Genomic DNA, 57,671 nt, shown 5'->3' with positions numbered 1-57,671 from the left:
TAATTTCATATTCGGCTTCAGGAAGATCAAGACTCAGGCTCATTAGACGGTTGACTCTCAGGGGATTATTCCCGGAATTCGTTATGGATACGGATCTCGTGATCACGGGCAGTTCGCTGAAAATGGTGTAAGCAAGTACGGCCACCGTTCCTGTAAGAGAATCGGTCAGCGTGATGAGGAGTGTCTCTGCTTCATGTGCTTCCTTACAAAACGTAGCTGGAAGATGAGGAATTTTAGGTTTTCCAGTGATTACCTCGTAATGGTCATAAGTGAACTCCATTATATGAGATCCGTCCTCCTGTATGATCTCAATTGCTGGCTCTCGAAAGTCTCCACTTCCCGCAGAAGGAAATTCCTGCTTAATACTTTCCAACGATGTCACCAAGTCACTATCAAACTCACCGACAGACACGGGACGATAGCTTCGCTCGATAAAGCGGTCATATTGACCAAGGTACTCTATTTTTTTGCCGTAATATAAATGCTCCAATTGCCCGTTCTCCATGACACGGAAAAGATAACTACAGTATTTGTTCGTTAAGTGAAATGTCCGTTCCTTTTGGTTAACTTGTAGACTAGCCATGTACATAGCCCCTTTCAAAATATGTCGAACCACTTGAAAGCGTTATTATTGAATCAGCATAACAAAGATAGTGATAGTAAATACATGACTTTTTTTAAGTTGGATATGGGAAAAACAAAGAACCTTACAAAAAAATATAGTTTAGAGCCAAATTTTTTCTGGACATTTGTCATCCTTAACTTATGCTATACTGTTAAATTAACAAGCATAGGTTCTTTATTTGGAAAAGTGAGGAGGATGCCAATGGGCCAGAATATGATTCAATATGTTGATACGTATACCAGTTCAGAGCATAAAAATATATCAGATTTGATTTTGTATAACTGTGGCACAGAGCTCTGCTTATCCAAACAGGATTTTGGACCCATCGCCCGCGATTTTAATCTGGTTCATTTTGTACTAAAAGGACGAGGTAGGCTGGTGATTGACAACAAAAATTACGATATAGGAGAAGGACAGGCTTTTTTAATTCCGGCCAATAGGGTAGCTTATTACCAGGCGGATGAAGCCGAGCCTTGGGAGTACAGTTGGGTCGGCTTTATGGGCATTAAATCCGACATCTACCTGCAGAACATATCACTTCCACACCAGAACCCTTATATAATTGATATCGAAGATATTACGTTCTTTCATTCCACGATTATTGAGATGTTGCGGATCGGAGATAACACGCTTTCTTCATCGCTGGCTATACAGGGGTATTTATTCCATATTCTTGCCAAACTTGTACACAATTTGGGGGAAACGATGTCGATAAAGGAACAGCTTCCTTATTCGGTGCAAGCGATAAACTTTATTGAGAAAAACTACATCAGTGGCATCCAGATTAGTGAAGTAGCGGAGTACCTTGGTCTACATCCGAATTATCTGACCTCCGTTTTCAAACTAGAAACTGGTGAAACGCCTAAACAATATCTGATAGTCCTCAGGATTAAAAAAGCGTGCGAATTGCTGCAGCATACAGACTATTCGATCCAGGTCATATCTAATTCGGTCGGCTATACCGATCAGTTGACCTTTTCGCGAGCTTTTAAAAATGTAATGAGCATATCACCCAGCGCATATAGAAAAAAATTTCTTTGATTTTGCTATATAAATCTATAAAAATATTTGTATTTAGAAGCGGTTTTTTTTGCTATCGTAAAACTGTGGATTTTTTCCTGCATGGCATTTTAACGATTGTAGGAAGAGTACTTTTTACGGGAGGAGAATTTCGCGCGTGGATTTCATTATTGCTTTTATTCCAGCCCTTGGCTGGGGAGTTATGCCGATACTGGCGCATATTACAAAAGCCAGTCCCCGAGAACAGCTGACAGGTACCGTTATTGGTGCTGTGCTGTTTTCCCTGTGCTTGTACACCATTCATCCTACCTCATTAACACCGATTCATTTTGTGGTAAGTTTTATATCTGGTATTTTTTGGGCCGCTGGACAATTGCTCCAGTTTCAAGCTTTTCAAAAAGTAAGCGTATCGATCGCCATTCCTGTGATTTGTGGTCTGCAGTTGATAGGGACGACGCTATTTGCCGCACTTATTTTGGGTGAATGGATAACAGGGTACCAATATGCGATAGGCGTTGGTTCTCTTCTGTGTATATTGGTAGGAGTTCTGTTAACCAGCTATCAGGGCAAGTCTGCTGGATTGCCCAAGCCTTTGCCGGTACCCATTATCATAATGTTGGTTTGCTCGGGGTTAGCGTTAAGCAGTTATGTCGTGATTAATCAGTTTTTTCATATATCCGGGCTATCCGTCATTCTGCCGCAATCGCTCGGTATGCTATGCTCAGCCATGACCATGAATCTGAAGGGCAAAAAGCGGCTACGATTCTCTCTGGTGGTTCGCAATTTGTCGACAGGATTGGTTTGGAGCATTGCGAATCTAGCACTATTTATTTCCAATGGGCTGATCGGCATGGCGGCTAGTTTTCCGATCTCTCAAGCGAGCATTGCTATTGCCTGTGTTGGCAGCATTTTAATATTTAAGGAAAAGAAGAGTCCTCAGGAATGGATAGGTATACTTGCGGGAATTACAGTACTGATGATAGGAGTAGGAATGATCAGCATGCTCAAGCCTTAAAGAATCATTTTGTATCTTGTATATGATCGGGTGTTTTGACTGTTTGCCAGTAGGAACCACGAGACCACGTTCTTTTAGTAACGAAAAGAGCTTATCCATCTATGGGGTACGCTTTTTGGGATTGACAGAGGTAGGACTGCATGAGAAAATGTACGCGCGTACATAAAATGATTTGGAGGTGGGTAATATTGTTTCGCGCAAGGAAGTAGCCGAACTTTCCGGCGTGTCTGAAGCGACAGTATCCCGGGTCTTGAATGCGGTAGGTCCTATCAAAGAGGATACGCGAAGAAGGGTTCTGGACGCAGCCAATCAGCTTGGATATGTTCCCAGTGCGCTGGCCCGTAACTTTGCCCGAAGGAAGAGTGGCCATCTTGGTGTGGTTATGCCTTATGTCCCGAAGGCGCACTTGTTCTCAGCCTATTTTTTCTCTGAGATGCTGAGCGGTATCGGAAACAAGGCTAGAGACAGCGGACTTGATCTGCTTCTATTGTTCCGGAAGCCGGGGGAACGGATTGATTACAGTAGTCTTTTCCGTCAGCAAAGGATCGATACCTGTATCATCCTTGGAGCCAGGGATGACCACGATGAGGTGGAAGCTCTAAAGAGGCTTCAGGAAGAAGGACGTCCGTTCTGCGTCATGAATCACCATTTTGAAGGGCAATCGTTCTGTGAAGTGGATGCAGACCATGTAGAAGGCAGCCGGGCGGCTGTAAGTCACCTCATCGAGCAGGGATACAAGCGGATTGCCTTTCTCAACGGCCCGGATATCTATTCCAATAGTACTGAGCGAATGAAGGGTTATCGTACCGCGCTTCAGGACGCTGGGATTGAATATGACCACGAACTGCTTCTGGAAGGTAACTATAGCCGTCGGAGCGGACTCGAAGCCTCAGCTACAATCGCAGACCAATTGAATGATATTGATGCTGTATTTGCGGCGAACGACCGGATGGCTCTTGGGGTAATGCAGGGTCTCCGTGAGCGCGGACTGGCAGCTGATCGGTTTCCGGCGTTTGTAGGCTATGACGATTCGGATGCGGCTGAGATGGCTGTTCCGCCGCTAAGCAGTGTCCGCGTACCTTTTTATGAGATGGGGGAGCTTGCAGCCTCGAAGCTTATACCCGATTCTCAGCATCTCATTCCGGCTCTGGAACTAACCGGGTGCGACTCAATAAGAGAACTCCTATCTACAGAACTGATTATCAGGGCGTCATCCATTCGTCGATAACACCATTCGTCAAAAATTCGTTGAAACTCAGACCCATAAGGAGGATCACGACATGTCTAATCGTCTTCGTATCGGAATGGTTGGCTACAAATTTATGGGCAAGGCTCACAGCAACGCTTACCGTAGTCTACCCATGTTCTTCCCAGATGCCCCGCTGCAGCCAGAAATGTCCGTTATCTGTGGACGCAACGCGCAGGGGGTTCAGGCGGCTGCCCGCCAGTTCGGCTGGACCGAAAGTGTTACGGATTGGCGTGATCTAGTGAAACGTAACGATATTGATCTCATTGACATTAACGCCCCGAGTAATGCCCATAAAGAAATTGTCGTGGAGGCTGCCCTCCATGGCAAGCATCTGTTCTGTGAGAAGCCGCTTGCGCTCTCGCTGGCGGATTCACGTGACATGCTGCAGGTAGCAGAGCAAGCAGGGGTCAGACATATGGTAGGCTTCAACTATCGCTTTTCACCGGCTGTCCAGCTGGCAAAGCAGCTAGTCGAGAGCGGTCGCCTAGGCAAAATTTATCATTTTCGTGCCTTCTTCCTTCAAGACTGGATCATGGACCCGTCCTTCCCGCTGGTATGGCGGCTGCAAAAAGACGTGGCCGGTTCTGGCTCTCATGGTGATCTTGGCGCCCATCTGATTGATCTCGCTCGCTTCTTGGTTGGCGAGTTCCATGAAGTGATCGGCATGAGCGAGACATTCATCCAGCAGCGCCCGTTAGCTTTGGAGATGAGCGGGTTGAGCTCCAAAAGAAACACTGAAGCAAATGCTCCAATGGGAGAAGTGACAGTCGATGATGCCACGCTGTTCCTGGCACGCTTCGCCGGAGGTGCGCTGGGCAGCTTCGAGGCCACACGTTTTGCTGCCGGACATCGGAGCACCAATTCATTCGAGATCAACGGTAGCCTAGGCAGTGTGCGGTTTGACTTTGAACGAATGAACGAACTGGAAGTGTATTTCACACAGGATGAGGAAGACGTTCAGGGCTTTCGCCGCGTACTCGCCACCGATCCGGCACACAAGTATTCTGAAGCTTGGTGGCCTGCAGGACATACGATTGGATTCGAGCATACCTTCACCCATGAGATGCTTGAGATGTTGAGTGCCATCTCTGAAGGAAGGCAACCGTCGCCGAACTTCCGTGACGGTGTTGCTTGTCAGGCTGTGCTTGAAGCGGTAGAACGATCCATAGAGGAACGCCGCTGGGTATCCATTGAAGAAATGTAGTATAACAATACATTCCGAAAGGTGAGTGGATTACAGATGCGCAAGGCACTGATTGTATGGGGCGGATGGAACGGACATGAGCCGGAGCAGGTGGCGGCCATTTTTGAACGCATTTTGAAGGAAGAGCAGTTCGAGGTGGAGGTGTCTAATACCCTTGAAGCCTACCAGGATGCAGAGAAACTGCTTGACCTGGACCTGATCGTTCCAATGTGGACCATGGGACAGATTGAGCAGGAACTGGTCGATAATGTCTCCGCTGCGGTTCAAAGCGGCGTAGGTCTCACAGGCTGCCATGGTGGCATGTGTGATGCCTTCCGGAACAATGTGGATTGGCAGTTTATGACAGGCGGGCAATGGGTTGCGCATCCCGGCAATGACGGCGTAGAGTACATGGTGAACATGAAGCGCGGCTCCAGCCCACTTCTAGACCATATTGAGGATTTTCAGGTCAAAAGCGAGCAGTATTACCTCCACGTAGACCCAGCAGTTGAAGTGCTGGCAACCACACGCTTTCCGATCGTACCAGGCCCCCATTCAGCTAATGGGCCAGTGGATATGCCCGTTGTATGGACGAAGCGCTGGGGGAACGGCCGCGTCTTCTACAATTCGCTGGGGCATCACGCAGATATCATAGATATGCCTCAAGTGACCGAGATGATGCGCAGCGGATTTCTGTGGGCAGCAGCAGGCAAACAGGCGGTGGCCACCCGGGGCAGCTCTCTCGCAGAGGCTTATACAGGCATGACAGACAACCAGCAACGCTAGGGTGAACAGGATGGTATCCGATGTAACAAAAGAATGCCATTATCCATTTTTTCTGAAGAAGAAGGGAGTCTAGGCATGAACAAAATGAAAGTAGGCATTATCGGGTGTGGTAAAATTAGCGGAATTTACATGGAAAATTGCCATCGTTTCGACATTCTGGAGCTGTACGCTGTAGCGGATCTGGACCAAGGTCGGGCAGAGGAGCAGGCGGTAGCGTTCAACGTTCCGCATGTATATTCGGTAGATGAGATTTTGGCTGATCCGGAGATCGAACTCATCATTAATTTGACCATTCCGGGCGTTCACGCCGACGTATGTCTCAGAGCTCTTGAGGCAGGCAAGCATGTCTATGTGGAGAAGCCACTTGCCGTCACCCGTGAGCAGGGTCAGGCTGTCTTGGATCTTGCTCATCAAAAGGGACTGCTTGTCGGCTGCGCACCAGAGACCTTCTTCGGTTCCGGTATACAGACATCATTGAAGCTGATTGAAGACGGAGTCATTGGGAGTCCGGTAGCCGCTACGGCTTTCATGATGAGCCGTGGACATGAACATTGGCATCCTGATCCTGAATTTTATTATGCAGTCGGCGGCGGTCCAATGTTTGATATGGGCCCTTATTATTTGACGGCTCTGGTGCAAATGCTGGGTCCGATTGCTGCCATTTCGGGCATGACAGGCAAGGCGATGGACCAGCGAACGATTACGAGCGAGAAAAAGAAAGGCCAGACTATCCCAGTCGATATTCCGACCCATGTAGCCGGGTTGCTGCGCTTTAAGCAGGGAGCTGTCGGTACGCTGATTACCAGCTTTGACATCTTTGGTGGAAGCACTCTGCCACCGATTGAGGTTTACGGTACTCATGGCACGCTGCAGGTGCCTGACCCGAACACGTTCGGAGGGCCAGTTCGCTATAGGCTGCTAGGCGAGCAAGAATGGACAGAGGTACCGCTGCTGCCAGGATACCAGGAGAATACACGGGGCATCGGTGTTGCCGATATGGCCTACGCTATCCGCAGCGGACGGCCTCACCGCGCTAGTGGAGAACTGGCCTACCATGTGCTGGAAGCGATGTGGGCGTTCCATGATTCCTCCGATCAGCAGACCTTCTATCCAATGCAGAGCACATGTCTGCGCCCGGCGGCTTTACCGGAAAACCTGCCCTTGTATACGTTAGATGCGTAAACTAATGTAAATTTCACATCCCGCTTTGAATGTTCATTTCTATTAAAAAGAAGACTCCAGCTCCGTTTTGACCGGGGCTTGGAGTCTTCTTAGTTCATTTTCAGGAAGGATTTTAATTATTCTTTACCGATCATTCTAAATATGTTATATTGTTGGCGTGGGAGGAATACACGGATAAGAAGGCAAGAGTTATGAGGATGGTGTGAGATCTTGCCGTGGAGCTCTTCTACGAATATTAGAATGATCATTCTAATTATAACAGATGGAGAAGGGATGGATTGAACATGGAATATCGTGTATTAGGAAATACAGGCCTTAAAATAAGCAGTTTTGTATTAGGTACAGGTACTTTGGGTTTTTGGGGCAACAATACGGAGAAAGAAGCTACAGTCATGTTAGATGAGGCTTTGGCTGGAGGCATTAATCTGATCGATACAGCGGATGTCTATTCAAGTGGTCAATCCGAAGAAATTCTGGGTCACATCCTAAAAGGACGCAGACAGGATGTTATTCTGGCCACGAAAGGCGGAATGCCCATGGGCAGTGGGCTTAATCAATCCGGTAACTCGAAATATTGGATTAAGCGTGCAGTAGAGGGAAGCTTGAGAAGGTTGCAAACGGACTATATCGATTTGTATCAACTACATCAGCCGGATCTCCATACTGACATTGAAGAGAGTCTTGACGCACTTACGGACCTGGTTCGTGAAGGGAAAATTCGCTATATTGGTACATCCAATTTTCAGGCATGGCAAGTGATCGAAGCACAATGGACTAGCGAACGCAAAAATACCGCACGCTTTGTATCCGAGCAAGCCCCGTATTCCATATTGAATCGAAGTATCGAATTCGATCTGCTTGCCGCAACCGCAAAATACGGAATGGGCGTAATGGTTTGGAGCCCACTTTCGGGTGGTCTGCTAACGGGAAAATACCGCTCGGGAGAAGCGGTTGCCCCAGATTCAAGAGCAGCGAGTTCTCTAGGGAAACTTTCAACAGTTGTAGATCCGAATCGAGAAGAAAATCGCATCAAGTTCGAAGCCATTGCTAAGCTCCAAACCCTTGCAGATGAAGCAGGATTAACTTTGCCACATCTTGCCATGGCATTTACACAAGCTCACTCGTCAGTTACTTCTGCTATAGTGGGGGCAAGAACAATTGAGCAACTACGTGAAACGCTAAAAGGCAGCGACATCCGATTAAGCACTGATATCCTGAATGCGATAGATGCTATCGTTCCGCCAGGAATAACCCTGGATGCCCTGGAAAAAGGTTGGTCGCCTGATTGGTTACAAGCAGACCGAAGAATCCTGGGTTAAATATATAAGACAGACCTCATACCTGTAATGTATTCACATATTTTAAATCTAGTTTGCCGATCCTTCACTACATTGTATAATGATTATTCGAGGTGATGACGATGGCAAGATCAAAAGAATTTGAAGTTAATGAAGTATTAGATAAAGCAATACACCTGTTTTGGGCACAAGGATATGAGAAAACTTCAATGCAAGATTTGGTTGAGTTTATGGGCATTCACCGAAGAAGTATCTATGATACCTTTGGGGATAAGCATGCCTTATTTATGAAAGCTCTCGAACGATATGAAACGAAGCAGACCAGCAAAATGAGGTTTCTGATTGAAAAACAAGAACCGATCAAAGAATTAATTCGGGAGTTGTTTGAGGCGACAGTAAGAAATGAAGGAGAACCTCTAGGGTGTTTTCTCGTGAATTCAGGCGTGGAACTCGGCGTGTTGGATCCTGAAGTTGCATCCTTAGTTGATGAGAGTTATTCGCGAACGGAGGAACTCTTGACTAACCTTGTTCTGAAGGGTCAACAATCGGGTGAGTTCAAGGCTGACTTGGATCCTGTAGTTATTTCTCATTATTTAATGAATGCGTGGTTGGGGCTACGCACGTTGGTTAAGACAACAACAGATCAGCAAAAATTAAAGAATATTATTGATATGACACTGTCCGCGTTAGATTAAAAGTGGATTACAGCATGACAGGCAAAAGGAGTCACCTCAATGGAGGACTGTTTGTTTCCGTGATACAAGTCCTTTTTTGTCCCATTAACAAATGAAAGAACTTGTATCTTATGCCTCAAACAAGTCAAGGAATATCGCTCCAAAATTAAAATTCTTAGTCATAAAAAATTCTTTACTGTTCGTTCTAAAATTGTTATGCTAATAGCAAGTTAGATTTAACTGTTTCTTTACCCTAATAAGAATGATCGTTCTAAATAACTCTTTAAAACTCATTTACACTAATCTGCATGTTATGAAGGAGAGAATATTATGAAGTATACAGTTATTACAGGAGCAAGTTCAGGGATTGGATATGAAACGGCATTGGCGTTTGCTGCACGTGGCAAAAACTTAATCTTGGTAGCTAGAAGATTGGATAAATTAGAAGAACTCAAATCAGCAATTCTGGAAATTGATCCTACTATAAATGTTATTGTTCGTACAAGTGACCTGTCTGTTACAGATCAGGCCTACACACTATATAACAATTTAAAGGAATACCAAATTGAGACCTGGATTAACAATGCGGGACTCGGTGAAGCTTCTTTTGTAGTTGAACAGAATTTAGATAAAGTTGAAACTATGCTACGTGTTAACATTGAATCCTTGACAATCCTTTCTACACTATATGTTCGAGATTATGCTGATGAAGAAGGAACTCAGTTAATTAACGTCTCATCCGCACTCGGATATGCTATTGCTGTTGGGAGTGTTGCTTATTCTGCATCTAAATATTACGTTAGTGCCTTCACAGAAGGCCTTGCAAAAGAACTAGAAATGAAAAGTGCAAAACTAAAAGCAAAGGTTTTAGCACCAGCTATAACGGAAACGGAATTCGTGAAGAAATCATTAGATACTGAAGAATTTGATTACAAAGCAAACATGCCTAAGTACCACACTGCCAAACAAATGGCGGGCTTCATGGTGGATCTTTATGACAGCAACGAAGGGGTAGGGATTGTAGACCAGAACTATAATTTCAATCTGAGAGGTCAAATATATCCGATCATTTCAGAATTTTAAATTCAATTTATAGATCTGTTGAGTTTATTGAAAGAGGAGAGTATCCAATGAAAAAGTTGTGGAGTAAAACGAAGATTGGAAAAATGGAGCTGCCACATCGTTTAGCAATGGCACCAATGACACGTAGCAGATCGCAAGAAGATGGCACACCAGGAGAGCTAACACCTCCTTATTATGCTCAGCGTGCATCAATGGGACTCATTATTACGGAGGGTACACAACCTTCTGATGATGGTCAAGGGTACTTATGGACACCTGGGATTTATACGGATAAACATATTGAAGGATGGAAAAAGGTTACCGATGCAGTGCACGAAGCAGGTGGATATATGTATATTCAGTTAATGCATGCTGGTCGTATGTCGCATCCTGATAATACACCACATCATCGCCAACCTGTTGCACCATCTGCAATCGCGCCTGGTGTAGAGATGTTTACTGCTAAAGGTATGCAGGAAATCCCCGTTCCCCGTGAGTTAAGTGTAGAGGACATTCAAACGACTATAGCAGATTTCCGGAAAGCAGCAGCAGCGGCTATTAAAGCAGGTGCGGATGGCGTTGAAATTCATGGAGCCAATGGTTATCTGATTAATCAATTTATCGGAGAAAACTCGAATACACGAACAGATCAATACGGGGGATCTATAGAAAATCGTGCTCGCTTTGCGATCGAATTAACAAAAGCCATCGTCGAAGAAATTGGAGCAGAAGCAACAGGCTTCCGTATTTCGCCAGGGACACCTCTAGGTGGGATCCAAGACGGAGAACAAGGTCCTGAACTTTATCGCTATCTTGTAAAGGAATTAGCTCAATTGGATCTGGCTTACCTTCATGTCATGCATCTAGGAAATGAAAAGCTGCTCCAAGACATTCGCTCAATATGGACGAATCCATTGTTAGTCAATCGTGCAGGACGGGCTCTGGAAGATCTTAGTACGGATTTAGATAGTGGCCTTGCTGATATGGTGCCCGTTGGTGTGTGGTCATTAGCCAATCCAGATTTGGTGGAACGACTTCAAAAAGGAGCGTCATTGAACGAAGCAGACCCGACAACATTTTTTGGTCTGGGGAGTAAAGGTTACACGGACTATCCGACGATACGAGAATTAGAATCGCAAGAGGGACTACAATAGCAAAAGAGTGGAACATGGCGTACAACCGTAAATTGTACGCCATGTTTTTAGCCAATAGTTTCATGGTTATGCTATCTCCAAATTAGCAAAGGAAGAGGATGAATATGAGAGCAGCACAAATACAGAAATATTCAAAAAAAATCCAAGTGGAGTTAAATGATGTTGACATGCCACAGATCAACAACCATGAGGTGCTTGTCAAAGTAAAGGCAGCAGGTGTAAATCCACTGGATATCCTAAATTTGAATGGTAGTGTTCGGATGATTGCTGACTATAAGTTGCCATTAACTTTAGGGAATGAGCTATCTGGGGTTATTGAAGCTGTTGGTGATGATGTTTTGAATTTTAAGGTTGGTGACCCTGTTTATACGAGGTTGCCGCTTAATAAAATCGGTGCTTTTGCCGAGTATGCGGCCGTAAATGAAGATGCTTTATCCATCATGCCTGAAAATCTATCTTTTATTGAAGCTGCTGCTGTACCCCTTACTGCCTTGACTGCTTATCAAGCATTGCACGATGTACTCCATGTCCAGCCGAATAAAAAGCTATTCATTCCTGGAGGAACCGGAGGATTTGGCGCTATGGCAATCCCCATTGCCAAATCACTGGGGTTATTTGTTATTACAAGTGGAAGTGAAAGAAGCAGATCACGTACAATGTCGATCGGGGCCGATCAATTCATCAATTATAAGACAGAGAATTATGCTAATATACTGTCCAATATCGATTACGTGATCGACACCTTGGGGACCAAAGAGATCAAAGCTGAACTGGGCATTTTAAAACCGCATGGGAAATTGGTATCCTTGAAAGCCGGACCTAATTATCGCTTTGCGGTTGACAATCGTTTTCCCCTGTGGAAAAAAGCATTATTTGGTCTGGTAGGTGCTCGCTTAGATTCTTTAGCGCGCAAGAATCAAAATGAATATCATTTTTTATTTGTGCAAGCCAATGGAAGTCAATTACAAGAAATCACTAAACTTGTTGAAAAAGAAAATATTAAGCCCTCTTTAGATTCAACTTATACGTTTGGTGACATTAACAAGGCGCTGATTAAAGTGTCGACGGGCCACTCTCAAGGCAAAGTGATTGTGACCTTCTAAGTAATTTCTAGTTCACATACTTTTCTATCGTGCTTCGGACTGCTCCGGGACCTGCCAGCATTTCATGAAACATGGCTTCAATCTTGTCGCCCAGACCAATTTCATATAATCGGACACCGAACAGTTTGTCATCTTCGAGGAGGCAGCGAACCTCGGAGGTCTGATCGCCCAGCTTCGTATTCTTCAAATATCCCTGCAACGTATCCAGTAACGGGTCCGGACTGAGTGTGAAGGGTTCTCCTTGATCATCCACTCCCAGCAAATAGCGACACCAGATCGCAATGGTCAAGGGAATAGCAGTCAAGTTCGTAGGATCAAGTCCTACTGTGCCAACATAAGACTTTATGGTTTCACCAAAACGGATGCTCATCTTTTGAGAGGTATCTGTTGCAATCCGCTGTGGCGTATCCGGAATATAGGGATTGGCGAAGCGTTCCTGCAATACCTCATCAATAAATGGTTTCGGTTGAATAATACCGGGATCAACTACAACAGGCAACCCTTCCTTGTAGCCGATAGTTTCCACCAGACGACGTAATGTGTGATCCTTCATTTCATCTGCAATAAGCTCATACCCAAGCAGACACCCAGCTAGCGCCAGCGCTGTATGCAGCGGATTGAGACAGGTAGTGACTTTCATCTTCTCCACTTTGTCCACTGTATCCCGATTCGTGAAAATGATACCAGCTTCCTCCAGTGCAGGTCTCCCGTTCGTAAACTTGTCTTCAATGACCAAATACTCGCTAACCTCAGCATTGACAAAGGGAGCCGTATACGTATGCCTGGAGGTAACGATTAACTCCATGTCGGCTAACCCCAGTTCCTGAAGAGCAGACTGTACTTGCAAGGAAGGGCGGGGGGTAATTTTGTCGATCATGGTCAGGGGGAAGGTTATTTTCTCCTCATTCTGCAGATAGTCTGCAAATCCTTCCTTTACCAGGCCTCTGCGAGTCCACTCCTTGGCGATGGCAATCATACTATCCTTTAACAGATCGCCGTTATGGGAGCAATTATCCATGCTCACAAAAGTCATTGGAAGTCGCCCCTTTAGATAACGCCGATAGGCAAGCGAAGTAGCTATGCTCATCACATGCGCTGGTTGTTCAGGGCCATTCATCAAATCCCTCTCTACAACAGCCAGATACTTGCCGTCGGGCCCGGTCAGAGCGTATCCTTTTTCCGTGACAGTAAAGCTGGCCATCTGCAGGGAGGGATTCTCAAATATTTCAATCAGACGGAGGTAGTCGTCTGGACGATTCTGTTCTGCCGCGATTTCCTCAACGATGCTTGCGACCACGCTCTTGTGAAATCTTCCGTCTGCACTCATCAACACCAGTAAGGTTAAATTGTCGTAAGGCTTATAGGCTTTGTCGATCATTTCAAAATCAAAGGCTTCGGCTGCAATAATACCTGTATCCGCTTTCAAGTTATTCAGCAGTTGTTGCTGCGCATTGGCTATCAACCCTCGAAAAATATTGCCTGCGCCAAAATGCACCCATTGCGGTCTAAGTCGGGTGTTATGGGCTACAAGCTCCAGATCATATTTCGGCAATTCAATACCTGCTGCTTCCCAGGCCGCCTTATCTAAAAGGCCTTTCCGGTCAAGTTGGAGCATTTATTTCACTCCTTTGCCTTGAGAGAGACTATCCCAGACACCAAGCAAGTACATAACTCCCAGTGCACGGTCATACAAACCATAGCCTGGCCGACAATTCTTTTCTTCCCCCCATAGATGTCTGCCGTGATCTGGACGTACATATCCCTGATAGCCGTTCTCGTGATAAGCTCTAACTATTTCCGGTACATCGACGCTTCCGTCCTTCCCGCGATGTGACACTTCAATAAAGTCTCCATTCTCAAACACCTTGACATTACGAATATGCGCAAAATGAATACGATCATGAAACTCCCGAATCATGGCCGGCAAATCATTTTCAGGATTGCTTCCCAGTGAGCCTGTGCAGAAGGTTAGACCATTATATGGACTGCTCACTGCGTCTAGGATGCGCCGGATGGTCTCACGACTCCGGACAATTCTCGGCAATCCGAAGATGGGCCATGCTGGATCATCAGGATGAATGGCCATCTTGATGTCAGACTCCTCGCAGACCGGGATGATGCGCTCAAGAAAATACTTTAGGTTGTCAAATAACTTGTCTTCTGTGACATCCGCATAAGCTGCAAAAAGTCCATCCAGTCTCGCCAATCGTTCCGGTTCCCAGCCAGGCATGGTGAACTTCCCAGCTCCCTTGAGAATCCGATCCACCATTTGGCGGGGATCATCAGTAATGGCAGCCTTTTCATAAAAGAGGGCATTGGACCCGTCAGGCAGTTCCTTGTACAGCTCTGTTCTGGTCCAGTCAAAGACAGGCATAAAGTTATAGCAAATCACCTTAACTCCCACTTTGGCTAATTTTCGAATGGTGTCGATATAAATGTCAATATATTGATCGCGGGATGGTAGGCCGATTTTGATATCATCGTGGACATTTACACTTTCTACGACCGCCGAACTAAAGCCCTTGCTCGTAATCTGATCAGCTACCTCCTGAATTCGCTCCATTTCCCATACTTCACCAGCTACCTTATCATGTAAAGACCAGACAATGCCCATAACTCCAGGAATTTGCCGGATATGGTCCAGCGTAATATTGTCGTTGCCTTCTCCATACCATCTCCAGGTCATATTCATAACGATACCTCCCTGATTATATTTCGTCTGTCTTGTATACAAGATTGAGTTGATCATAAATTATAGGGTTTGTTCTTGTCAATGATAATTATAAAGGGATTTATCACCTCAAAATGCTTTATAATAGTTCTAGATTTATAAAGTGAAGGTAGGAATGAAATGTTGACGAAAGAAGAAATCAAGCAGCTTTTGAAAAATGATATTTTGTCACTGACTTTAAAGCCGGGTACTCTACTGAGTGAGACGACTTTGTCAGAACGCTTCCAGCTGTCCAGAACTCCGCTACGCGATGTATTAAAGTGGCTTGCGCTCGAGTCCTACATTGATATTTATCCCAAGAAGGGGAACATTGTGTCCTATATTGATCTGGAGTCCGTTGAGCAAATTATTTACTTAAGAAGCGCATTGGAAAAGGAGATTATGAAGGAGCTTTCTTCGCAAATTACATTAAGCGATGTGCAGGAGCTGAGCAATATTCTGGACAGACAGAGAGCTGTGATCGAAGAAGATCATGCGACGGATCAATTTCTCAGTTTGGATGATCAGTTCCACCAAACCATGTTCCAATTGGTGGGGCGGGAGTTTCTTTGGCAGCTCATTCAGCAGTCAAATGTTCACTATATCAGATATCGCAAGCTGCATATGCTGGAAACAGGGAAGCTGATGGGCATCTGGCATGAGCACCAAGCTATGCTCGAATACATGCTGAATAAGGAAACAACCAAAATGGATGATCTGGTTCATCATCATCTTAGAGAGGATATCCATTCGCTTGATTTCCTCCGGAAGTTCGCTGATTATATCAAGAAATAAGGAAGCTAGCTTAAATTAACTTGTATGAATATTGAGGAAGTGGGGGAGTCATGGAGACTGTTTTACGAGTTGGATATATCGGTGAAAGAGCGAGTAAGAAATGCGAGACTGCAGCAAAATTTATGGGCGGAAACGAGCTGGCCTTTGTCATTCCGTTTTTGCTCGTGAGTATTGTTATTTACCGTCAGGCGGTGGCCAAACTGGAGGAATTCTCACAGGAGTTTTCAGACTTGTATACATGTCAATTGAAAAAATACTGAAATATTGCTATGATTTAAGTGAAAAATGCTAGACCAATTCTAGATTATAAAGGGGGTAACCGTATGTGTAGATATGCAATATGCGGCCCATATAAAGATATCTTTGCCTGCTTTACCTGCAGGAAAGTATATAAGCAGACATCACGGTTTGAAATGCCGAAGGATGAATATGAACGGATTGTCCATGTCTGTCCGCAATGCCAGGCATCCATGCATGACATGGGTCATGATTTTCAGGCCCCGAAGCAAACGGATATCAAACAGTGGAAAAAGGTAGAGCTACTATATCAACAAGGATACACTTACCACTCCTGCGGCTGTGGTGGCCCCGGGTACAGACCCTCTCGGCTGCTAGAGGTGCCTGGATTTCTGGAAACACAGCGAACGTTTGAGAATAAGGGAGAGGCGCTGCTGTACCGGCTTTTGCAAAGCTAGAACAAACGTATTTTGAAGCGTATCCAACAATTCGAAGAAGTCTATCGTGGACAGGTTTTCTATCGGAATTTGTTTGATCGAGCAAAGCAGGTGTTGTAAGGTAGATCGACTTGGAATGAGATAATATTCTATGTCATGCAGCACCTGCCGGGTAATAAGAATTTCATCCCATTCATTGCTGCGAAATCGCGGCTTTTTTTATTTTAAGAAGTGATAGCGGAAATCAAAAAAGAACCTGGATAGTTTTATCAGGTTCTTTTATATTGCATATAAAACAGACACGATGATATAATCAGATTATCTTTTATAAAGATGTAGTAGACATAAATAACACATCTTACAATTAAATCTTACCATGCCGCTAAACTCTTGTCAAATGTTTTTTTCTCAATTTAATGGTTAGGAGAGATGTTGAATGAATTCACTAGTTCTCGATTTTCAAGAAATGGATAACACTCAGCTTTTGCTTGTTGGTGGAAAAGGGCTGCACTTAGGGGCATTAACCAAAATGGAAGGAATACAAGTGCCAGAAGGGTTTTGTGTTACAACAGTGGGATATCAAAAAGCCATCGAACAAAACGAAATGATTCATGCTTTGTTGGATCGGCTAACTACGCTTAAAGTAGAAGATCGAGAACAAATTTATGAAATCAGCAAGAAGATTCGACAGGCCATTATGGAAGTAGCCATTCCTTCCGATGTTGTGAAAGCAGTTGCTCACTATCTCTCCCAGTTTGGCGATGAATATGCTTATGCCGTGCGTTCTAGTGCGACCGCTGAGGATTTGCCGCATGCTTCTTTTGCTGGTCAACAAGACACTTATTTAAATATTATCGGCAAAGAATCCATCTTGGAGCATATCCGCAAATGTTGGGCTTCTTTATTTACGGAACGCGCGGTAATTTACCGAATGCAGAATGGATTTGATCACAGCCAAGTTTATTTATCTGTTATCGTTCAAAGAATGGTGTTCCCACAGGCTTCAGGGATTTTATTTACCGCTGATCCCATCACTTGCAACCGAAAGCTGCTCTCTATCGATGCCAGTTTCGGACTTGGAGAAGCACTGGTCTCTGGCTTAGTCTCTGCCGATTGTTATCAAGTACAGGAAGGGGAAATCGTCGATAAGAGGATAGCAACCAAAAAATTGGCTATCTATGGACGAAGAGAAGGCGGAACAGAGACTCAGCAAATCGATCTCGATCAGCAAAGGACTCAAACCCTTACGGAACAACAAATTTTACAACTGGCACACATTGGAAGACAGATCGAAGAACACTTCGGCTGCCCCCAAGACATCGAATGGTGTTTGGCTGATGATACATTTTATATTGTCCAGAGCCGGCCGATCACCACTTTATATCCCATTCCTGAAGCAAATGACCAGGAGAATCACGTGTATGTATCTGTCGGTCATCAACAAATGATGACTGATCCTATTAAACCACTGGGGATATCTGTTTGGATATTAACAGGTGCCACGCCCATGTTTAGAACTGGTGGCGGAAGGCTGTTTGTGGATATCACGATGGGCCTGGCTTCACCGGCTGGCAGGCAAAATTTATTGGATGTTCTAGGGCACTCCGACCCGCTCATAAAAGACGCGCTTATTACCATCATAGAGCGGGGAGATTTTATAAAATCGGACCCATATGACACAAGCGAACCGGGCCCCGTTAAAAGCCATAAGGGTATGTCGTCTGCGGATATTCTGGAAGAAGCAGGAAACGACCCGGAAATTGTTGCTGTTTTGATTAAGAGTAGTGAGACATCGTTATCAGCATTAAAACATAATATCCAAACGAAATCAGGATTGGATGTATTTGATTGTATCCTGGAAGATATGCAGCAACGGAGGCAGCGAGCGTCAGAACTGAAAAATTTGAATGTGATTATGGCCGCCATGCATGCTTCAGCATGGATCAATGAAAAAATGAATGAATGGTTAGGTGAAAAAAACGTAGCAGACACACTTTCCCTATCTGTACCTAACAACGTCACTTCGGAAATGGGTATGGAGCTACTGGATGTTGCAGATGTGATTCGTCCCTATCCGGAAATAATTGAGTATTTACAACAGGTAAAGGATGATAACTTTTTGGATGAACTGGTTCAATTCGAAGGTGGGCAGCAGGTGCGTGATGCTATTGCTGTTTATCTCGACAAATATGGAATGCGATGTGCCGGGGAGATCGATATTACAAGAACACGCTGGAGTGAAAAACCAAGTACACTGGTACCTATGATCCTCAGTAACATCAAAAACCTTGATCCTGGCGCCAGTAAACGAAAGTTTGAGCAAGGGCGACAGGAAGCTTTGAACAAAGAACAGGACTTATTAGCCCGATTGAAACAATTACCGGGTGGTGAACAAAAAGCCGAAGAGACAAAACAAATGATCGACCTGATCCGGAACTTCATCGGTTATCGTGAATATCCGAAATACGACATTGTTAGTCGCTACTTTATTTATAAACAGGCTTTACTAAAGGAAGCGGAACGACTCGTACAAGCCAACGTTCTTCATGAAAAAGAAGATATTTACTATCTGGCTTTTGAAGAATTGCAGGAAACCATACGCACAAATAAACTGGATTACCAGGTCATCGACAAACGAAAAGATGAGTACAGATTATATGAAAAACTAACTCCGCCACGTGTTATCACGTCTGATGGCGAAATCATTACGGGTCAGTACAAACGAGAAAATATCCCTGCCGAAGCTATTGTAGGCCTCGCTGTTTCTTCGGGTATTGTAGAGGGGCGGGCACGTGTGATCCTGAATATAGAAGGGGCTGATCTGGAAGATGGCGATATACTAGTCACCGCCTTTACCGATCCTAGCTGGACTCCATTGTTTTTATCCATAAAAGGCTTGGTTACGGAGGTGGGTGGACTGATGACCCATGGAGCCGTTATCGCACGTGAATATGGCTTGCCAGCCGTTGTCGGAGTGGAGAATGCGACCAAACTGATAAAAGATGGGCAACGAATTCGCGTGCATGGAACCGAAGGGTATATCGAAATATTGTAATGGCTAAATACGCTAAGTAATAGCCTCTGTCATAATGGACGGTATTAAATGCAACCTGTCATGGATAAAAGGGCGATTATCCTGTCGTCCTTTTATCCATGACACAAAGTACTCCCCAAAAATATCAACTGATTTTAATTTTTGGGGGGAATAATTTAAGAACTTATTTATTTGGTGATCGAAAAAACACATTATTTAATGTGTAACAATAATCAGGAACCTTTAGGAGTTATCAATGGTTTCCCTTGCTGCGATCAACACAATGATTTATACATAGCTGATCCGATCTAAATCTCTTGTGCTGCTGTGTGATTATTTATGATCATCTAATTTATGCGTGCATGCAGAGGAAGACACACGGAAGTGTTTTTATTCAACAAAATCCAAAAGTGATTTCTATGATGTCCTACGTTATTGGGGTAAAGTGACAGACTTGACTTGAGCAGAGGTATTTCCGTAAATATCTTTAGCCAGCACGAGAATATGCAGCGTATCGGCCTGGTAGGCACCATCCTGCTTATATTTAGTAGTTGGAAGCGTTGCTGACCAATTGGTTTTATCTTCTGTAATAACGACACGAATGCCATTGACATAAACTTTAAGCTGTGCGATATCGCTTTGATCTGTGACTGAACCTTCCAAAGCGAGAACATCATCCGTGATTGAAGCATTCAACTTAAGTTCAGGGGTTCCTGTTTCCTTGCGTTTAGAGGGTGGGAGAGAAGTTTGCGGGTTATAGGAAAAGGTTTCATCCTCAAGCGCTGGCGTGCGTGCTGCAATAGGACGGTTTTTGGTAGCCTGCTCATAGGAATAAGCGTAACGAAGCAGGTCGTTATCGCTGTATGCGGCACCTGCCATTGTCAGATTAACGGGCATTCCGGTATCCTTCATAGCGCCCATACTCACAGACACACTTGGGATCCCGTACTCGCGTAGAATAAAATTCGTATTGGAGAAATAGTTGCCATTCTCCCAAGCCTCCTCATAGGATGTTTCATTCACATCGGAGTCAGCTTTACCGATATTCGAATTTGCCGGAAATACAATAAAATCAAGGTTGTTTTGCTTCATCCAATTTTCAAAATCAATCTTTCGTACATTTTCAAGCCCCCGTAGTCCTTCTTGAAACTGAGGAATTTGTTCGTAAGGGGTGACGCCTTTCTTTATGGTTTCAATAAATACGTCATAGTGGCCAAGGTCTCTGCCACGTTTGGCATCTACCGAATCGGGTGGATTCGGGAAGACGGTTGCAGGGTCTATATTAGCCCATGACGGGAAATTCGGATCGTCCACACTTTTAAGGAATTCCTCAGCTGCATAGGGATTAAGCAGCCCGAATTCCTTTTCAGCCCACTTTGCCGGCATTAAACCACGTTCTTCAGGTGTTTTCGCTGTTGCCCGGTCCTTCTCGCTGTTGGCCTGCAAGGGGAAGTCAACTTCCACAACCTCAGCTCCAAGAGCAGTTAAATCCTTTACAGCTTTTTCCCATAATGCCTGTATCGAAGGTCTGAATTTGATCGGAGTTGAGGTTTCATGGTCCTTACCGATATAGATTTTCGGAACGCCAATGCGTTTGCCTTGCAAAGCTTGAATGTCTCGTAGCTCTAAATAGGACTTGGGACGGACACTGTTGACAGAAGGGAGCCGAACGGCTTTCTGTTCTCGCCAGAAATCACCCTTGGTAATCTTATCTTCTACAACGATCACGTCAAGCAAGCGGAGCATGTCCTCGACAGTCCTCGTATGTGGGACAACGACATCCCGTATAGGGAAGAGCGGCCAATTCCCCCGAATGGAGATTAGGCCTCGCGATGGCGTGTAGGCAATTAAACCATTGTTCGATGCTGGTGATCTTCCAGAGGATACCGTTTCTTCCCCCATGCCGAAGGCAGCGAAGTTGGCGGCTGTTGATACACCAGATCCGTTAGAGGAGCCGGAGTACCAGGCTGCAGCCAAATAATTTGGATTGTACGGACTTTCAGCACGGCCATAAACACCTCTTTGCATTCCCCCTGCTGCCATTGGCGGCATGTTGGTTTTACCAATGAGCACCCCACCGGATTTACGTATCTTCTCTACTGTAAAGGCATCCTCTTTTGCCATCAGGTTTTTGAAAGCCGGAGATCCAGAAGCGACAGTGAGTCCCTTAACCTTGTAACTGTCTTTAACCGTGTAGGGGATGCCTTGCAGAGGCCCGGTCTTAATACCTTGTGCCCTTAGTTGATCAGCCTGAGCAGCTTCTTTAAGTACGTCGGGGTTCAGAACAGGGATGGAATTCAGTCGAATGCCACTAGAATCATAGGCATATACCCGGTTAAGGTACAGGGCGGTGAGCTCGACACTTGATAGTGCTCCTGACTTCATTGCTTCCTGCATTTGAGCAATTGTAGCCTCTTGCAATTGAAATGTGACTAGAGAGGAGGCGGGGTCACTAGTTTTACTAGAGGATGAGGGTGAAGGAGCGGCAGATGCAAGCGGGCATCCCGTGAAAGTTAAAATCATACCAACTGCAATCCATTTGCAATAGTTGCTGACTACATTCCTTTTATTCGCTTTTAGCGTTCGTGCGCACATAGCATTTCACTCCTTAAAATTAGGTAGTATCAGGAATTTAAAAAGAGGGGGATGAGAAGGGCACCTTACAGTATAAATGTTTCTAATTATATTACTTATTTTCATATGAAATGTCAATTTTTGTAATGAGAAACACAAGGGAATTCGCTACTTTAAATGTGAAATCTAGTAATCCATGATTCAGATTGTTGCATCATCGCTGATTCAAGTTTTGAAATGAAAACGACACCGTTTTGGTGCCGTTTTTTCGCGGGAGGAGGCAATAGAGGCTTAATTCTAACTTAAATGTGTTGTAATAGTAGCATAAAGACGAAGAAACTTGAGATGAACATAAAAGCAAAGAGTTAAAGCAAAATACGCCTGTAATGACATAAATTCACCAACCAATAAACCCTTATAAAACAACAGAGATGTCGAGGGACAAGAACATATTCCCATTGAAGTCGCTATTTTAGCGGCTTTTTTATGTTATCGGTACAAGTTCTTGTCCCGAGCCAAGGACAAGAACTTGTACCGATTGCCGCAATGGACAAGAACATCATCCGATTGCCGATTAGGTGAATATCTAAATAATGTAGTTAAAACCTCAACAAGCAGTATATAGCCCCACTAACGCGTCCGAAGCTTTTTTTGCCGAGGCAGGAAATTCAGGGAAAATGGCGATAGCTTTACAGTCGAAAGTCGGTTAGCAAGATTCGTAAAAAGGGGAACATGAGGGGAGAAAAACAATGAAAGGAAGCAAACGCAGCAAGAACGACAGGCTGAATTGGGGGATAGGCCGGAGATCGAGGCGCAGGTGGGCAGCCTGTCTGCGCGCCGCGGTTCTGGCCCTTACGGTCATCGTACCAGTTTATCCGGCAGAACGCGCATCGGCGGCCTCGGCTACGATGGCCTCGCAAGGAGGGTTTACGCAGGATCAACTCGACGGATTGGCTTATCTGAACGAGACCCGGGCGAAGGTAGGCGTAGGCCCGTTGGAGCTGGATGCGAGATTGACGCAGGCGTCTCAGGCTCACGCGGCTTATTACAATACCACCCACTTCGAAGGATTGTCGGCCCATCGGGAGGAGCTTTTTAAACAATCCTGAAAATGAACCTTTAGGTGATTTAAGTATTTTATCCATGGAAGTTTTAGAAGGGTTCATTCATACCACTGCCTTGGGACTGAAACAGCTATTTACCGGATGGACCTATCAAAGTGAAAGTCGAGATGGATCCCTATGGAAAATCTGATACGTCTCACTATACATCATAAACAATATAATGAGGCATTGGCTAATTTTCACTGACCGGAGAACAGTTCGGATTTACTGCGCTGCCTGCAGAAGTCATTGAGGAGGCCATTTCGAACCCCGATAAGTATCCCATTGTTATTGTAAAAGAGGAGACGCCGGTTGGATTCTTTATTTTACATAAAAATTCCGAATACGCTAAAGGAAAGAGATACTCCCGTGCTATCTTAATAGGAGCTTTATCTATTACGCTGTAACATCAGGGCAAAGGCTATGCGCTGGCTTCTATGAACGCACTCACCCCGTTGCTTCAGCAGCTGGAACCAGAGATCAAGGAAGTAATGCTCGCTGTAAACGAGCAGAATGTTGCGACACAAAGGCTGTATATAAAAGCGGGTTTTTCGCGACACGGTAATTTGGAGGATTGGGACACACGGCATCCAGTTTGTTTTTCATAGAAGAATGGATTAAGGATGGGTGATATATACAGCGGAGAAATAATACAAATAAATTCTCTGATCTCGAGGTCAGACGTATGTATGCTGTCATTGCAAATGTAATAGAGGACAATCAACTGCGAACAGGAGCCAAGGTATACATTTTATATTGTCATGGAATGGCTGAAAGTCCCTTGGTATGGCATGGCCAAGGGAGGAAAAAGAATCGAGAAGGATATTTCCTACAAAACTCAGGTCACAGTGGGTACCAACATATCAGGCATCGGGTGCGCTGGTCATATAAACATCGGGCAGATGAGGATCGAAGAGCACAGACATCAGACATTGGATTTCATGTGGACCAACGTACAGGCTTTCGATCCTGCGGGTCACCTCAACAAAGAAGGCCTGACGAAGAACGAAGTCTATCACATTGCCAGCAACATCAAGTTTATTGAACAGAGAACCATGTTGGGTGAAAAGGAGAAGTGAAGTGAGGAATTCAGAAGGTAAGATATAAGGCCGAGATCGATGGGGAGTCTATCGTATTTATTATTGGCATGCGAGTAAATCGTCTGTGGGCGATAAATAAGTGGTTACCTGTTTCCAAAGCAATGGGACCGATTAGAGAACTATACATGAACAAAGAAAAGATCTGGGGTTTCTCGGGATTGGCTGGCGAGGTGAACCAGTACAACAGCAGCACGTTGATGTCCGCCCACCATCATCTGAAGTAGGAGCAGTTCATGCATATGTTATCAAGGACAAAAAGGAAGTCTATCAAGCGCTGAAGAGGTTTTGGCCAAAAGCACACCGTGCAATAAAAGACATGCGCCCTATCTGCGGAGAAGTAGGCCCCGTAAATATTGTCTAGACAAAACAGCGGTTCTCCGATATTGGAGAACCGCTGTTTAAAAATTGTAGCCGGCTGCGGATCGACCGTCGGATTATACAAAAATGAGGGCTATGATATTAATACAATGCTAAGTATCAACATAAATAAAGGAATTCCACTGTCGGATAACGCTACCGAATTTGCCATGTCAGCTGCCGTTGGGATTAGCGACAATTGTAATTTCATTTTGCAAGATAGCTCTTCTTAAGTCAGTTTCTTATCCGGTCTATAAATAAAACAGGGCGAACGAGTCTGGAACTGTAATCTTGAAAATAAATCGAGTCTTCCTTGTGTTGTCGCTTGCCAGCTCTTTAACCGTCTCCTTCTGCACCTTATGCTCCATCGTTTCTAACGCGTCACTTTCCACAAGCAGACATGGAATCGAGCCAGCGGTCATGAGGTAGCTTTCGCCGCATGACGTACAGTCGAATGAGAACTCCCTCGTCACAAGCGTTTGCTTGCACTGCGGACACGCCCAGTTAACGTCTGTTAATGGTCAAGTATTACTCACCGCTGCTCCTCCTTCAACCATGGCTAGGCTCTCCTTCGGTGCCGGAGGCATCTTCACCAAATGGACAATTTTGAATACTCTTCTACCTGCGACCATATCGGTATGATTTTGCGTGCCGGGTGCCTCCAGCCATTCCCATACTCGATCTTCCCCTTCTAAGGAGCCTTCAAGCGCATGCAGGCGGGTATCCAGAGCATCGTCTCCCGATTGTAATACATTGCCTGTAATATCCCGGATCAACGAGGTGTGAAAGCCTAGTCTTTGCCACTGCTCTTCATAGCGCGGCACGTCGGAAGCGCTCATAATATCCGCATACAAAAATGTCCCACCTGGCTTTAATACACGGTAGGTCTCCGTAAAGAACAGCTCAATATGAGGGTACAAATGCGAGGACTCGATGTTCAGCACAATGTCGCAGCTTTCCGTTTTAACAGGCAGCTGCTCCGCGTCGCCAATACAATAGTAAGCCTGCTCATATCGGTTATTCCTTTGGCAAAATTGAATATTGGACGGTGTCAGATCAATGCCGACCACGCTGCCGGTCCCATAGTTTTTGCATAGCTCGCTCACGTTGCCTCCCCGTCCACAACCGATTTCCAGAATATCCTTGCCTGAAACATCCAGGCCGCCAATAATTTCGCGAAGCAGCTGGATACTGCTGTGGTTAATACCTTGAGGGCCGCCCGGTAGTTCGTTATCGGATGCATAACCCCAGTTAATAAAGGTGGAAAATCTGGACAGTCTTTTCTCCTCAAGCGACCGGTTAATAGAGTCAAACATGCCGATGATCGCTTCCTTTTGCGCCGCGCCTTCGGCAAGCTTCTCCGCTACAGGACGGTCAATTAACATACTTGCGAGGCCCTCTTCCCAGGCGTATTCGAGGCCGCAGGTCTCGCAGATCAAACAGTTGTCCGTCTCATAAAGATCACTCTTGCATTCAGTGCATACCAGGGTAATACCGGACAAAGGCCAAGTCGTTTTCATATCTACATCTCCTCATCGTTTTAGCCGCTTGCGCTGCTATAATTATTTATCGCCTTTCTCCAAATCAAACGGACATTTACCAGAAGAAGGATCGGGACGAGCGCCGCCCCATAGCATAAGCCCTTCATCCAGCCTATTCATAAAGAAAAGTGGACCAAAATTCGTAATAATTTTCTGCATTCATAATCTTTACTCCCCATTTGTTGCTTTTTCTGATGCGCGATATTTTATCCTTACTTACCTGGCGCTAGGATGAACACTTTACCACGATCAATCCCCCCTTTTAAAATTTAGAATTAATTTCAAGAATATGAATTAAATATACAACTTTTATGCATATGTTTCCAGTTATTTTACAATAGTGATGAATAATCTCTGCCAACGTGTCGAGGGACAAGAACATTGCACCGTTTAAAGTCACTATTATATCGGCTTTTCGTATTATTAGGACAGCCAGAAAGAAATTTTCTGGTTTGCCTATTTTAATGGGTGTTTTACGATGGTGGTAGCCCGGAGAACGAGGGCGGCTTAGGGACAAAGAACCTGTACAAAATCCATCCAACGACCATGTTTGAGCTGGTTGTGGGCTATGACCTCGTATCACAAGCTAAGCTATGGGTTTGGAAACCAGGTGGGAATGCCGGTAAATCGAATTAGGGAGGTTTTTATGCAACCCGTTGTTGGAATTGATGTGGCGAAAGGATGTAGTGTTATTCAGGTCTTCAAAAAGCGTAACGAACCATATGGAAGGATGGAGACCCTCCAGCATGGTGAAGAAGGTTTCGAGCGGCTAGGGGAAGTGCCTAGCAAACTGAAAGAGGCAAGTGGTGTGGAGCCTGTCGTTGTCTTCGAGGCAACCGAACATTACCATCGAGGTTTGGCAGGATATCTGAAACGTAGCGGATGGATTCACTACATCATCAATCCTTTGCAAGCGAAACGATCCAAAGGCACACAACTTCGAAAAGTGAAAACCGATGCAGCAGATGCTTGGCATATTGCCGAGATGTATTACCGTGGGGATGTTAAAGCGCATCGCGAGTGGGAAGAGTCCTACAGTGAGCTTCAGCACTTGACCAGGCAGCATGAGTTTGTGACCGCTATGTACGTGCAGGCGAAGCTAAACAGCTAGAATTATTGAAAAATAAAAAAAAGTCCACTCCTAAGTCATGAACTGTGACCCGTAAGATGGACACTTTGAAAAAAGTACCCTCTTACGGGTCTTTTGCGTTTTAATCAGATTATAAAAGTTTGTGGGGATGTAGATTATGAAGAAAATCGGACGGGTTTTTACGGAGAAAGAGATCAAGGTACTGGAGTCGAATCCATCCGTTCTTCGCGTATCAGAGAATATCACGTATTCCCCTGCCTTTAAGATTGTGGCTGTACAGGCCAATCAAGCGGGGCATACACCCATGGAAATCTTCGTACAGACAGGATTTTACTTGGAACTGATCGGACAGGAGACGCCAAAAAGATGTCTGGAGCGTTGGTGGAAAACATATGCTTCTTCAGGTGAAGCTGGGCTGCTGGAAGAGCGTAGGGGAAGGGAAGCTCAGAAAGACCGGTTAGTCGTGAGCTATCGGCTGAGGAAAAGCTCCGTCTTGCCGAGGCTCGTATCAAGCTTTTGGAAGCCGAGAATGAACTCTTAAAAAAAGCTAGAAGCGCTCGAAAGGCACAAAGTTTGTAAGCTTGCTGAGGTAAGTACAAGCGGGTATTATCGCTGGTGTGCGGCGGAAGAACACCGCCAGCTTCGAGAGGCTGCCGATGAACGAGACTTTTTACTTCTGAAGGCGCACTTTGATGCACTTAGAGGGATGGCTGGCGCGCTGGTCATCAAAATGAGGTTAGAACGGCTTCATGGAATCGTTATGAATCATAAGAAAATTCGCCGTTTGATGCGGAAATTCAGACTCGTTGCTGTGATTCGTCAAGCGAATCCCTACCGTAAAATGGCTAAAGCGACGCAAGAGCACCGCACCTGCCCGAACCTCCTGAAGCGTCGGTTTGACCGGGGAGAGCCTAAAATGGTATTGCTCACCGACATTACTTATATGCATTATGGAAATGGCCAACGGGCTTATTTGTCCTGTGTAAAGGATGGTGCAACAAAAGAAATTTTAGCTCACTACCTGTCCTCTTCATTTGAATTGTCTCTTGTTCAACGAACACTGAAGCGGCTGTTTAATCGTTTGGAAGTACATCCGAAGGCTATCTTTCACTCTGATCAGGGATTCCATTACACACATCCTGATGTTCGTTCCATTATCGCTAAAGCTGGGTTTAAACAATCGATGTCACGAAAAGGAAACTGTTGGAATAATGCTTCGATGGAGACGTTCTTCGGGCATATGAAGGATGAATTAGAGTTCAAGGATTGCTTATCCCTACAAGAGCTGCGAGTTCGTGTCAACGAATACATCACCTATTACAATACCGAACGGTTCCAATGGACATTAAAAAAGATGACTCCTGATGATTGATGAATAGGGACCCTTTTCAAAAGGATCCACAAATGGGGTCACAGTTCATCACCAATAAAGATATGTTAATTCTATATATAGTAAATGTAACTTGACTAAATACATATGGATGGATTTGATAGATAAAAAAATCATGAGTTTTAACAATGAAAAAAATGACCTCTAAATCATTGCGGAGGGTTGGGACTGGCTATAAAAGCATTACAAAGCACAAACGCATAAAGCCAAAAGGCACCTGAAACCGTAATTTGGTTTTTGGTGCCTTTTGTATTAAGACTGTAGTGAGCCACCTCTTCGACGATATCACCTTACCGTAGACGCGATGAACTCCAAAATCAGCGAAGTGTCCACCATGATGGATCATATTGTTTAGTAGACCTCGCACGTGGTGGTAAGCGATCTAGAGATACAACCTGTGTTCTCCAGGAGAATGTCAAAGAGATAATAAAGCTTTAGAAAGCTAAAAGGAACTGCTTTTCCTATTTATTCATTTCAAAAACGAAAAATTATTCAGAGAATTAGTCAAAAAATCCAAATGTCTAAATTTTATTTGATAAATTGGATAGTTTATTGAAAATCATAACATCATTTGGGTATTCAATGGTTTACATTTTATTTACTGAATAATTAAATGCGATAAGGAGAACTCAAATAAAAACAGCCGTTTTCAGATGAAACACTATTAAAATGTGCATATGTAAACTAAAAAGTTTATTTTAATTTAAAAAATAATGCGAATGTGAAAAAAAGTTTGACATTTGTACACATGTGGTTTATTTTGTTAAATATGGGCATGTTGTTTTGAGTGCTCTTGTAGTTTTTCTTGGTTGCTTCTATAGAAAGGTGGACGTAATATGTCCCGAACGAGTTGAATCAATTCTAATATGGATCTTATTTAAACCCAAAGGAGCGTGAGCAACATTAACAAAATGCACTTATCAGATGATATTAGCAGCAGAAAAGGATCAGGAAATCTGTATTACTGGTAGACATATAGGCCCCAATTTCATTCAACATACCCCACATGATACACAGCCTGACTTCGGCAGCATGCATTGGGGGCATGCGGTAAGTGAGGATTTGGTGCATTGGGGGGAACTTCCACCAGCCATCCCGCCGGGGGAAGGCGGAGCGATCTTTTCGGGAAGTACAGTGGTTGATAAGAACAACACAAGCGGTTTCTTCAGCGAAGAAGGATCAGGATTAGTTGCAATTTATACGAATGAGGGCAACGTGGCTAAGCCCGGCAAACCACAGGTGCAGAGCATCGCTTACAGCAGGGATAAAGGTCGAACTTGGATAAAATATGAAGGTAACCCTGTTTTGTTCCCAACGAAAACGCTAGACTTTCGTGATCCGAAGGTGTTTTGGTATGAAGAATCGTCAATGTGGGTTATGGTTCTTGCCGTAAGAGACCGCGTCGACTTTTACACGTCTTCGAATCTGAAGGAATGTTCTTTTGCAAGCGATTTCGGTTCCGATATTCCGGGTATCCATCGAGGGATATTTGAATGTCCTGAGGTATTTAAAATCCAAGTTGATGAGGATCCCAATATCACTAAGTGGGTTCTGATGCTAAGTGTCGGGGATAGAAATGGTGTGAATCCAAACGATTCAGAACCACCAGCAGGCGGTTCTGGCATGATGTATTTTATAGGCAACTTTGACGGTAAGGTATTTACAAGGGATGAAACGTTGGAATCATTCGATACGATCAAATGGATAGATTACGGGTCTGACTTTTACGCGGCCGTGACATGGGATGGTATTCCGAAAGAAGACGGACGAAAGATCTGGGTCGGCTGGATGAACAACTGGCGTTATGCCTCTACCCTTCCTTCAAAGGAATGGCGTGGCCACATGTCAATCCCCCGAGAGATTCAGCTTAAGACATATCCGGAAGGAATTCGCTTAATCCAAGTACCTATAAGAGAGTTAAGTCAACTCAGAAGACCGATTATGTCTCTGCAAGACTTAACGATTAAGCCAGGTAGCAACCGTCTTATCTGATATTTCTACTGCAAAGGCCGAAATTATTGCGGAATTTGAGATCGGTACTGCCGTGGAATTCGGGTTCAAGGTGCGTTCCTCTTCTACTCAGGAGACAACCATCGGATATGATGTCTTGAATGAGGAGCTGTTTGTCGATAGGACGAAGTCAAGCGCAATTGATTTCCATCCTGATTTTGCTGCAAAGCACCAAGCCCCCATGAAGCCAGAGCATGAACGGATAACCTTGAGCATTTACGTTGATTGGTCTAGTGTCGAGGTCTTCGGCAATAAAGGAAAAACAAATCGTTTCAGACATGATTTTCCCGGACTTGGAAAGTAGAGGACTAGAACTCTATGCCCTTGGCGGAGAACTAAAGGTCGCTTCAAATCAATGATCTGGTAAGCATCTGGGAAAATGAGACGGTTTTGACTTTAGCAATGGCTTGATTCGAAGAAATGGTTACAGTCCGGTTTTGGGCACCCGGATCTGAACTTGGTGCCCCAAACTAATTAACGAAGAATCACTCCTGAAAACGAATAAGGACTACAGCGTTGCGGTGGTCCAGGAAGTTTGACTCTATCTGTGCTGTCAGTCTGTAGTTCTTAGCTAATTGACACTAAATCAAATTCTCTCCCAAGGGGGTGTCTAATTGCGATCCAAGATATTACCGATGCAGTATCCGGCAATCACCTCGTGGCAGTGGCAGGCAAATACGTTTGCCGTCCTAGCCAATTACCCGCAAGCAAAGCCGTGGATTATGACACATTTCATTCCGCTGCAGCTCACCTTAAATGAGGGAAGTTCCTACGTGGACTTCTACCGTACTCCTACCTTTGAATTTTGTCCTTGGCTGCTTCGCCAACATTTAAGTCGTCAGTTGGTCCGAAATTTCAACAAGGATATATGTACTTTTCTGATGGATTGTATAGACATGAATAATTATATTTATTTGCTTCTTGATCAAGCGCAGTTTTTGGATATTGAATCTTTCTTCTCACATGACTCATTTATTTTTGGTTATGACGAGGAGAGGGATATATTTCATATCGCCGATTTTACATTCATGGGGGGGAAATACTCATTTAACGAAATAACATTTGAGCAAATGAGACGTGCCTACGAGGGAATCGATGATGATGGAGATTGGTTGTATGCGTGGAAGGGTGGTCTCTCTCTGTTACAATTCAACGAGCGAGCAGCTTATGACTTTAATCTAAACTATGTTATTGAGCACCTTAAGGACTATTTAAATGGAGAAAATCCCGCCGACAAATACAGAGAGTTGGGTTATATAACAAATCCATGTGTATGGGGAATTCGTGTTTATGACGAGCTGATTTTGGATATAACCCGCATACGCAGTGGACAAATTGAGGAAGATAATCGCCCATTTCAAATGATCTATGATCACAAGATCTTGATGTTGGAACGAATTGACTTCATGAATCAAACTGGTGTTCTAGGGGAAAGTAAACAGCTCAAGGTTCGCTATCAGACGATTGCCGACGATGCTCTATTAGCGCGAAATTTGATTATCAAATATTCACTGACGAAAAACGAAGATAACCTCAAAAAAGTGGAAGTGTTAATTAGGCGTATTCAAGCCTGTGAGCGCGAGACTATCGAACTTATGATCTACAACTTGAGCCTTGTGTCAAACATAACTCCAATGGGCGTAGAGGAGGAGGTCTAACGTTGAGAAAACAAACCTGTTTGGAACGCATCCAAAACCTTATTCATCAAAAGATTCCGGACTACGATAAACAACGTATAAACGCTAATGCGTTACTTGAAGAGATATGGATCCAAATGAATTCTATGCAGATGATTACATTCGTCGTGGAGCTCGAAACCGAATTCGGTCTAGAGCTCCCGGACGAACTGGTAGGTAACATGGCAGGCAGTCATCTAACCCTTGGCGACTTGGCTGATCTTATTAAAAGTTACCAGGAACGCTTATAGCAAGCGGCACTTGATCATGCACACTCACAACATGCAGTCTGAAGCAATATGAGTTTGGATCAGGCTGATGCTCTGGCGAACGGCACGAATGCGCATGTTGAATCACTTGTCTAAGCATCTCCCATCGGGAGTGCCATAATAGACGGATCTGGGAGCGGTATTCCAGGATGGCCGCAGTCTTCTGTTTCAAACTGCACTTGGGAAGTGAAATGTAGACTGGATGTAGATTCCGAGCTAGGTCAATATCCCATTTTATATCTTGACCATAGTTTAAATACGGTAGATCTTCGTAGTAAATCAAACGGGCAGAGACTTCCAGATCACTAATACTTCGTACAGCCTGTTCGGCCGCAACCCGCACGATACCGTGATCCACATGTCTTCCGATTGCAAGCGGAATATAAATATGATCGTAGTCTGTAAGACAGAGTCGTGTCAAAAGCACTTTTGTTGCCTCAGAAATCACGTCCAGCTCGGTCTCGTAGTCACTACGGAACAGATCGTCCAGCTTTTCATATGAGGGGGCACCGCTGCGATCTTTACGATAGATACATTCCTGCATGTTCAGATGAATCGTGTCCACATCGAGAAGATCACATGCACTAATGTCCTCTTCTCGCCGTACCTTCATCACGTCGGAGCTTAGTCCGAACTTTTTGTGCAGGATGCGAGCAAGTAGGGATAGATCTGTGCCAGTACCAGTGAAAACAGTTGCTATGGTCACATGATAGCCAGCACGAACAAGCAAATCGATATAATCGCCGCAAGAAATAATAGCATCGTCCAGATGGGCGGAGACAAACAGACAGTGGTGATTCAAGGCTTCAAACCCTCCCTTTAACAGTGATAAGTAATATATTACTATTATACCTTTCATTTATTTTTTTTGGAATTAAATAAAAAATCGAAACTACAAGTTGAAAGGATGACGTTTATGTTTGAAACATTAAAAAATATCATTGCAACTGTGCTCGAGGATGACTCGCTTCGTGAAACTCTCACAATGGAGAGCGACCTGATTAACGACGTCGAGTTAGATTCCCTACAGATGATAACGTTTATTCTCGGAGTTGAAGATGCTTTTGGGGTGGAGATCGTTTACGAGGACCTGGACTTGGCTTGTCTGCGCTCAATCGGTGCCTTCATGGCATTCCTAAAAGGCATGAATCAAGAGGTCGGGTAGTATGTTGCTTGCCAGCACCTTTGATTCGGAAACCTATTGGCGTGAAGAAGGGAGTAGCAGGTTGCCTTTTATTCCTGATCCTTCACGGTCGCGGGTCGTAATGGCTATGGATGAATTGCTGGCTTCCTTATGTGGCCCGGAGGACACACTGTTGACCCGCTTTGAGATGGATGAGGCGCACATGGATTATTTGGCGCACATCGGCTTTCATTTTACACAGCTTAGTGCGAATGTCCCAAGCCATGTACCAAATCTATTTCGCGCTTTGTACGAAGTTTCAGAGACCGACGAGCGGCTGAAGCAGTTTAGTGAAATGACTCCCTTTTCAGTCGTACCTTACGTTCACGAGCTTCTCGACAGGTACAACTATTCCAACAAGCTGCCCACCCTTCAAGACGTTAAACGGGTAAATTCTAAGTTGTATTCCGCCGATCTTGCTAAGAGACTTCTGGGCAGCTCCTATAGCCAGCCAGTGTTCAGCGCGGATGAATTGGCTGCAGTAGGGCTAGAGCTTATGGGGTTGTCGAATGGGGTCCTGTTAAAAGACCCCTTTGGCGTAGCTGGAAAAGGCAATATGCTGTTTAAAAACCTATCATCCTTGGAACGTGTAGTAAGCTATTTGCGCAAACAAGAGCAAGCCGGTTCCTCAACGGCGTTTCTTGTCGAGCCGTTCCTTGACGTGAAATATGATTTTTCCTGCCAATTTTCAATTGATGAGAGCGGGTCGTACCAGATCGTCGGCTTGCAGCAAATCATCAATCGACAGTTTGCTTATGTGGGGTCACAAGCGATGCAGGAGGAGAACAGTCATTCGCTAATACGGAACGGTTATTTCGATGTCATTGAGAAGCTTGCTTCCTCACTATACAAGGACAGGTACTTCGGCCATGTTTGTGTTGACTCCATGATACTAAAGGACGGGACAATCGTGCCGATTGTAGAAATCAACGCCCGTCAATCGATGGGACTGGTCAGTCATCGACTGGGCGAACGGCTGGAAAATGGGAAGCACGGGACATTTACGTTTCGAACGGTAGGCAGTCGCCATCGGTTTGATTACGGGCAGTGGCTGCGACAGCTGGATGATGACGGCGTTTTATACCCTAATCATACCGGTGAGGGCATCATTCCGCTTTCCCCGGCGTGCATGTTTGCTGGCTATGGGGAATCAGATTACCCACAGACATTAAGCGAAGGCAGTTTCATCAAGGGCAGGCTTTATCTGTTTGTAATCGCGCGAGATGTGCAGGAGCAGAAAAGTTTAATCGACAAGCTAAAGGAACGTTTTGAAGTCCAGGGAGGCAAGTGGTATGGATAGTCATTTGAAGCCTTGTGTCACTATACTTGGATCCGGTAACTCACTAGGTGTGTACATGCCCGCCGTACAGCTAGGCATTTACCTGGAGCGTTCCGGCATTTCAAACGAAGTCTGTGTGCTCGAAAATGTGTATGTCGACGGCTTAAAGAACAAAGTGCCGGCTTATCGTAAAGCCTTTCATGATAATTTCGCTATCGCTCGGAAGAGTGTGGAGTTGGCTCGCGATATTTCAGATTGCCTGGATCCCACCAAGGTACAGCTGCTGCTGGAAGAATGGTCCCGTGAGCGCCGGACGTCGTTCATTGCGTTGACTGGGTTCTGGATCCCGATTTTGGAACAATATGAACGGTTTGTTGGAACTCGGCTCGAGGTCGACATGCTTCATCTCGATGCTACGCTTTCGCCATCTTATTTGGTCTATGGATCTCGAAGCGAGCGGTACAACCACATTTGGTTTTACGAACCGACCAAGAAACGTTTTGAATTACAACTTCCGATGACGGACGAAGCACCGATCCCGTTTCGCCAGCGAGAAGAGAGAATGGTGGTCCATGGTGGCGGCTGGGGGATTGGGACCTACCCGCAGGCTGTTAGAGACCTGCTTGAAGGCGGTATGGAGCTGGATGTTCTGGCTTATTTTGACGAGGATATCCAGCCTGATCCACGCATTTGCTATTATCGGAACGACCCCTCGTGGAGTCCGTGGCTGAGGAATAGACGAGGGGAGTTCGGTTTTCCTCCATTTGCTCAGATCCAACATGGAGAGACTCCCATTTACTTAGACAGCGGAACTGTTCCCCTGCTATTTGAACGAATTCGCCGTTGCACAGCCATTGTCAGTAAGCCGGGGGGCTATTCCTTGATGGAATCGTTCGCCGCTGCGACGCCTATGGTTTTTCTTGAGCCCTTTGGAAGACACGAAACCGCCAATGCTGAATATTGGATTAAGCAAGGATTTGGCGTGTCCTTTACGGATTGGAAGACGCAGGGATTCAACATCGAGATATTGGAACGTGCTCATTGTAACCTACTACATGCCCGCGAGCGTTGCAAAACTTATGGAGGTGTAAATTATGCAACCCAAAACGAGTCGAAAGTTTGATGAGCGTGTGTTTAACGATCTGAAGCGTACAATTATGAATATGTCCCGGGTCAGTCGGCTTCGAGCGACCGATAGTCGCTATGCGATGGAGATCCCGGAAGATATCGGGATCAAGCTGAACAACGGGTGCAACTTGCGTTGCAAGCATTGCTACGAGTGGAACTCGGACGGCTTTCACTGGGACATGTCCAAGGAGGAGCAAGGTAAAGAAATCGATGTCGCGTTGGTCGATAAGCTCCTTGCCTTTACCCATGAGAAGAAGTCGAAAGTCTATCTTTGGGGCGGAGAACCGCTGTACCATAGCAAGTTCGATCAGATTGCGAATCTGCTGGAACGCGATCAGCGGACGACGACGATTTGTACAAACGCGATTCTTCTGGAGGAAAAGTTAGATTCACTGCTTAAGATCGGTGAGGGACTTGTTGTACTAGCCAGTCTGGAGGGATTCGAGGCTGAGAACGACGCGATTAGGGGCAGAGGGACTTACAAAAAGGTGGTTAGTGCCATAGAGCGTCTGCTGGAGTTGCAACGGCAGGGCATTTTCAAGGGCAGAGTATCCGTCAGCTTGACGATGAATGATCTCATGATTCCCAAAATGTTTGATTTTATGAAGTTTTTCGAGGAGATGGGCGTGGATTCGGTCTACTTTGTATATCCGTGGTATATCGCACCTGAGTCTGCTCAGGAAATGGACAATTTCTTCATCAAAGAGTTTGACTGGCTTGATCCAATCCGTCAGGGTAGCTGCAGTTGGAATTCATTCACTTATCATATCTCCGGCGAGAAGGTGGGGGCACTCAAGGAGGAGGTTCTCCGCATCTCCGAGCAAACATGGGGAAGCCGGGTTCGATTTATGCCCGCATTGGAGCAAGACGAGATAGAGGATTTTGTCACTGGCGTGCAGAGAACCGGGATGAATCGGAAGGAATGCTTGGCGATCTCCACCCGAATGGACGTATTGCCGAGCGGAAACGTCACTCCGTGCAAGTTCTTTCCTGAGATGGCGGTCGGCAACATTAGTGATATGGATGTGAAGGAGGTTTGGAAGGGAGAAAATTTTGCCAAACACCGAGAGGTATTAGCTTGCGGACTGATGCCGGTCTGTTCCCGATGCGGGTTACTTTATCATTATGGCCGGTAAACGTTATCGTCCACCTTCTAGTTCGATTTAATTGTTAAGGAGGAGCGCAATTGACAGCGATCCATGTGGTGCAGTTAGCTAAAAACTTCACCTATTACACCAAAGAGGTCGGAATGCTTCATTCCATTAAAAACCTCTTTTATCGGAAAAGTTTGACGAAGGAAGCGGTGAAAAATATCTCCTTTTCGATCGAAGAGGGGGAAATGGTTGCTTTCCTTGGGCCTAATGGGGCAGGCAAAACGACGACGCTAAAGATGCTCTCTGGCATCTTACATCCAACTAGCGGCGAACTTACTGTACTGGGCTTCAAGCCTTATGAGCGAAATAAGGAATTCAAGAAGCAGTTCGCTATTGTAATGGGGCAGAAGAGCCAACTATGGGTTGACTTGCCTGCGGCGGAATCCATTTTGCTAAACAAATATATCTATCAGGTTGACGATCGGCATTACAAACAAACACTGAACGAACTCATCGAACTGTTGGACGTCAAGCACATTATGAATGTTCAGGTAAGGCGTTTATCGCTAGGTGAGCGTATGAAGATGGAGCTCCTTGCAGCGCTTATTCATAAACCGAACCTGCTTTTCCTGGATGAGCCGACGATCGGGCTCGATATTGTTACACAGAAAAAGGTGCGGGAGTTTTTGAAGTATTACAATGAACAGCATAGGACAACGATTATTTTGACAAGTCATTACATGAAGGACATCGAGGATCTGTGCAAGCGGACGATCATTATTAATGATGGCAGGCTCGTCTTCGACGGGGATCTGAAGCGAATCGACGATGTTTTGAACGACACGAAAATCATACAGTTAAAATTTAAGCAACACGTAGCGACTGGACAGCTGCAGTTGTACGGGAAGGTGCGTCAATCGGACGGATTTCATGCCACGCTGGAGATAAGTAAGGAGCGCATTAGCATGGCTTCCAGGGATTTGCTTGAACACTACCCGATTGAAGATATTACGATCGAAGATATTCCTATCGAGGAAGTCGTTGTATCCTTGTATCAGCGGGATGATCGGGTATCCGGATGAGTGCCTTTCCCAAATACGGACGCGTGTTCCAGTTAGGCGTTCAGTCTTCACTCGAATATCGATTTGACTTTCTCTTTTCCTTGATCAGTGCATTCTTTCCGATTCTGATCCAATATTATATTTGGTCAGCGGTCTATGGAAGATCGGAATCGTCGGAATTTTTCGGATATACCTACGGCCAAATGATTTTATACACGATAACGGCAGCCATCGTGACGAAAATTGTGACAACGGATATAGGTCAAAACGTGGCCACCGAGATCAAGGATGGTGGATTGAATAAATATTTGGTTCAACCGGTCAGTTTTTTCGCTCTGAAGCTATTTACTATGCTGGGGCAAAAGATTTTCTTTTTTTCAGCCATGCTATGTATCTTGCTGTTTACACTCGTTTACTTGACCGGAACTTATGGTATACGGATTCCCTTGGCACATATTCTACTCTTTATGGTGGCAATGGTCATGTCTTTGTTGTTAAACTTTCTTATCTCTTATACGCTCGCGGCTGTTGCATTTATATTGTCTGAAATCTCCTATTTTTTTGAAATGACCGGCTTATTTGTCATCATTTTAAGTGGTGGTGTTTTTCCGATTGAGGTGTTTGGTAAGACCATAAATAAGATTTTAGACTACTTGCCATTCAAGTATACGATCCATTTTCCTGCGAATGTTATTAATGGCAGATTGTCAATGGACGAGGCAGTACAAGGAATCGGGATGCAGTTCTTCTGGATGATCGCGCTGCTTGCCTTTTCACGGATCGTATGGCGCGCCGGAATGAAGAAGTATCTCGGATTGGGGGGCTGACCGGTGAGAGGATGGCTGGGAACGCTTCGCAACTACCTAATGATTTACTTTTTGTTCATTAAGAACTGCTTTATTGCTCAAATGGAATACAGGACGAACTTCATACTCGGGATTGCTGTGGAAATCGCATACTTGTTTGCCAAGCTACTTTACGTCGTAGTAGTCTATGAGACGGACTTGCATATCGGATCGATCACGCCTGATGGTATCTTGATGTTTGTCGGCACATACACGATTATGACCGGTCTTTATTCCGGGCTCTTTTTCCCTAATTTCGTCAGGGTATCCGAGTATATACGCAGCGGGACGTTGGATCTACTCATGGTTAAGCCAATTTCACTACAGTTTTTGGTTTCGCTTCGATACATCGATCTTGGGATGCCAATTCCGAATTTCATCGCGGGTGGAACGATGGTTGTGATCAGTTGGAATGCATTAAATATCCCGGTAACGGCATGGAGTTTATTCTCATTTTTGTTTTACTTGGGGACAGCGTTGATCATTACTTACTGTCTCATGTTCATCCCAGCCTTGTTATCCTTCTGGCTTGTTAATACGGGAGGGCTGGCGGGAATTTTCTATTCCATTTGGGACGCCAATAATATGCCAATGCCGATCTATTCACGTTTCATCCAACGAATCGGCGTGTATTTATTGCCTTTTCTCGTCATTACGAATTTTGCGCCTATGATGGTGATGAATCAGCTGACACCTGCTTTGGCGGTATGGGGCGCTATCGTACCAATTGTGCTCCTTGTAATCGTTCGCTTCGTTTGGAGTCGGGCAATACGTAATTATAACAGTGCAAGTGGCTAAAGGCTGACAACTTAATTGAGGGAGGGAGGAATGACATGCATATGCTTCGTTGGCCGGCAACCGGCATTGCCTTAGTATGTCCTATTTGCAAGTCAAAGCTAAACACATCGGATCAGATGTTGGTGTGCGGGGAGTGCGCGGTCAGTTACTTCTTCGGTGATGGTGGTGTTCCGTTTATGCTGGCTGATCTGCAAGGGCAGGAAAGCGGGGAAACTGCAGTCCTCAAAAAGGATATCATGAAGATGTTCACTAACTATAATCGGTCCTTGGACGAGAGTGGCTTTTCCCGTTTCTCGACATTTATCAATTGGGGGTTCGCCTCCGAGTTCAACCAGGCCCCAGCAAGTGTCAATCGAAACTCCATCCGGCTTCTGCAGGAGTGCTTGGATGGTTTATATCTCGAGGATAAGAACATTTTGGAGGTAGCCTGTGGCAGGGGGGGAGGCGTAAGAGAGCTCTGTCGAAGTTACGGTGTGAGAAGCGTTGTTGGCTTAGATCTGACCGAAGCCAATATTGCATTTTGCCAATTGACCAATCGTTTCCCAAATGCCTATTTTTGTGTTGGGGATGCTGAGAGGCTTCCTATCGGTTCGTCATGCTGTGATTTTGTCCTCAACATGGAAGCGTCTGATCTATATCCATCGATTAAGTCTTTTTATGACGAGGTCTTCCGGGTGCTGAAACCGGGCGGGACTTTCGTTTATGCGGACGATTTGCCAACCTGGAAGTTTGACGATGGTGAACGGTATTTGCTTGAACTGGGCTTCGAGCTGCTTATATCACGCGATATCACGGGGGAAGTTTTGCTTTCAAGTGATCAAGTTCTAAAGAATCGCATAGCCGCTTTTGGAACTGAAGATCAGATGGATACTGCGATTTGGAAAACAATTGGTGTGCCAGGCACGTCCTTGTACGATGAAATGAAAAGCGGGGAACGCCAGTACAAGATCATGCATTTCCGAAAGCGGGCTCATCACAATGTATGAGAACCACGTGACGATCGTCGATTATTCCGTCTATCTCCCGAAGTCCCGTATCCATGTCACGAAAGCGATTCAGCAGGTGAAGGCTGACGGCGTTGAATTTCGAATGAGCGATTCGGAATACTTGAACAAAGGCTTTGAGCTGGTGCCCATAGAAGAGGAACTTGAATTGGAACAGATGATTGCTACCGTGTGTAGGCCAATTCTGCGCCGGGCTCTGCAAATGAATGTACAGATCGCGGCTGTCATGTTTGCTAGTGTAACGAATAATGAAAACGGTGAACGGAATCTTTTTGATCGCCTAGCAGATGAATTCGCCCTTGAGACAGTCCCATTTATCCCTTTGGAGGAATATTCTTGTTCCACGATGCACTTATCGTTGAGCCTGGCGTCGAACTACTTCATGGCCCCGCGTCAGCAAGGTGCAGGAATCTTGTTCATCACTGCCGACAGAGCTATGAATTCTTATGAACGGAGCGATCCGTTCATGGTGTTCGGTGACGGCGCGAGTGCTGCTTTATATATGAAGGGGCAGCGTCAAGGACAGCAGACACTTGCTTCGGTTATGAGAGTCGACGGTCTCGTATACGATCTGTCTCCAGATCGTATTCAATTATATTACTCAACGTTTTATTTAGGGGTCAGACAGGCAGTAAGAGCAGCATTAAGCGAGTCCGGTATTCACATTGCTCAGATCGCCGTGATCTTTTGCACCAATCTGGGGCTACACGTATGGAGTATGCTGGCTCAAGTGCTGAGGGTGTCCCTGGAACGCTTCTACAATCTAACCCTCTCCAAGGACGGACATATTCATAACACCGATATCCTAAATAATATCGATCACGCTATCCGTTCAGGTTTCTTGAAAGAAGGGGACTTGTATATGACGATTTCCGTTGGCTTTGGAGGCTATTACGGTTGTGCGATTCATCGGTATTCCAAGAAGGTGAACGAGCTATGTATTTGACATTTCATCATGCTGAGGCAACTTTGGGATTAGAAAAGCCATGGGGACGGATAACCGATCTAATTGAAACGAATAGGAATTGGACCGAAGGAATTGACTTGCTCTGTTACTGTCATCAGACGGACTTTGAAACTGGTGTTAATGGCTGTGCTAAACTGAGACAAGAATTAGGGCTAAATGAGGTTATGCCCATTTCCGTCGGGCAGTCGGGTAGCCTTTCTCTATCTAATGCATTAACATTATTAGACTGGATGTTCAATAGCGTTACAAAAAATCATGCTCTTTGCGTCATTGCCGACTCATTCATTCCGGATCATATGGACAAACAAGGGAGTTGCTTGAGTATGACCGCACTGATCGGTGTATCGACTATGGCCGGTGATTATCGAGTTGAAAGCTGCCGTAAGCTTCCAGGCACCAACGTTAAAGCAGGAGCAAAAAGCGCAGTTGAACCGATCCTAAAGCTTGGACTGCACCAATCAGAGTTTACAAGCGATCTGGAGATGGAAGTCGTCACGTTCGATGCTGGAGTCTTCGGTGCAAGCCAACTGAAGTTACGACGAACATAATTTCCTCGTACCCACCATCTTACCAAGGCCATTTAGGAGAAGGATTGGTTTTTTCCATGCGCTCCATCGTGACCTCGGGATATTGCTTCTTGTCGAGGGACAAGAACATTGTGTCATTGAAGTCGCTATTTTAGCGGCTTTTTTATTTTATCGGTAAAAGTTCGTGTCCCGAGCCAAGGACAAGAACTTTTACCGATTGCCGGAATGGACAAGAACATAGTCCGATTGCCGATTAGATGTGTATCTAAACGAAAAGTGATTTAGTGAGAACCTCAATAGGCAACATAATGCAGGACAGTTTTCACATTTCTTATGGATTAAACGACTCGATAAAAGCTAAAAACGAGCGGTTAGGAATTAAGAAAGCGAAATATTGATAGTGGAACTACCTGCTGAGTTTCATATTGTTATACCTGACGGTCGAAGATTAGTCATTTTGGCCAATCACTTCAAGAGTAAAGGTAATCTGCCGACATGAACATAATACTTATTCGTCAGCAGGACCACTTAACATTGCCGGCTCTAAACAAGGTCATTCGGTCGTATTTCAGGCCGGTTCTTCTGACTCTGGAAAGAGATTAGCGGCAAAGACGGCAGATATAGTGTTTACTGGTCAAGAGAACCTGGCTACACGTTAAGCAATTAGGAGCTGTAACTACTCTTAAAAGTAATGACTGATCAAATTCGTTAAATCAGTCTAAAAATTAAATGGGGTTTTATCATCGTCACTGGATTAGCGGCTTTTATTTCAATTCAGTGTCGAGAAATGCTGAACGGCAAAATACTGGGGTTGTAACAAGTGTTATTTTAGGAGGATAGGACGACTTTTATTGTGGGATGAAGTTACAGGGAGTTGAAAGTGCTTTTTACCGATCAAGGGGTTCGGTGAATTTTAAAGTCAGATTTTGAATATTGAGAGTTAGTAAAAAAGGACCTCAGAAACTGAAAAATTTCGAGGTCCTTTACTGCGGATTTGGATTGAAAACGACGTTGACGGCAAGCATCATCTAAGAGGACTCCCAGCGGGTGACCTTTTTTTGTAAAATATTTACAAAAATGCGTAACAGGCAGGAAGCCCTTGATTGGGAGAAAGCGAATGCTATGAGTCTATGGAAAAAAGGCAATTCATCAACAACCACGTCCATGGGAAGAATAGAGGGAGATGAGCGTATTGTATCTAAAAGCATTTGATCTAGATTTACCTTATATAATTAATGATGAAAATGTTGAATCAATGAAGTGGGGCTTTTATAAAGTTTTATTTATCATGAAATAAATTAGAGATGTATAATTTATCAAATAATCTTGAAAATCGCAATGCTCGTTATGAGTGAATGCGTCGCTAGATATTTAGTCAAAATACGGGTTTTGTGAATATGTATAAGGAGAACCGCGTAGCAACGCGGGTTTATCGGTCCATATTATTCACAGCATTACGCATCTCTTCATCTGTTAAGTGTGTGTATACCATTGTTGTTTGAATGGATGAATGCCCTAATTGATTCTTTAATCTTGGGACATCGTTATTTTCAAGATGATATCGCGTTGCAAATGAATGCCTAAGCGAATGTACTGTTAGAGAGGGCTTCCCAAAGGCAGTTGCATATTTTTCAATCAGCTTTTCAATTGATCGTTGTGTCAGACGCCGGCTTTTTCCTTTACGGCCTACAGGAGCTGCAATGAATAAATAATTTTCTTGTTTATCTGGTAAATATCTTGCTTCTCTGATCTCCAGGTAACTTTCTAGATCCATTAAAGCCTGCTTGCTAAAGTAAACGTATTGTTCTTTATCACCTTTACGTATCACTCGAACTAAAGCTTTATTCATATCTAAGTCATCCATATTAATCCCTGCAACCTCAGACAATCTAAGCCCTGAACCTAATATCAGCGAAACGATCGCCGTATCACGCTCACGATTAAACTGATGAAACGTAAAAATACGCTTGTTGTCTTTATATTTTTCACCAAAATCATAAGCTACAAATTTCCTAAATAATTCGAAATCATCTTTTCTTAGGATTTTTCCTTCAATACGGTTTGCAATGGTTTCTTGGCTTTCTTTGATAGCATTCAAATCCATTTTGGCCATTACATTTCGTTGAATATATGGCTTCAAGTCACTTGTTTCAGCCTTATTCTGAAGATAATCAAACAACGATTTTAGCGAGGATAATTTGCGATTTATCGTAAGTTTCTTGTTTCCAAGTTGATAATCCAGGAATGACAAGAAATTCTCCACTTCACGTATTGTTAATAACTCCAATGTTTCTAAGTTTATTTCTTTCCGACTTGATGAAGTTAGATTCTCGGCAATAAGCCAATCGAAAAAAATAATGTAATCATGGCAATAATTAAGAAGTGTTGTTGGAGATAACTTGCGTTTTTTGCTATCTATAAACTCTGTAACATACCAAGGTAAATCGGACAATTTTTCATCAATTCGTTGCATGTAGTGACTTTTCATCAGTTTATCCATTTATGTACGAACCTCCATGGTTCCATCATATCTTATTATTATTTATTCGTCAAATTATTATTTTACGTAATTATATTAACTTTAACTCAGTATTGCCCCTTCAGCAATCTTCTTGTAACCTCGAATAAATTTATCTTTTTCATTTGTCCTTGCTTAATGATGCTTATGAAACAATCGTTTCTGTGAGCATCAGCATAATAAAGCTCATCGTCATACTAATGTAGCTCTCAATCTAGTATTTCAGGGCGAGGGTTATAGTATCGTGGATGGAGAAAAGATTGAATTGAAAAAAGGCGACCTATTCTTAGCTCCTCCTTGCTCTGCTCATGAGCATTGCAACACTTAGCAAACAGAGGATGCTATTATTTACACGTTTCAAAATGTACCGGTTCTTACTTCAATGGGCACTTGGTTTTTAGAGAAACCGGTGGGTAATACACCTCGTCACATAGTCAAACCAGATACACAAATAAAGAATAACTAGAAAAGATTAGTTAATACTTTTGACCTGAAGAATGTAACCAAACTTTAAACAACATGAACATAGAACAATTTAGTCATTCAAATATACCTTTTAAAAATTATCTGAAAGGATTTAGTATTTGACGTTATGTACAAATTAGTTCTTGTAATGTATATACACTGGAGGATATAACTGATGAAAAATTTTAATGTTGCTATTCCAACTCCCTTTCGTGATGATGAGAGCTTATATTTAGAAGGATTCAATCCTATTGTTAAACATTTAACAGATAACGGGATAGATTCACTACTTGTGTCTGCTACGACAGGCGAACAAAATTCAATGAGCATTGAAGAGCGTATCCATATTATTGATTATTTTAATCAACAAAAATTTGAAAATGTTGAACTGATGTTTGGCGTATCAGCTACAACAACAAGAAATGCAATAAAACTGGTTAAAAAGCTTGAGGAATCTGTTTTTGATTCTATTCTAATTCAGTTTCCACCTTACATTCAGCCGACACAACAACAAGCTATTTCTTATATCAATGAGCTGCTACAACATACCACCAAAAACGTTGTCCTTTATAATAATCCTTTCCGAACAGGATTTGAGCTAAGTGCTGAATCATTAAAGACTGTTATTAACCAGAAGTACTCTAACCTTGTAGGACTTAAAGAAGAGAGTGATGCCAAACGTCACCATAATACTGACTTACCAGATGATTTCATCATGTTCGCTGGTGGAGATGTAAATCTTATAGAAAAGATAATGAATGGATGTAATGGACTTTCTAGTATGGTAGGAAATGTTTACCCACAAGAAATCAAACAAATTTTTAATGACTTATTAATGAATAAACCAGTAGACCTTTGGAAGATAAAACAATTAATTAATAAAGTTACAAGTGGTCAAGCCATCATAAACATAAAAAATCACTATAATTCTTTAGGTATAAAAGTAGGGGCTTGTCGTTCTCCTATTAACTAACGGGAGAAGTCCAAAAATTCGCTTAATTTAATTAAAATGTTTAAAAGTAACCGTCAAGTAGAAAACAACATTTTATTATGTTCTCTGCTTTACGGTTACTATTGTGGAACAATATGGAAGTGTGGCAATTCAAACAATAAATGAATTGATTACCTAATTTAGAAAAGCTTTAGTATTAAATACGGAGGATCTATAGCGATCATGGGTATTTCACAAAAAACCAATCAACTAGGACAACCGAAACCGGATCTAAAGCCTAGAATAGGATTACTTATTATAGGTATCATCCTAATGGGAGCCAATCTCAGAGCCCCACTAACTTCAGTGGGTCCACTAATAAATTCTATACGTGACAGTTTAGGCATATCTAGTATACTAGCAGGGACAATAACTACAGTACCTTTACTTACTTTTGCATTCTTATCCCCTTTTGCCCCTAAGTTAGCTCAACGTTTTAGTACGGAGTTTATCCTATTTATTTCTTTAATCTTATTAACCATTGGATTCGGAATACGTTCTTTTGGTGGTGTAATAACCTTATTTATAGGAACAATCTTAATTGGTTCATGTATTGCCATTGGTAATGTATTACTCCCCAGTCTCATTAAACATAACTTTGCACAAAATGTAGGAATGATAACAGGGATTTATATAGTCTCTATGAATTTATGTGGAGCTATTGGATCCGGTATAAGTATCCCCATCTCCTCAATATCAGGGTTAGGATGGTCAGGAGGTCTCGGATGCTGGGGAATCTTATCTCTTCTTACACTTTTCTTTTGGTTACCACTAATACAAAATCAACATAAATCTATTAGATTTGTACAAACTAAAAAGAAAGTTAAATCTATAAACTTATGGCATTCTAAACTAGCATGGAATGTCACGTTATTTATGGGTTTTCAATCCTTAATCTTTTATACCATGATAACGTGGCTTCCTGAAATTCTTGAACAAAAAGGGCTGAACACTCATGAAGCTGGCTGGATGTTGTCTTTAATGCAATTTGCTATGCTTCCTACTACGTTTATTGTCTCTATTTTAGCTGGACGTTTAAAGAAGCAGCATCCATTAGTACTGGTTTCAGTCATCTTGCTTATTGGAGGGGTATTCGGTATCTTACACGGAAGCACGATCCTTATTCCAATATGGATAATTATGGTTGGAATTGGAGTGGGATTTGCCTTTAGTTTAGCTATGATGTTTTTTAGTTTACGTACTCAAGATACGAATGAGGCAGCAGAATTATCCGGTATGGCTCAATCATTAGGTTATCTTTTGTCTGCTATCGGCCCTGTCTTATTTGGATGGTTGCATGATGTGACACATAATTGGAATACTTCCTTACTGATGTTAGTTTTAACTTCTGTTATTATCTTTATCACGGGTATAGGCGCAGGAAAAAATGAATATGTAGCATAGGATACCAGTCAGTAAACAAGAATACTTGGTTTTTAACCCAGTCTCAAAAACATTTGTTTTTGGGACTTTTTTGTAATTGGTATTAATATATAAAGGGGAATGGATAGTTGAAAACAAGAGAACTTCTTACCGACTGTCGCTATTTTATTGAACTAACGTTTCCCGTGAGTTGGACAAGATTATTAGAACTGAATGCTAATCCGTTGAATTTATGAATCCCAGTTCCAAATTTGGCGAGATCATTTCTTTATTTCCTGGGATCTTTCGAATTGATCCACTTAATCATTAAGCTCCCTGGAAATGATTTAGTTTCCTCACTCAAGCTCATGGAAGCGCTGCATGCTATTGTGCCGAACGGTACGACATATTTCTTGCAAATTACAATTAATATCTATTTTACATTACTTTCTCATAACCTCTTATCTACGAATTTCGCAAATATCTTTCAAATGTAAAGTATTCGCGAAAAAATTGACTATCCTGCCCTTTAGTTTAATAAAAGGGCGTCTGTCGCCGTCGATGAAATCTTATCGGGAATGTAACAATGTTCTTGTCACCCGACAAATGATAAATTGTCAATTAGCTGGAGAAGATTATTTAAAAACACACCTAAAACAAAATGCAACTCACCTCCATCTAGAAGTAAATGAACTTTGCCAAATTATTTTCTGATCTTACTGATGAAAAATGGATATTTAGGGACCTTTTCGTATGATTTCCTATGTGAATGTGATATTTAGTATACTTATATATTCATTAAACTTGATTTTTGATGCGCATAATAAGAACGTGCATCGCTAATCCTCTGCTCTTCTGCATTACAGGTAAATAAGCTCTTCACTACAAATCCAGACGATCAAACTCCCAACCTAACTTTCCTCATCTCTTTTGTAATCTGTCGTGCTGAGTGAGCACAACAAAAAGAGATCAACGGTCGAAACACGTTGATCTCTTTTTGTCGTCTCACTCTGCTTTTCTTTTTCTACCGTTCTCGTCACTCGCAGACCGAGAAGATATAAACTCAGTATCCTCAGGGTTATGTGTCCCCCTCTGTTCTATTTCTAATGCCTACAGTTTTTTGGTGTTTGGATATCCAATGTCACTGGATCATTTCAAACGGACAAAATGTATTTCTCCAAGCCTATTTTCAAACCGTCTTCATCATTACTCGATGTGACCCAGTCGGCAATTTTCTTAACTTCCTCTGACGCATTCCCCATTGCAATTCCTAGGCCTGCGTACAAAATCATATCCATGTCATTATAGTTGTCTCCAATGGCCATCGATTCACGATAAGTAATATTAAATATCCCCTCGAGTTCCTGAATGGCATACGATTTGGACACCATCTCATCCATAATTTCCAGATAGGTTCCCTTGGATTTATAGACACTGATACCAGTAACTTCATTTTTGATTTGTTGTACAAGCCGCTCAACGTCTTCGGGAGGTCCCATGCATAAAATTTTGTGAGTTTCATGATCTTCTTCTATATATGAGGAAAGCACCCTCTGTATGGGAGAGCCATTAATAATTCCCGCTTCCTGAATTACCCAAGGATTTTGAGTGTTATCAACGATCCACTGGTCATAGCCATATAAGTTAAAACTAATAGAAGGATAATGATCCGATACAATATCGTATATTTGTTTAATGCTCTTTTTCGATAAACAGATGCTATGGAGGATTTCCCTATTACAGCCCAATATTAGACCACCGCTATAACAAATGACGGGAGCGTTAATATTGAGCTCTTGCTGAAGAGGAAAAATGCTGCTTGGCATTCTCGCTGAAACGAGTACAAAAGGGATATTTCCTCCCACAACCTTTTGGATTGTATTTTTGGTGTCGAATGTAATTTGATGTTTTGAATTTAACAACGTCCCGTCAATATCGCTAAAGATTGCTTGTATCATGGCCCATGCTCCCTTGCGATTTTTTATCACTTTTCTTCCTCAAGCACCTTGATAACTTCTACTCCGCTATCCTGCAACATCAGTAATGAATGCTTCGGGGCATCCTGATTTGTAATTAGAATATCAATTTCGGAAAAATTCAGACCTTTAAACGGGCTTGTTAAATTAAATTTTTTGAAATCGGCAAGTAAAAATACTTCTCTGGCACGCCTCGATACCAGCTTTTTAACTAAAGCATCATCACGGTTCGCAAAATACACTCCGTCTTCCATAATGGCGGCAGCTCCTAAAAAAGCTTTGTCAAAAAAAACATCGTTCAACTGCATAGCCGTGTCGTAGTCATAAAAAAAACGGTTTTCATGATTAAATTTGCCCCCGAGCAAATTTATGTTAATTTCACTTTTTGCTGATAAAGCTTCTGCATTATCCAACGAGTGTGTGTAAACCGTCAGATTCTTGTCCAATTGCCCACAGAGCAGTTGAATGGTAGTCGATACATCCATGAAGCATACATCTCCGTCAGCGATATGCTCAGAAGCTGCTTTTGCAATAAGCATCTTTTGCTTTGTTGCTGAGGTTACACGTTCCTTGTAGGCTCTTATTTCTTCTTTTAATAAGGGTAAGGCAATACCTCCATGGGTTCTTATAACCCCCCCTTCATGAACAAGCTTAATAATATCCCTTCTTGCCGTATCTCTCGAGATGTTCAATAAATCGCAAATTTCCGAATTTGATAATTGGTTACGGCTTTGGAGATACTCCATAATTTTTAAAAGTCGTTCCTCTTGGTAAATATAACCCCTCCCCCTTTCCCTATATTCATCATAAGCGATTAGACGCTTTTTGTTAAGTGTTTTTAAGTGTTTTTTTCAAAAATTAAGCAAACCGCTTATATTGAGTATTTCACATGATAAGTCCCCGATCCGCATGCACATCGCATTAAGAGTCCAGGGACTTTATTCATTTTGCCTATTTATTGATAAATTCAATCTTTTGACATCTGCAGTGTCGGTTTTTACTTTTCGTAGTTGCGTGTTTCTCGCACGTTTAGTTTGAAGTGGATTGATTATAAAATGCTTGCACTCCTCGCGTATTAAAATAGGAAACTAATCCACATCTAATCCTACAACCGGCTCCATAACACACTCCCTAATATTAAAGTTGAAGCCACTCCCACGATGGTTCCCCCATAGCTTCGCTTGTGATACGAGATCCCTGTCTCAACCAGCTCAAACATGGTCATTGAGGGCAGTGAGAGAACTGTTTTCACGACGGGCCCGCCCCAATAAAGTCAACGTTCTCTCGGCTACCGCCATCATATGGTGCCTAAGAAAAAAGGCCAACCAGAAATCTCTGATTGACCTAATAACACGAAATAAAGTCCTAGACTGTCGCTAATTTTTATTGAGCTAACGTTTCCCGTTAGTTTGACAAGATTATTAGAACTGAACACTAAATCCGTTAAATTTATGAATCCCAGTTCCAAATTTGACGAGATCATGTTCCCTCAGAAATTTAACTGCAATTTTTACTTCAACTAAAATTATTGGATTAAGTCCTGATGTATTGTGAGAACCGTATACCATTTTGACGTTGGGTATTCTTGCAATCTTTTCTAATGAATTCACTAAATCAACAGGGTTCGTTGAAGGATAAAAGGCATATATTGGCGCTTCATCATAGAGCAGATCGCCAGTAAATAAATACCCTTTTGTTTCATCGAAAACTGAAATATGGCCAGGAAAATGTCCTGGAGTGTGATATATAATTAATCTTCTGTCCCCTAGATCGAATATATCACCATCCTTTAACAAACCTGTCGGCTTTCCTTTAAAGGGTTGGTATGTATCCGGATTAAACCTTTCTGGAGTAGGCAAGGTTATATCTCTTCTAATATTCTTCCTGATTTGCTCTATTGTTAAGCCTTGAATCTCGTTAATTAGCCAGTCTTCATCTTCTTTATGGACAAAGATCCGTTCAAATTCGCCATGGTTACCTATGTGGTCAGTGTGGACATGTGTCGTAATAACTTTTAGAGGTAAAGATGTCAACTGCTCTATTATTCTTTTGATACTATCAATCCCAAGCCCTGTATCAATTAATACCCCTTTTTGATTTCCCAATAATAAAAATGAATGTACTTTCTCCCAACGTCCGTATTCACTAATTGCGTATGTATTATCATCAATCCGTTGCACTGTAAACCAAAGATCTCTAATCATAGAAGCCTCCAAATTAGATTCTTTACGTCTTCTAAATTATACACTTAGCATTGAAATTTTGCCCGTTAGCTTAATGAAGCATCGTCAGTCTAATACTTTATTTTTCAGTCTAAATCTTTATTTTCTTTTACCCGCCGCGATCTAATAACTAACTCCATTTGCTTATTCGTCAGGGGCTACACTAATCTGCAGTGGGTCGATCTGAAAATCCTCTCCCTCCTGGGAAAATTGTTAAAAAACTTTTCCAATGTTCCCTTGTAAGACAGGTAGGATAATAGAAATTCCAGTCGCTCTCCCCCTGTTAACGCTCTCCTGATCATAGTGTAGCCTTCCTCTCGCAAAAACCTACAACTTAAAATGGTTGCAATATGTCGAATGCTGAAGTAAAGTTTTTTTAAGCTCATTTCATATAGGAGGATAACAATGATTTATAGAAACGCTACTGTTGATGATATATCTGCTATAGTGGAATTACAAAAAAAATATCACATTACAACCATTAGTGAAAAAGACAAACCCGATGGCTTCGTAACAACCTTATTTACAGAAGAACAATTTAAGGAATTAATTGAAAAAGAAAATGGAATTACAATTGCGTGTCATGGCCAGAAGATTATTGCTTATGTGATGGCTGCCTCATGGAAGTATTGGGCTAAGTGGCCTCTTTTTCAATTTATGATTGGCGATTTGAAAGATACAGAATATAAGGGGATTACGCTTTCTACTGAAAACACTTATCAGTATGGGCCAATTTGCATTGATATGGATTACAGGGGGACGGTAGTACTCCGAAAGGTTTTTGATTTTTCCAGAATGCAAATGAGTAAAAAATATCCGATATTGATAACTTTTATAAACCACATCAATCACAGATCATACGCTGCCCATACCAAAAAGCTTGGTCTTGACGTGATTAAAAGCTTTGATTTCAACAATAATACTTACTATGAATTGGGTTGTTTCACATCAGAGTGATTGCATGTAATTGTAATTTTGGACCATCCATAAGCCTATTTTACCATCTCAATACCAAACCTCATGGAAATCGCCCTTCAACTAGCCTACCAGGCCAGTTGAAGGGCGATTAGAATTAGAGATATTACCGATTAAGATCGAAACGACTAGCATTGAATCAGCTTAACTTACCGGTCAAAAATTGTGCCTCCCCCAGTCCAAAACTCCAATCATCATCATTATTTTCAACAATAGATACCATTAAATCGGTTGGTACGATGCCGCATTCAGCTTCTAACCTTTCAGCCAGCAAGGAATAGAGCTTTTGTTTCTTCTCTTTTGGCCGGGCTTTGCTTATTATGGAGAGAATAACTAGACTATCGGTACGGTTAAATCCTAGCCCAGTATCCTCAATAATCATATGGTCCGCCGGGTGTTCGTGAATGATTTGGTAACGATCTCGCTCAGGAACGTCAAAAGCTTCCACAACAACTTGGTGGGCAACATCCAAAAGTTTTTTCAGGCTTGCTTTATCTCGTCCTTTAATAAAATCAAAACGAAGTAATGGCATTTTAACTTCCTTTCTTTAATAAAAATTATTTTTCCCTATTTATTATCAACCATTCTAATAAAAGAAAATTTTCGGACTAAGGGTACACGCTCCTCCAACAGTACCAGTAGCTGCTCTTCAAATGATTCTGAAAACTTCATATGAGATGGATTTTGAGCAGTTCTAAGTTTGATGCGGTATTTATTCAGATAATCTGTGATCCGGTAAACTGCTTCTTCCGAATCTTCTGATTGCTCAGAGAAGTTTACTCCGAAAGGCTGGCAGACTTTTTAATTATATTCGTTAATAGCCTCCAATCTTTTGAACAGTTTATTAAACTCTTTTAATTTAGCCTTATCCTCGACTTTGACCCCTGAACAATAGAATGAAATATTGCCATTGCCTTCATCTAAAGAATTCATTTCTTCCAGTACTTTTTTTAGATTTTTTGCAGTACCATTATTTCCATCAATTATATTAACATCCGATGAAAATAATTTTCTAAATATATCTTTATAGTAAGAAAAGTGAGTACATCCTAAAACAATAGTTTCATACTTACTTAAATCATATATAGATAATTGTTCTTGAAGATAAGGCAGCACTATTTGCTCGTTAAACTCAAAACTTTCTGCAAACTGAACTAATTTCGGAAGAGGTAATAAATCAACAACATGTTCGTTATCTAATTTAGTAATAAGATTTTGAAGTCTTTCTTCCCTTAGAGTCAAAGCAGTAGCAGTTACTAAAACTCGTTTATCTATATTTTTTTTTTGTTTTAACAGCTGGTTTTACGGCAGGCTCCATACCAATGAATGGAATACTGTATTTTGCCCTTATTTCTTCGATTGCTGCGCTTGTGGCAGTATTACAAGCAATCACTATCGCTTTTACTTTTTGCTGGCTAATAAATTCTATAGCATCTAAAACATACTTTTTAACTTCATCTTTCGTTTTGTGCCCATATGGAACATTTATTGTATCTGCGTAATACATATAATCTTCATTAGGTAAAACTTTTAATGTATCATGCAATACAGTAATGCCTCCAATACCAGAATCAAAAAAACCTATTTGCATTTCTATTCCTCCAATAAAGGAATCAATTTATATATCTAACGGTTAATTCAAAATTAATTCACCAATTCCATTTGTATCTGGTTCCAATGTAAATTACCCAGGATCTAACTAAGCTCTTGATTAGGATGAATACGAGCATGGTTTAAATTTCCTATCGCTCCTTTTTGACTTGAAATGACTGCACCGGATAGCAATATTATAGCAGCAACAACAAGCACTAAAGTGGCAAGAAGTAGTGATAGGCTCTTCGGGATCCCCAGGTTATGAAACCTGCACCAAAGGCAGCGATAAGGTAACCCAAGTTATTACTCCCTGCCAAATATCCGGATTCCGTAGCGGATAGATGAGCTTGTGATTGCATCAATGGAAGTATGGAAGTATATGAAAAACGTCCGATTCCCATTGCAATAATGAGCATAACTAAACCACCGATCATGGTCTTTGTGGAATTAAACAATTTCGCATTTTTAGCTCCTGAATTCTCCATGAGACTGACCTGTCACCCTTCTAAATTCAATTTACCTCTCAATACATCAATTAATATGAACATAAATCCTAGTTAACATTAAAAAAATCAATTCCTATAACAAGAAATGACGGTAGAAACCATCCGGGATTTACCAACTTTTGAATCTTCAAATTCTATTGTTTTCCTAAAAAATCCAACATTAGTTCTCCAATTTCATATGCATGTGTTTCCAATGCAAAGTGCCCAGTATCTAATAAATGAATCTCGGCTTTAGGTAAATCTTTCTTAAAAGCCTCAGCACCAGCCGGAATAAAGGAAACATCATTTTCACCCCAGACTGCTAGCAAGGGCGGCTGATATTCACGGAGATACTGTTGAAACTCCGGGTACATTTTTACATTATTTTGGTAATCAAAAATTAAATCCAATTGTTTCTCATCATTTCCCGGCCGGGACATATAAGCAATATCTAGAGTATAGCCATCTGGGGAAACTTGACTTTCCTTTGTTCCATCAACATATTGGCCCTTGATTGTGTTAGGCGCAAATGCTGTCCTATAACTTTCCCTTTTTTCTTTAATGGAAAGTTCGCATATGCATGTTGTGAAAAAACCTTTTATATGTCCTACTCCGTTTAATCCAACGACATCTAATAACTTCATAACTTCACTCCTCGCATAGGGATTTTTTCGTCTTTTAGAGAGCTGGATTAAACCAGTTAAAGGATACATAGAATCAAATGCATATTTATACATTTTGAGTTGTAGTACTTGAGTCATAATGACGCACGCTTTTCAATAAAAAAAGAGCAACTTAAAAGAAATCATACGGGACTCGATTGAATCCTGTAATGAAATCTTACAAGTGCTCTTTTGCCGCCTGGCTAGAGCTCGATGCAACTCTTGTCACATCTCGCATAATGATTCATAGTCATACGTTTAATTTAATTATTTTACCTAGTCTTGTCAAGATAATATCCTTACTTCGGTTTAAATTCAAAACCGACCCTACCTTCTTCCTTTTTCCAGACAAGTGCGGCCTCGAAAGTTTTGTCACCTTTTTTGAATCCCTTAATAAGGTTTGTCCTCCCTTTCCCCAAAAACCTCTTGATCTGCGTTTCTGTTATGGTTTTACCCAATACTTTTTTAGAAAATGAAAAATCGCATCGCGGCCTTGCCGAGCAACTATAAGCCGCCCCTTTATCTATAACATCCTCTTTGCATTTCGGACACGGACCAAGACCTAAACCTCCAGAAACCTTATCCGCTTTTTCAGTCTGCTCTTTACTCTCCATACTTTTTGCTGTAAAAGTCCAAGTCATCGAGTTTCGAATTGCATCATCGACAATTTTTTGCGACAATCTTTTAGCCTGCTCCATAAACGATTGCGGGGACGCATTGCCTTGCCCGACATCATGAAGTCGTTGTTCCCACTTGGCTGTCATTTCTGCGGATGCTAATATGTTGTCGCCTAAAGCATCGATCAATACAATCCCCTTGCTTGTAGCATAAACCATGTTTTTCTTTACCTCAATATACTTGCGGTCTTTAAGAACTGAGATGATACCGGCACGCGTGTCCTCCGTGCCCAATCCTTCTGTTTTTTCAAGAATTTTCTCTAACTCTGTGTCTTCAAGATGCTTTCCAGCCGTCTTCATTAAAGTAATCAATTGCCCTTCGGTGTATCGCTTTGGAGCCTGAGTTTTTCCTTCTTTTACAAGTAATTCTTCAACTGTTCCTGAGTCGCCTTGCTCCAATGGAGGTAATACATCTGGTTCGGATTCTTCCTGAGAATCAGAATCATACAGAACTTTTCGCCAACCTTCCTGCACAATAAGTCTTCCTTTGGTGAGAAATGTTTCTTGATCACCTACGACTGTAATTAAGCGCGAATAATCAATAATAGCCTTATCATAATGCGCAGCTATCAGCCTCTTGACAATCAGCTCGTATAAATTACGCTCTTCTGGTTTCAATCGTCCGATTTGGGGGATCACTTCTGTTGGAATGATCGCATAGTGATCACTTACTTTTGCCGCATTGACAAATCTCTTATTATTGGCAATAGATTGTATGGGCAAAGGAAAGAAATCCTTGAATGATTCTTGACGACTTAACTTTGAAAGAATCTCAGGAAATTGCCTGGCTTCTTCAGGTGTTACATAAGCCGAATCCGATCTCGGATAGGAAATGTATCCTTCCAGATAAAGCTGCTGCAGCGCATTTAAACAATTTTGAGGCGAATATTTATAAATTTGATTGGCAACTGCTTGCAATGAAGATAAGTTAAAGAGCTGTGGCGGTTGAAATTCTTTTCGCTCTCTCTCAATTTCATTGACTGATGCCAGCTTATTTTCACAGTTTCTTTTGACGGACTCCGCTTCATCCCGACTTGCAAACCGTGTTTGCTCCTCCCGAAACCATGTGCCTTCATAGACAGTATCATTTATTAGGAATTTGGCTTTTAATTCCCAGAACGGTTCCGGTTTGAAATTCTGAATTTCTTTCTCGCGTGCTACGATTAGCGCCAATGTCGGACTTTG

51 protein-coding genes and 6 pseudogenes (2 of these 57 running past the window's edge) are annotated in these 57,671 nt (G+C 42.9%); 41 read left to right on the top strand and 16 right to left on the bottom strand.

The features are described from left to right. Positions 1-583: the beginning of an alpha-galactosidase gene (locus tag MKY16_RS12150; protein WP_340955491.1), read on the bottom strand. 1,652 nt of this gene lie to the left of the window's left edge; the window shows 583 of its 2,235 coding nt (coding positions 1-583); its start codon is at positions 581-583; its stop codon lies beyond the left edge, outside the window. Positions 584-826: 243 nt separating this feature from the next. Here MKY16_RS12150 and MKY16_RS12145 point away from each other — a divergent pair, with 243 nt between their 5' ends. The 11 genes from MKY16_RS12145 to MKY16_RS12095 all read left to right on the top strand — a co-directional run bounded on the left by MKY16_RS12145 (position 827) and on the right by MKY16_RS12095 (position 12,351). After that, a complete protein-coding gene (locus tag MKY16_RS12145) occupies positions 827-1,666 on the top strand; it encodes an AraC family transcriptional regulator (protein WP_029515168.1) in 840 nt (279 codons plus the stop codon). 136 nt (positions 1,667-1,802) lie between these two features. Next, on the top strand, positions 1,803-2,660 hold the full coding sequence (locus MKY16_RS12140; RefSeq protein ID WP_340955489.1) for a GRP family sugar transporter: 858 nt from the start codon (positions 1,803-1,805) through the stop codon (positions 2,658-2,660). Between the two features lie 172 nt (positions 2,661-2,832). Then, positions 2,833-3,888 carry a LacI family DNA-binding transcriptional regulator gene (locus tag MKY16_RS12135; protein ID WP_322252421.1) on the top strand — a complete coding sequence of 352 codons (1,056 nt, stop codon included), beginning with the start codon at positions 2,833-2,835 and terminating at the stop codon, positions 3,886-3,888. A gap of 52 nt (positions 3,889-3,940) precedes the next feature. Next, positions 3,941-5,113: a Gfo/Idh/MocA family protein gene (locus tag MKY16_RS12130; protein WP_340932277.1), complete on the top strand. Its 1,173-nt coding sequence runs from the start codon at positions 3,941-3,943 to the stop codon at positions 5,111-5,113. A 36-nt stretch (positions 5,114-5,149) separates the two neighbouring features. Then, positions 5,150-5,878: a ThuA domain-containing protein gene (locus MKY16_RS12125; protein ID WP_029515175.1), complete on the top strand. Its 729-nt coding sequence runs from the start codon at positions 5,150-5,152 to the stop codon at positions 5,876-5,878. A gap of 75 nt (positions 5,879-5,953) precedes the next feature. Beyond that, positions 5,954-7,060: a Gfo/Idh/MocA family protein gene (locus MKY16_RS12120; protein ID WP_340955486.1), complete on the top strand. Its 1,107-nt coding sequence runs from the start codon at positions 5,954-5,956 to the stop codon at positions 7,058-7,060. Between the two features lie 284 nt (positions 7,061-7,344). Further along, entirely contained in the window at positions 7,345-8,379 is a 1,035-nt protein-coding gene (locus MKY16_RS12115) for an aldo/keto reductase (protein WP_340885542.1), read from the top strand. Between the two features lie 101 nt (positions 8,380-8,480). Beyond that, positions 8,481-9,053 carry a TetR/AcrR family transcriptional regulator gene (locus tag MKY16_RS12110; protein ID WP_340955484.1) on the top strand — a complete coding sequence of 191 codons (573 nt, stop codon included), beginning with the start codon at positions 8,481-8,483 and terminating at the stop codon, positions 9,051-9,053. A 309-nt stretch (positions 9,054-9,362) separates the two neighbouring features. Next, on the top strand, positions 9,363-10,115 hold the full coding sequence (locus MKY16_RS12105; protein ID WP_340955482.1) for an SDR family NAD(P)-dependent oxidoreductase: 753 nt from the start codon (positions 9,363-9,365) through the stop codon (positions 10,113-10,115). 47 nt (positions 10,116-10,162) lie between these two features. Continuing rightward, positions 10,163-11,248: an alkene reductase gene (locus tag MKY16_RS12100; RefSeq protein ID WP_340955480.1), complete on the top strand. Its 1,086-nt coding sequence runs from the start codon at positions 10,163-10,165 to the stop codon at positions 11,246-11,248. Between the two features lie 104 nt (positions 11,249-11,352). Then, positions 11,353-12,351, top strand: coding sequence for an NADP-dependent oxidoreductase (locus MKY16_RS12095; RefSeq protein WP_340955478.1), 999 nt, complete (start codon positions 11,353-11,355; stop codon positions 12,349-12,351). A 7-nt stretch (positions 12,352-12,358) separates the two neighbouring features. Here the strand turns inward: MKY16_RS12095 and MKY16_RS12090 are convergent, their stop codons facing one another. Together MKY16_RS12090 and uxuA are read right to left on the bottom strand one after the other, a co-directional pair. After that, positions 12,359-13,966 carry a mannitol dehydrogenase family protein gene (locus MKY16_RS12090; RefSeq protein WP_069011847.1) on the bottom strand — a complete coding sequence of 536 codons (1,608 nt, stop codon included), beginning with the start codon at positions 13,964-13,966 and terminating at the stop codon, positions 12,359-12,361. Then, positions 13,967-15,043 carry a mannonate dehydratase gene (gene uxuA / locus MKY16_RS12085; protein ID WP_340955476.1) on the bottom strand — a complete coding sequence of 359 codons (1,077 nt, stop codon included), beginning with the start codon at positions 15,041-15,043 and terminating at the stop codon, positions 13,967-13,969. It abuts the gene before it with no gap. Between the two features lie 159 nt (positions 15,044-15,202). Between uxuA and MKY16_RS12080 the strand changes: the two genes are divergently transcribed. The 4 genes from MKY16_RS12080 to ppsA all read left to right on the top strand — a co-directional run bounded on the left by MKY16_RS12080 (position 15,203) and on the right by ppsA (position 19,585). Further along, positions 15,203-15,856, top strand: a complete 654-nt coding sequence (locus tag MKY16_RS12080; RefSeq protein ID WP_340955474.1) for a GntR family transcriptional regulator — start codon at positions 15,203-15,205, stop codon at positions 15,854-15,856. 50 nt (positions 15,857-15,906) lie between these two features. Next, positions 15,907-16,116, top strand: coding sequence for a hypothetical protein (locus MKY16_RS12075; RefSeq protein ID WP_340955472.1), 210 nt, complete (start codon positions 15,907-15,909; stop codon positions 16,114-16,116). A gap of 63 nt (positions 16,117-16,179) precedes the next feature. Further along, positions 16,180-16,551, top strand: a complete 372-nt coding sequence (locus MKY16_RS12070) for a hypothetical protein (protein WP_165146457.1) — start codon at positions 16,180-16,182, stop codon at positions 16,549-16,551. A 415-nt stretch (positions 16,552-16,966) separates the two neighbouring features. Further along, positions 16,967-19,585, top strand: coding sequence for a phosphoenolpyruvate synthase (gene ppsA / locus MKY16_RS12065; RefSeq protein ID WP_340955470.1), 2,619 nt, complete (start codon positions 16,967-16,969; stop codon positions 19,583-19,585). 411 nt (positions 19,586-19,996) lie between these two features. Here the strand turns inward: ppsA and MKY16_RS12060 are convergent, their stop codons facing one another. Beyond that, positions 19,997-22,159: an amidase gene (locus tag MKY16_RS12060; protein ID WP_340955469.1), complete on the bottom strand. Its 2,163-nt coding sequence runs from the start codon at positions 22,157-22,159 to the stop codon at positions 19,997-19,999. Between the two features lie 887 nt (positions 22,160-23,046). On the opposite strand from MKY16_RS12060, the gene MKY16_RS12055 reads away from it, so the two are divergent. From MKY16_RS12055 to MKY16_RS12040, 5 genes and pseudogenes are all read left to right on the top strand, one after another. Then, positions 23,047-23,247 carry a CAP domain-containing protein gene (locus tag MKY16_RS12055; RefSeq protein WP_340955467.1) on the top strand — a complete coding sequence of 67 codons (201 nt, stop codon included), beginning with the start codon at positions 23,047-23,049 and terminating at the stop codon, positions 23,245-23,247. Positions 23,248-23,660: 413 nt separating this feature from the next. Next, positions 23,661-23,849, top strand: a pseudogene (locus tag MKY16_RS26130) (hypothetical protein); the annotation flags it as partial. A gap of 153 nt (positions 23,850-24,002) precedes the next feature. Further along, positions 24,003-24,320, top strand: coding sequence for a hypothetical protein (locus MKY16_RS12050; RefSeq protein WP_340955465.1), 318 nt, complete (start codon positions 24,003-24,005; stop codon positions 24,318-24,320). Between the two features lie 68 nt (positions 24,321-24,388). After that, complete coding sequence (locus tag MKY16_RS12045) at positions 24,389-24,565, top strand: hypothetical protein (RefSeq protein WP_340955463.1); 177 nt, start codon at positions 24,389-24,391, stop codon at positions 24,563-24,565. A 129-nt stretch (positions 24,566-24,694) separates the two neighbouring features. Then, positions 24,695-24,931 (top strand): hypothetical protein, encoded by a 237-nt coding sequence (locus MKY16_RS12040; RefSeq protein ID WP_340955461.1) that lies wholly within the window; start codon positions 24,695-24,697, stop codon positions 24,929-24,931. 288 nt (positions 24,932-25,219) lie between these two features. Here MKY16_RS12040 and MKY16_RS12035 read toward each other — a convergent pair whose 3' ends face one another. Together MKY16_RS12035 and MKY16_RS12030 are read right to left on the bottom strand one after the other, a co-directional pair. Next, positions 25,220-26,218 carry a methyltransferase domain-containing protein gene (locus tag MKY16_RS12035; protein ID WP_340955460.1) on the bottom strand — a complete coding sequence of 333 codons (999 nt, stop codon included), beginning with the start codon at positions 26,216-26,218 and terminating at the stop codon, positions 25,220-25,222. Between the two features lie 42 nt (positions 26,219-26,260). Beyond that, positions 26,261-26,398 carry a hypothetical protein gene (locus tag MKY16_RS12030; RefSeq protein ID WP_250261288.1) on the bottom strand — a complete coding sequence of 46 codons (138 nt, stop codon included), beginning with the start codon at positions 26,396-26,398 and terminating at the stop codon, positions 26,261-26,263. A gap of 487 nt (positions 26,399-26,885) precedes the next feature. On the opposite strand from MKY16_RS12030, the gene MKY16_RS12025 reads away from it, so the two are divergent. The 6 genes and pseudogenes from MKY16_RS12025 (at position 26,886) to MKY16_RS12000 (ending at position 32,656) form a co-directional block, all read left to right on the top strand. After that, a complete protein-coding gene (locus tag MKY16_RS12025) occupies positions 26,886-27,350 on the top strand; it encodes an IS110 family transposase (RefSeq protein ID WP_340955459.1) in 465 nt (154 codons plus the stop codon). Between the two features lie 136 nt (positions 27,351-27,486). After that, positions 27,487-28,701: pseudogene (locus MKY16_RS12020) on the top strand (IS3 family transposase). Between the two features lie 942 nt (positions 28,702-29,643). Continuing rightward, positions 29,644-30,711 (top strand): glycoside hydrolase family 32 protein, encoded by a 1,068-nt coding sequence (locus tag MKY16_RS12015; protein WP_340955458.1) that lies wholly within the window; start codon positions 29,644-29,646, stop codon positions 30,709-30,711. A 52-nt stretch (positions 30,712-30,763) separates the two neighbouring features. After that, complete coding sequence (locus tag MKY16_RS12010) at positions 30,764-31,033, top strand: GH32 C-terminal domain-containing protein (RefSeq protein ID WP_340955456.1); 270 nt, start codon at positions 30,764-30,766, stop codon at positions 31,031-31,033. Positions 31,034-31,364: 331 nt separating this feature from the next. Continuing rightward, positions 31,365-32,387, top strand: coding sequence for a hypothetical protein (locus MKY16_RS12005; protein ID WP_340955455.1), 1,023 nt, complete (start codon positions 31,365-31,367; stop codon positions 32,385-32,387). Between the two features lie 2 nt (positions 32,388-32,389). Next, positions 32,390-32,656, top strand: a complete 267-nt coding sequence (locus MKY16_RS12000; protein WP_322172237.1) for an acyl carrier protein — start codon at positions 32,390-32,392, stop codon at positions 32,654-32,656. Here MKY16_RS12000 and MKY16_RS11995 read toward each other — a convergent pair. Continuing rightward, the gene (locus MKY16_RS11995) at positions 32,631-33,476 is read right to left on the bottom strand and encodes a PIG-L deacetylase family protein (protein ID WP_340955451.1); all 846 of its coding nucleotides are present in this window, start codon (positions 33,474-33,476) and stop codon (positions 32,631-32,633) included. The genes MKY16_RS12000 and MKY16_RS11995 overlap by 26 nt on opposite strands. 114 nt (positions 33,477-33,590) lie before the next feature. Between MKY16_RS11995 and MKY16_RS11990 the strand changes: the two genes are divergently transcribed. From MKY16_RS11990 to MKY16_RS11940, 11 genes and pseudogenes are all read left to right on the top strand, one after another. Further along, entirely contained in the window at positions 33,591-33,839 is a 249-nt protein-coding gene (locus MKY16_RS11990; RefSeq protein WP_061828348.1) for an acyl carrier protein, read from the top strand. A gap of 1 nt (position 33,840) precedes the next feature. Continuing rightward, on the top strand, positions 33,841-35,157 hold the full coding sequence (locus MKY16_RS11985) for a hypothetical protein (protein WP_340955449.1): 1,317 nt from the start codon (positions 33,841-33,843) through the stop codon (positions 35,155-35,157). Further along, complete coding sequence (locus tag MKY16_RS11980) at positions 35,150-36,259, top strand: hypothetical protein (protein ID WP_340955447.1); 1,110 nt, start codon at positions 35,150-35,152, stop codon at positions 36,257-36,259. The genes MKY16_RS11985 and MKY16_RS11980 overlap by 8 nt, the downstream gene beginning before the upstream one ends. Beyond that, positions 36,231-37,400: a radical SAM protein gene (locus tag MKY16_RS11975; RefSeq protein WP_340955445.1), complete on the top strand. Its 1,170-nt coding sequence runs from the start codon at positions 36,231-36,233 to the stop codon at positions 37,398-37,400. The genes MKY16_RS11980 and MKY16_RS11975 overlap by 29 nt, the downstream gene beginning before the upstream one ends. 50 nt (positions 37,401-37,450) lie before the next feature. Then, a complete protein-coding gene (locus tag MKY16_RS11970) occupies positions 37,451-38,440 on the top strand; it encodes an ABC transporter ATP-binding protein (protein WP_340955444.1) in 990 nt (329 codons plus the stop codon). Continuing rightward, positions 38,437-39,246, top strand: a complete 810-nt coding sequence (locus MKY16_RS11965; RefSeq protein WP_340955442.1) for an ABC transporter permease — start codon at positions 38,437-38,439, stop codon at positions 39,244-39,246. Before MKY16_RS11970 ends, MKY16_RS11965 begins: the two co-directional genes overlap by 4 nt. Before the next feature lie 3 nt (positions 39,247-39,249). After that, positions 39,250-40,062: an ABC transporter permease gene (locus tag MKY16_RS11960; RefSeq protein WP_231109362.1), complete on the top strand. Its 813-nt coding sequence runs from the start codon at positions 39,250-39,252 to the stop codon at positions 40,060-40,062. Positions 40,063-40,097: 35 nt separating this feature from the next. Further along, positions 40,098-41,048, top strand: a complete 951-nt coding sequence (locus MKY16_RS11955; RefSeq protein ID WP_340955440.1) for a methyltransferase domain-containing protein — start codon at positions 40,098-40,100, stop codon at positions 41,046-41,048. Then, positions 41,041-42,012, top strand: coding sequence for a 3-oxoacyl-[acyl-carrier-protein] synthase III C-terminal domain-containing protein (locus MKY16_RS11950; protein WP_340955438.1), 972 nt, complete (start codon positions 41,041-41,043; stop codon positions 42,010-42,012). Before MKY16_RS11955 ends, MKY16_RS11950 begins: the two co-directional genes overlap by 8 nt. Beyond that, positions 41,964-42,581, top strand: a complete 618-nt coding sequence (locus MKY16_RS11945) for a hypothetical protein (protein ID WP_340955436.1) — start codon at positions 41,964-41,966, stop codon at positions 42,579-42,581. Before MKY16_RS11950 ends, MKY16_RS11945 begins: the two co-directional genes overlap by 49 nt. 491 nt (positions 42,582-43,072) lie before the next feature. Further along, positions 43,073-43,207 (top strand): annotated as a pseudogene (locus tag MKY16_RS11940) (LLM class flavin-dependent oxidoreductase); the annotation flags it as partial. 782 nt (positions 43,208-43,989) lie between these two features. Here the strand turns inward: MKY16_RS11940 and xerS are convergent. Beyond that, positions 43,990-45,060 carry a tyrosine recombinase XerS gene (xerS, locus tag MKY16_RS11935; protein WP_340955434.1) on the bottom strand — a complete coding sequence of 357 codons (1,071 nt, stop codon included), beginning with the start codon at positions 45,058-45,060 and terminating at the stop codon, positions 43,990-43,992. Positions 45,061-45,256: 196 nt separating this feature from the next. Between xerS and MKY16_RS26125 the strand changes: the two are divergent. The 3 genes and pseudogenes from MKY16_RS26125 to MKY16_RS11925 all read left to right on the top strand — a co-directional run. After that, positions 45,257-45,406: pseudogene (locus MKY16_RS26125) on the top strand (cupin domain-containing protein); the annotation flags it as partial. A 312-nt stretch (positions 45,407-45,718) separates the two neighbouring features. Continuing rightward, positions 45,719-46,516: a dihydrodipicolinate synthase family protein gene (locus tag MKY16_RS11930; RefSeq protein WP_029515236.1), complete on the top strand. Its 798-nt coding sequence runs from the start codon at positions 45,719-45,721 to the stop codon at positions 46,514-46,516. Between the two features lie 201 nt (positions 46,517-46,717). Continuing rightward, positions 46,718-47,938: a CynX/NimT family MFS transporter gene (locus tag MKY16_RS11925; protein ID WP_165146421.1), complete on the top strand. Its 1,221-nt coding sequence runs from the start codon at positions 46,718-46,720 to the stop codon at positions 47,936-47,938. 1,112 nt (positions 47,939-49,050) lie between these two features. Here MKY16_RS11925 and MKY16_RS11920 read toward each other — a convergent pair. The 3 genes from MKY16_RS11920 to MKY16_RS11910 form a co-directional block, all read right to left on the bottom strand. Then, a complete protein-coding gene (locus MKY16_RS11920; protein WP_340955433.1) occupies positions 49,051-49,854 on the bottom strand; it encodes a Cof-type HAD-IIB family hydrolase in 804 nt (267 codons plus the stop codon). Positions 49,855-49,880: 26 nt separating this feature from the next. After that, a complete protein-coding gene (locus MKY16_RS11915; RefSeq protein WP_340957565.1) occupies positions 49,881-50,621 on the bottom strand; it encodes a DeoR/GlpR family DNA-binding transcription regulator in 741 nt (246 codons plus the stop codon). 672 nt (positions 50,622-51,293) lie between these two features. Further along, positions 51,294-52,076, bottom strand: coding sequence for an MBL fold metallo-hydrolase (locus MKY16_RS11910; protein WP_340955431.1), 783 nt, complete (start codon positions 52,074-52,076; stop codon positions 51,294-51,296). Between the two features lie 423 nt (positions 52,077-52,499). Between MKY16_RS11910 and MKY16_RS11905 the strand changes: the two genes are divergently transcribed. Next, entirely contained in the window at positions 52,500-53,051 is a 552-nt protein-coding gene (locus MKY16_RS11905) for a GNAT family acetyltransferase (protein WP_058830782.1), read from the top strand. A 157-nt stretch (positions 53,052-53,208) separates the two neighbouring features. Here the strand turns inward: MKY16_RS11905 and MKY16_RS11900 are convergent, their stop codons facing one another. From MKY16_RS11900 to MKY16_RS11880, 5 genes and pseudogenes are all read right to left on the bottom strand, one after another. Continuing rightward, positions 53,209-53,601, bottom strand: coding sequence for a tautomerase family protein (locus tag MKY16_RS11900; protein WP_340955429.1), 393 nt, complete (start codon positions 53,599-53,601; stop codon positions 53,209-53,211). 269 nt (positions 53,602-53,870) lie between these two features. Further along, positions 53,871-54,660, bottom strand: a pseudogene (murI, locus tag MKY16_RS11895) (glutamate racemase). Positions 54,661-54,877: 217 nt separating this feature from the next. Beyond that, complete coding sequence (locus MKY16_RS11890) at positions 54,878-55,147, bottom strand: YbfB/YjiJ family MFS transporter (protein WP_029515245.1); 270 nt, start codon at positions 55,145-55,147, stop codon at positions 54,878-54,880. Between the two features lie 155 nt (positions 55,148-55,302). Further along, positions 55,303-55,791, bottom strand: a complete 489-nt coding sequence (locus MKY16_RS11885) for an alpha/beta fold hydrolase (protein WP_445744864.1) — start codon at positions 55,789-55,791, stop codon at positions 55,303-55,305. A 317-nt stretch (positions 55,792-56,108) separates the two neighbouring features. After that, a pseudogene (locus MKY16_RS11880) lies at positions 56,109-57,671 on the bottom strand (DNA topoisomerase 3); it runs 601 nt beyond the window's last position.

The sequence above is a fragment of the Paenibacillus sp. FSL L8-0641 genome, from assembly GCF_038006265.1.
Lineage (GTDB): Bacteria > Bacillota > Bacilli > Paenibacillales > Paenibacillaceae > Paenibacillus > Paenibacillus polymyxa_D.
The sequence above is the reverse complement of the archived record's forward strand: the minus strand, read 5'-3'. Positions and strand labels throughout refer to the sequence as shown.

Coding starts and splice junctions, on each gene's coding strand:
- uxuA (WP_340955476.1), bottom strand. CDS start 15,043: ATGAATATGACCTGGAGATGGTATGGAGAAGGCAACGACAATATTACG.
- MKY16_RS12060 (WP_340955469.1), bottom strand. CDS start 22,159: ATGTGCGCACGAACGCTAAAAGCGAATAAAAGGAATGTAGTCAGCAAC.
- MKY16_RS12125 (WP_029515175.1), top strand. CDS start 5,150: ATGCGCAAGGCACTGATTGTATGGGGCGGATGGAACGGACATGAGCCG.
- MKY16_RS12035 (WP_340955460.1), bottom strand. CDS start 26,218: ATGAAAACGACTTGGCCTTTGTCCGGTATTACCCTGGTATGCACTGAA.
- MKY16_RS11890 (WP_029515245.1), bottom strand. CDS start 55,147: ATGGAGAATTCAGGAGCTAAAAATGCGAAATTGTTTAATTCCACAAAG.
- MKY16_RS11910 (WP_340955431.1), bottom strand. CDS start 52,076: ATGATTAGAGATCTTTGGTTTACAGTGCAACGGATTGATGATAATACA.
- MKY16_RS11920 (WP_340955433.1), bottom strand. CDS start 49,854: ATGATACAAGCAATCTTTAGCGATATTGACGGGACGTTGTTAAATTCA.
- MKY16_RS11905 (WP_058830782.1), top strand. CDS start 52,500: ATGATTTATAGAAACGCTACTGTTGATGATATATCTGCTATAGTGGAA.
- MKY16_RS11930 (WP_029515236.1), top strand. CDS start 45,719: ATGAAAAATTTTAATGTTGCTATTCCAACTCCCTTTCGTGATGATGAG.
- xerS (WP_340955434.1), bottom strand. CDS start 45,060: ATGGATAAACTGATGAAAAGTCACTACATGCAACGAATTGATGAAAAA.
- MKY16_RS12075 (WP_340955472.1), top strand. CDS start 15,907: ATGGAGACTGTTTTACGAGTTGGATATATCGGTGAAAGAGCGAGTAAG.
- MKY16_RS12080 (WP_340955474.1), top strand. CDS start 15,203: ATGTTGACGAAAGAAGAAATCAAGCAGCTTTTGAAAAATGATATTTTG.
- MKY16_RS11955 (WP_340955440.1), top strand. CDS start 40,098: ATGCATATGCTTCGTTGGCCGGCAACCGGCATTGCCTTAGTATGTCCT.
- MKY16_RS12025 (WP_340955459.1), top strand. CDS start 26,886: ATGCAACCCGTTGTTGGAATTGATGTGGCGAAAGGATGTAGTGTTATT.
- MKY16_RS12030 (WP_250261288.1), bottom strand. CDS start 26,398: ATGCAGAAAATTATTACGAATTTTGGTCCACTTTTCTTTATGAATAGG.
- MKY16_RS12055 (WP_340955467.1), top strand. CDS start 23,047: ATGGCCTCGCAAGGAGGGTTTACGCAGGATCAACTCGACGGATTGGCT.
- MKY16_RS12110 (WP_340955484.1), top strand. CDS start 8,481: ATGGCAAGATCAAAAGAATTTGAAGTTAATGAAGTATTAGATAAAGCA.
- MKY16_RS12115 (WP_340885542.1), top strand. CDS start 7,345: ATGGAATATCGTGTATTAGGAAATACAGGCCTTAAAATAAGCAGTTTT.
- MKY16_RS12015 (WP_340955458.1), top strand. CDS start 29,644: ATGATATTAGCAGCAGAAAAGGATCAGGAAATCTGTATTACTGGTAGA.
- MKY16_RS11950 (WP_340955438.1), top strand. CDS start 41,041: ATGTATGAGAACCACGTGACGATCGTCGATTATTCCGTCTATCTCCCG.
- MKY16_RS11975 (WP_340955445.1), top strand. CDS start 36,231: ATGCAACCCAAAACGAGTCGAAAGTTTGATGAGCGTGTGTTTAACGAT.
- MKY16_RS11900 (WP_340955429.1), bottom strand. CDS start 53,601: ATGCCATTACTTCGTTTTGATTTTATTAAAGGACGAGATAAAGCAAGC.
- MKY16_RS12045 (WP_340955463.1), top strand. CDS start 24,389: ATGCGAGTAAATCGTCTGTGGGCGATAAATAAGTGGTTACCTGTTTCC.
- MKY16_RS11885 (WP_445744864.1), bottom strand. CDS start 55,791: ATGAAGTTATTAGATGTCGTTGGATTAAACGGAGTAGGACATATAAAA.
- MKY16_RS12130 (WP_340932277.1), top strand. CDS start 3,941: ATGTCTAATCGTCTTCGTATCGGAATGGTTGGCTACAAATTTATGGGC.
- MKY16_RS11985 (WP_340955449.1), top strand. CDS start 33,841: ATGTTGCTTGCCAGCACCTTTGATTCGGAAACCTATTGGCGTGAAGAA.
- MKY16_RS12090 (WP_069011847.1), bottom strand. CDS start 13,966: ATGCTCCAACTTGACCGGAAAGGCCTTTTAGATAAGGCGGCCTGGGAA.
- MKY16_RS12100 (WP_340955480.1), top strand. CDS start 10,163: ATGAAAAAGTTGTGGAGTAAAACGAAGATTGGAAAAATGGAGCTGCCA.
- MKY16_RS12120 (WP_340955486.1), top strand. CDS start 5,954: ATGAACAAAATGAAAGTAGGCATTATCGGGTGTGGTAAAATTAGCGGA.
- MKY16_RS12145 (WP_029515168.1), top strand. CDS start 827: ATGGGCCAGAATATGATTCAATATGTTGATACGTATACCAGTTCAGAG.
- MKY16_RS12095 (WP_340955478.1), top strand. CDS start 11,353: ATGAGAGCAGCACAAATACAGAAATATTCAAAAAAAATCCAAGTGGAG.
- MKY16_RS11990 (WP_061828348.1), top strand. CDS start 33,591: ATGTTTGAAACATTAAAAAATATCATTGCAACTGTGCTCGAGGATGAC.
- MKY16_RS12005 (WP_340955455.1), top strand. CDS start 31,365: ATGCAGTATCCGGCAATCACCTCGTGGCAGTGGCAGGCAAATACGTTT.
- ppsA (WP_340955470.1), top strand. CDS start 16,967: ATGAATTCACTAGTTCTCGATTTTCAAGAAATGGATAACACTCAGCTT.
- MKY16_RS12070 (WP_165146457.1), top strand. CDS start 16,180: ATGTGTAGATATGCAATATGCGGCCCATATAAAGATATCTTTGCCTGC.
- MKY16_RS11925 (WP_165146421.1), top strand. CDS start 46,718: ATGGGTATTTCACAAAAAACCAATCAACTAGGACAACCGAAACCGGAT.
- MKY16_RS12050 (WP_340955465.1), top strand. CDS start 24,003: ATGGAATGGCTGAAAGTCCCTTGGTATGGCATGGCCAAGGGAGGAAAA.
- MKY16_RS11965 (WP_340955442.1), top strand. CDS start 38,437: ATGAGTGCCTTTCCCAAATACGGACGCGTGTTCCAGTTAGGCGTTCAG.
- MKY16_RS11980 (WP_340955447.1), top strand. CDS start 35,150: ATGGATAGTCATTTGAAGCCTTGTGTCACTATACTTGGATCCGGTAAC.
- MKY16_RS12105 (WP_340955482.1), top strand. CDS start 9,363: ATGAAGTATACAGTTATTACAGGAGCAAGTTCAGGGATTGGATATGAA.